Source organism: Candidatus Erwinia haradaeae, assembly GCF_900698885.1.
Taxonomy (GTDB): Bacteria; Pseudomonadota; Gammaproteobacteria; order Enterobacterales; family Enterobacteriaceae; genus Erwinia_E; species Erwinia_E haradaeae_H.
This window is the reverse complement of sequence record NZ_LR217705.1, coordinates 807,400-865,070: the sequence shown is the minus strand read 5'-3', so window position 1 is coordinate 865,070 and position 57,671 is coordinate 807,400. Positions and strand designations below refer to the sequence as shown.

Annotated in this window: 37 protein-coding genes, 2 tRNA genes and 1 pseudogene (1 of these 40 running past the window's edge); 29 read left to right on the top strand and 11 right to left on the bottom strand. The window is 33.2% G+C overall.

What is annotated here, in order from left to right; genetic code table 11:
- Positions 1-775 carry the 5' portion of a ubiquinol oxidase subunit II gene (cyoA, locus tag ERCISPPS3390_RS02680; protein ID WP_197095278.1) on the bottom strand. It extends 173 nt beyond the left edge of the window, so 775 of the gene's 948 nt are visible here — the first part of the coding sequence; its start codon is at positions 773-775; its stop codon lies beyond the left edge, outside the window.
- Positions 776-3,470: 2,695 nt separating this feature from the next.
- On the bottom strand, positions 3,471-4,376 hold the full coding sequence (locus ERCISPPS3390_RS02675) for a DMT family transporter (protein ID WP_197095277.1): 906 nt from the start codon (positions 4,374-4,376) through the stop codon (positions 3,471-3,473).
- A 120-nt stretch (positions 4,377-4,496) separates the two neighbouring features.
- On the opposite strand from ERCISPPS3390_RS02675, the gene ERCISPPS3390_RS02670 reads away from it, so the two are divergent.
- The 3 genes from ERCISPPS3390_RS02670 to ERCISPPS3390_RS02660 are packed head-to-tail and all read left to right on the top strand — an operon-like array spanning position 4,497 to position 8,524.
- Positions 4,497-4,958 (top strand): Lrp/AsnC family transcriptional regulator, encoded by a 462-nt coding sequence (locus ERCISPPS3390_RS02670; RefSeq protein WP_197095412.1) that lies wholly within the window; start codon positions 4,497-4,499, stop codon positions 4,956-4,958.
- A 49-nt stretch (positions 4,959-5,007) separates the two neighbouring features.
- Positions 5,008-6,777, top strand: a complete 1,770-nt coding sequence (locus ERCISPPS3390_RS02665; protein WP_197095276.1) for a SmdA family multidrug ABC transporter permease/ATP-binding protein — start codon at positions 5,008-5,010, stop codon at positions 6,775-6,777.
- Positions 6,770-8,524, top strand: a complete 1,755-nt coding sequence (locus ERCISPPS3390_RS02660) for a SmdB family multidrug efflux ABC transporter permease/ATP-binding protein (RefSeq protein ID WP_197095275.1) — start codon at positions 6,770-6,772, stop codon at positions 8,522-8,524. The genes ERCISPPS3390_RS02665 and ERCISPPS3390_RS02660 overlap by 8 nt, the downstream gene beginning before the upstream one ends.
- Before the next feature lie 838 nt (positions 8,525-9,362).
- On the opposite strand, the gene sstT is transcribed toward ERCISPPS3390_RS02660, so the two are convergent.
- The 3 genes from sstT to cspE form a co-directional block, all read right to left on the bottom strand.
- The gene (gene sstT, locus ERCISPPS3390_RS02655) at positions 9,363-10,649 is read right to left on the bottom strand and encodes a serine/threonine transporter SstT (protein WP_197095274.1); all 1,287 of its coding nucleotides are present in this window, start codon (positions 10,647-10,649) and stop codon (positions 9,363-9,365) included.
- Positions 10,650-11,504: 855 nt separating this feature from the next.
- Complete coding sequence (gene hemF / locus ERCISPPS3390_RS02650; RefSeq protein ID WP_197095273.1) at positions 11,505-12,422, bottom strand: oxygen-dependent coproporphyrinogen oxidase; 918 nt, start codon at positions 12,420-12,422, stop codon at positions 11,505-11,507.
- Between the two features lie 1,344 nt (positions 12,423-13,766).
- A complete protein-coding gene (gene cspE, locus ERCISPPS3390_RS02645) occupies positions 13,767-13,976 on the bottom strand; it encodes a transcription antiterminator/RNA stability regulator CspE (RefSeq protein ID WP_157990551.1) in 210 nt (69 codons plus the stop codon).
- 2,226 nt (positions 13,977-16,202) lie between these two features.
- On the opposite strand from cspE, the gene lolC reads away from it, so the two are divergent.
- From lolC to sufE, 9 genes are all read left to right on the top strand, one after another.
- On the top strand, positions 16,203-17,423 hold the full coding sequence (gene lolC / locus ERCISPPS3390_RS02635; RefSeq protein ID WP_197095272.1) for a lipoprotein-releasing ABC transporter permease subunit LolC: 1,221 nt from the start codon (positions 16,203-16,205) through the stop codon (positions 17,421-17,423).
- Positions 17,416-18,120, top strand: coding sequence for a lipoprotein-releasing ABC transporter ATP-binding protein LolD (gene lolD, locus ERCISPPS3390_RS02630; protein ID WP_197095271.1), 705 nt, complete (start codon positions 17,416-17,418; stop codon positions 18,118-18,120). The genes lolC and lolD overlap by 8 nt, the downstream gene beginning before the upstream one ends.
- Positions 18,117-19,364 (top strand): lipoprotein-releasing ABC transporter permease subunit LolE, encoded by a 1,248-nt coding sequence (lolE, locus tag ERCISPPS3390_RS02625; RefSeq protein WP_197095270.1) that lies wholly within the window; start codon positions 18,117-18,119, stop codon positions 19,362-19,364. The genes lolD and lolE overlap by 4 nt, the downstream gene beginning before the upstream one ends.
- Before the next feature lie 810 nt (positions 19,365-20,174).
- Entirely contained in the window at positions 20,175-20,549 is a 375-nt protein-coding gene (locus ERCISPPS3390_RS02620) for an iron-sulfur cluster assembly accessory protein (protein ID WP_197095411.1), read from the top strand.
- A 6-nt stretch (positions 20,550-20,555) separates the two neighbouring features.
- The gene (sufB, locus tag ERCISPPS3390_RS02615) at positions 20,556-22,052 is read left to right on the top strand and encodes a Fe-S cluster assembly protein SufB (protein ID WP_197095269.1); all 1,497 of its coding nucleotides are present in this window, start codon (positions 20,556-20,558) and stop codon (positions 22,050-22,052) included.
- A gap of 36 nt (positions 22,053-22,088) precedes the next feature.
- Complete coding sequence (sufC, locus tag ERCISPPS3390_RS02610) at positions 22,089-22,835, top strand: Fe-S cluster assembly ATPase SufC (RefSeq protein ID WP_197095268.1); 747 nt, start codon at positions 22,089-22,091, stop codon at positions 22,833-22,835.
- On the top strand, positions 22,810-24,102 hold the full coding sequence (gene sufD / locus ERCISPPS3390_RS02605) for a Fe-S cluster assembly protein SufD (protein ID WP_197095267.1): 1,293 nt from the start codon (positions 22,810-22,812) through the stop codon (positions 24,100-24,102). The genes sufC and sufD overlap by 26 nt, the downstream gene beginning before the upstream one ends.
- A gap of 5 nt (positions 24,103-24,107) precedes the next feature.
- The gene (gene sufS, locus ERCISPPS3390_RS02600) at positions 24,108-25,328 is read left to right on the top strand and encodes a cysteine desulfurase SufS (RefSeq protein ID WP_197095266.1); all 1,221 of its coding nucleotides are present in this window, start codon (positions 24,108-24,110) and stop codon (positions 25,326-25,328) included.
- Between the two features lie 769 nt (positions 25,329-26,097).
- Positions 26,098-26,520 (top strand): cysteine desulfuration protein SufE, encoded by a 423-nt coding sequence (gene sufE, locus ERCISPPS3390_RS02595; RefSeq protein ID WP_197095265.1) that lies wholly within the window; start codon positions 26,098-26,100, stop codon positions 26,518-26,520.
- A 431-nt stretch (positions 26,521-26,951) separates the two neighbouring features.
- Here the strand turns inward: sufE and glyA are convergent, their stop codons facing one another.
- The gene (gene glyA / locus ERCISPPS3390_RS02590) at positions 26,952-28,205 is read right to left on the bottom strand and encodes a serine hydroxymethyltransferase (RefSeq protein ID WP_197095264.1); all 1,254 of its coding nucleotides are present in this window, start codon (positions 28,203-28,205) and stop codon (positions 26,952-26,954) included.
- A gap of 1,932 nt (positions 28,206-30,137) precedes the next feature.
- On the opposite strand from glyA, the gene mnmE reads away from it, so the two are divergent.
- The 17 genes from mnmE (at position 30,138) to ERCISPPS3390_RS02505 (ending at position 52,148) form a co-directional block, all read left to right on the top strand.
- Positions 30,138-31,502 carry a tRNA uridine-5-carboxymethylaminomethyl(34) synthesis GTPase MnmE gene (gene mnmE / locus ERCISPPS3390_RS02585; RefSeq protein ID WP_197095263.1) on the top strand — a complete coding sequence of 455 codons (1,365 nt, stop codon included), beginning with the start codon at positions 30,138-30,140 and terminating at the stop codon, positions 31,500-31,502.
- Positions 31,503-31,930: 428 nt separating this feature from the next.
- On the top strand, positions 31,931-32,413 hold the full coding sequence (gene greA / locus ERCISPPS3390_RS02580; protein ID WP_197095262.1) for a transcription elongation factor GreA: 483 nt from the start codon (positions 31,931-31,933) through the stop codon (positions 32,411-32,413).
- Between the two features lie 887 nt (positions 32,414-33,300).
- Positions 33,301-33,930 carry a 23S rRNA (uridine(2552)-2'-O)-methyltransferase RlmE gene (rlmE, locus tag ERCISPPS3390_RS02575; RefSeq protein WP_197095410.1) on the top strand — a complete coding sequence of 210 codons (630 nt, stop codon included), beginning with the start codon at positions 33,301-33,303 and terminating at the stop codon, positions 33,928-33,930.
- A gap of 125 nt (positions 33,931-34,055) precedes the next feature.
- Positions 34,056-35,990 carry an ATP-dependent zinc metalloprotease FtsH gene (gene ftsH, locus ERCISPPS3390_RS02570; RefSeq protein WP_197095409.1) on the top strand — a complete coding sequence of 645 codons (1,935 nt, stop codon included), beginning with the start codon at positions 34,056-34,058 and terminating at the stop codon, positions 35,988-35,990.
- Between the two features lie 94 nt (positions 35,991-36,084).
- Complete coding sequence (gene folP / locus ERCISPPS3390_RS02565; RefSeq protein ID WP_197095261.1) at positions 36,085-36,921, top strand: dihydropteroate synthase; 837 nt, start codon at positions 36,085-36,087, stop codon at positions 36,919-36,921.
- A 10-nt stretch (positions 36,922-36,931) separates the two neighbouring features.
- Positions 36,932-38,299, top strand: a complete 1,368-nt coding sequence (gene glmM / locus ERCISPPS3390_RS02560; RefSeq protein ID WP_414626231.1) for a phosphoglucosamine mutase — start codon at positions 36,932-36,934, stop codon at positions 38,297-38,299.
- Between the two features lie 975 nt (positions 38,300-39,274).
- Positions 39,275-39,601: a preprotein translocase subunit SecG gene (secG, locus tag ERCISPPS3390_RS02555; RefSeq protein WP_197095259.1), complete on the top strand. Its 327-nt coding sequence runs from the start codon at positions 39,275-39,277 to the stop codon at positions 39,599-39,601.
- 84 nt (positions 39,602-39,685) lie between these two features.
- Positions 39,686-39,772: transfer RNA gene (locus ERCISPPS3390_RS02550), tRNA-Leu, on the top strand.
- A gap of 46 nt (positions 39,773-39,818) precedes the next feature.
- Positions 39,819-39,895: transfer RNA gene (locus ERCISPPS3390_RS02545), tRNA-Met, on the top strand.
- Positions 39,896-40,602: 707 nt separating this feature from the next.
- On the top strand, positions 40,603-42,111 hold the full coding sequence (gene nusA, locus ERCISPPS3390_RS02540; protein WP_197095258.1) for a transcription termination factor NusA: 1,509 nt from the start codon (positions 40,603-40,605) through the stop codon (positions 42,109-42,111).
- 24 nt (positions 42,112-42,135) lie between these two features.
- Positions 42,136-44,856, top strand: a complete 2,721-nt coding sequence (gene infB, locus ERCISPPS3390_RS02535; RefSeq protein ID WP_197095257.1) for a translation initiation factor IF-2 — start codon at positions 42,136-42,138, stop codon at positions 44,854-44,856.
- Between the two features lie 129 nt (positions 44,857-44,985).
- On the top strand, positions 44,986-45,396 hold the full coding sequence (gene rbfA / locus ERCISPPS3390_RS02530) for a 30S ribosome-binding factor RbfA (protein WP_197095256.1): 411 nt from the start codon (positions 44,986-44,988) through the stop codon (positions 45,394-45,396).
- A gap of 2 nt (positions 45,397-45,398) precedes the next feature.
- Complete coding sequence (gene truB, locus ERCISPPS3390_RS02525) at positions 45,399-46,340, top strand: tRNA pseudouridine(55) synthase TruB (protein ID WP_197095255.1); 942 nt, start codon at positions 45,399-45,401, stop codon at positions 46,338-46,340.
- Positions 46,341-46,656: 316 nt separating this feature from the next.
- On the top strand, positions 46,657-46,926 hold the full coding sequence (gene rpsO, locus ERCISPPS3390_RS02520) for a 30S ribosomal protein S15 (RefSeq protein WP_197095254.1): 270 nt from the start codon (positions 46,657-46,659) through the stop codon (positions 46,924-46,926).
- A 284-nt stretch (positions 46,927-47,210) separates the two neighbouring features.
- Positions 47,211-49,295 carry a polyribonucleotide nucleotidyltransferase gene (gene pnp / locus ERCISPPS3390_RS02515; protein WP_197095253.1) on the top strand — a complete coding sequence of 695 codons (2,085 nt, stop codon included), beginning with the start codon at positions 47,211-47,213 and terminating at the stop codon, positions 49,293-49,295.
- Positions 49,296-50,212: 917 nt separating this feature from the next.
- Entirely contained in the window at positions 50,213-50,269 is a 57-nt protein-coding gene (gene yrbN / locus ERCISPPS3390_RS03390; RefSeq protein ID WP_157990694.1) for a protein YrbN, read from the top strand.
- A gap of 16 nt (positions 50,270-50,285) precedes the next feature.
- The gene (locus ERCISPPS3390_RS02505; RefSeq protein WP_197095252.1) at positions 50,286-52,148 is read left to right on the top strand and encodes a DEAD/DEAH family ATP-dependent RNA helicase; all 1,863 of its coding nucleotides are present in this window, start codon (positions 50,286-50,288) and stop codon (positions 52,146-52,148) included.
- A 77-nt stretch (positions 52,149-52,225) separates the two neighbouring features.
- Here the strand turns inward: ERCISPPS3390_RS02505 and acpP are convergent, their stop codons facing one another.
- The 5 genes and pseudogenes from acpP to rpmF all read right to left on the bottom strand — a co-directional run bounded on the left by acpP (position 52,226) and on the right by rpmF (position 56,505).
- Positions 52,226-52,456 (bottom strand): acyl carrier protein, encoded by a 231-nt coding sequence (acpP, locus tag ERCISPPS3390_RS02500; protein ID WP_197095251.1) that lies wholly within the window; start codon positions 52,454-52,456, stop codon positions 52,226-52,228.
- Between the two features lie 144 nt (positions 52,457-52,600).
- Positions 52,601-53,335, bottom strand: a complete 735-nt coding sequence (fabG, locus tag ERCISPPS3390_RS02495; protein WP_197095250.1) for a 3-oxoacyl-ACP reductase FabG — start codon at positions 53,333-53,335, stop codon at positions 52,601-52,603.
- Between the two features lies 1 nt (position 53,336).
- A pseudogene (gene fabD, locus ERCISPPS3390_RS02490) lies at positions 53,337-54,279 on the bottom strand (ACP S-malonyltransferase).
- Positions 54,280-54,305: 26 nt separating this feature from the next.
- Positions 54,306-55,259, bottom strand: coding sequence for a beta-ketoacyl-ACP synthase III (locus ERCISPPS3390_RS02485; RefSeq protein WP_197095249.1), 954 nt, complete (start codon positions 55,257-55,259; stop codon positions 54,306-54,308).
- Between the two features lie 1,075 nt (positions 55,260-56,334).
- Positions 56,335-56,505, bottom strand: coding sequence for a 50S ribosomal protein L32 (rpmF, locus tag ERCISPPS3390_RS02480; protein ID WP_197095248.1), 171 nt, complete (start codon positions 56,503-56,505; stop codon positions 56,335-56,337).
- Positions 56,506-57,671: the final 1,166 nt, after the last annotated feature.

The following is a 57,671-nucleotide window of genomic DNA, read 5'->3' as shown; positions in this document are numbered from 1 at the left end:
AATATTTAACATCACTCATATTCATTAAAGTCTTCGAGGATTGCTTAGCTTTTAATACCCATTGGTTAAATTCAGTAAAATTATTAGCAGCAATAGCTTGAAATTTCATCTTAGAGAATCCACTGCCGCTATAATTAGAAGAGATCCCACTAAATCTACCTACTTCATTAGCAATTAAGTGTAATTGTGTTTGCATTCCAGGCATAGCATACATTTGACTACCAAGAGTCGGGATAAAAAAAGAGTTCATTACAGTATCTGAGGTAATCTTGAAGTGTATAGGACAATTCACCGGAAAAACTATTTCATTAACAGTAGCAATGCCTTGTTTGGGATAAATAAACAACCATTTCCAATTGAGTGCGACTACTTCAATAGTAATAGGTTTAATATGTGATTTTAATGAATTTCTTGGCTCTAGCAGGTGAGTAGATCTCCATGTAAGAACACCAAGGAATATAATTATTAAAATAGGTACAATCCACACTATAGCTTCTATTGTATTCGAATTTTCCCAGTCTGGGTTATATATTGCGCTTACATTAGATTCTCGATATCTATAGGCGAATACTATAGATAAGATAATCGCTGGGGTAACAACTATCATCATTACACAAAAAGCTGTGATAATTAACGAGCGTTGTTCTATGGCTATCTGCCCTTTAGGGTTTAGTAGTGTAATATCACAACCACTAGATAATAAAAAAATTAACATAATTGTGATTAATGACAGAATTTTTATCTTTTTATTTTTAGTATATACGCTAAGTTTCATTTAATGACCTTGATAATAATAGCTATATTTTTGTTTTTAAAAGTATTCTTGAGCAGACTTTGTTTCTGAAAGGTTGTCATCTAATTTTTAATGTACTCAACAGAGGGTCGATAAACGTGATTGTGTATAACGTTACTACTAGACCATTATAAATTATACAAATTTTTTCACAATGTAGTATTAAAAATATAATAATGAAAAGTATTTTTGACTTATTTAGGAGTATTTCTCATCAGTATCAATTGTTCTGTTCTTTTCTTTTACTGCTCGGTAAAATAAAATTTATTGTATTCTATGACTATGGAATGGATTGCTAGATGATGCACTGAATTATAAGTTTTTATTAACCTTGAATTATAAGTTTTTATTCACCTTGTAATAACTTTATCATTGAAAATGAAAATTTTTAGCAAAAATATAGAAAAATATAGAATATTTATAATGTTTATAATGATTTTGCTATTTAGAAAATACAGATAGTTGCTATTGTGATAATTGATCAACATATGAAGTTTTTCAAGATTAAGTAAAGTTTTGTAGTTGTTCTCAACATTAGAAATAATTTTATAACTTCTTTTTTAGTAACTCCAAAAGGAGATTAGTGTGATAAGTGTGATAATAGATTGAGTTTATATGTACTATAATTATAAATTTTATATCTAGATCCTAGATCTACCTAATGCTCGTATTTTTTAATATTATTTTTTGCTTCTTATTTCTTGAATAATTTATATAATTATCACTATCGCGTCATTACAATTATGAAATATGAAATTGAGTAATAATATATAATTATCACAAAATAGCATGTAATGAAAAGTAATATGAAATGATAAGAGGTTTTATAAAAACTAAAACTATATAAAATCTTACTATACATTACTTTAATTGCATATTAGAAAATTTATTATAACTATTGCATGTTTAAATGATTTAGTTAAATATAAAATTTATTTTTTTATATGATAATAATCATTAAAACTATTACCATCTTTAATTATTGCAGAAATTTTCTATATCGTATAATAGTGTTTGAGAAAAAGTATCATACTCTCATGATTTTATCATTTATGTTATGTATTTATTAAATATATAATTTGTTATTGTTAATGTTATTGTTATAATTATTGTTATTGTGGAAATTTGTAAAATGAATATATTCAAAAACGAGCCGCTTAGTCTGTAATTAAAGTGTTTTTTATGTAAAGATTTTCTAATGTGCGCTAGTATTGTATGATCTTGTAGGATAGATATTTAGAAAATATCATTGATTTATATAAAACATAAAACAAATTTTTACCATTAAATAAAAAACAAATAGAAAGTATTTAGTTTGATAATTGTGGTTAGCATGATACGGTAATATGATACTTATATTTTTTAATATTGTCATTAAGAATGTTTGACTACTTGTTAGAAGAGCAGTAAAATTGCAGACTTTTTTTAAATTAGGTAAATCTTAAAGATTAGAATGAGAAAAATTTTTTATATGTTTTCCATGTGATTATCGTCGTGATTGGTCTTTATTATAGATGCATCCCGTTCTTTTGTGGTTGCATTCAAAATAGGTAGATTCATTTAATAATGACTGATTAAGAACTTCCGTTCTTCCTGTAGTCTAAATATATTTAGTTTATTCATAATATTTTCTTACCAGTTTTTCTTACCAGTAAATTATTAGATACTTTATTAGATACTATTTTCTATATCTAGTGTTACAAGAAATATTAATTACTTACCATGTACTCTGTAAGGTCTGCAATATTATTATAGACAATTTATGATGCAGTGACGGTGGTGATACGAGTAAGACATAGAATCCCGTTGCTTTTTAAATTGTTTTTTTTGAGTAGTTATCTTATTTTTTTGAATTTGTTTATTATTAAATTTTTTTTCTTAAATGCTTTTCAGAAGAGAAAAAATATTTTAATAATACGATAATTTTTATTATCATGGGTGGTTCTGATTAACCAATCATACATTTAGTTTTTTGATAAATATTGTAATGATAGTTTTTGTGTTTTTTATCAAAAGATAAATACTGCTATTTTAAAAAATATGTGCATCAGATTTTTGGTTGGCAGAAGCCTTGTTATTTTTAAGATTTTTTATTTCTTAATCATTTTTAATTAGTATTTTTGAGTATTATGTAATCAATTTTTCTAATTTTTTTCTTAACTATCTTTATTGAAACCTTTATTATCTGAATTAATACTAATTGGTCTATGTAGATCATGTTATTGTTGTTTTTTTTGTTTTTGTAAAATTATAAAAATAAGTTACAGGTTGCTTTCTGTTTTATAATCTTAATTATAATTTCATATGATACATGCAATTTAAATACCTATCTAAAGCACGTTTTGTTCCATCTAAACGTTTTGTTCTATCTAAATAGCAATATTATTTATTTTTACTATTGACGTAGAGGTAGTATTTCAGAGCAGAATTATCTCATAATAATTAATAATTTTACCTAATTGTTAATGCCTTACCTAAATTTAAAATAGGTATTATAAATAATAGAGAGATATAGGTAATTTTATATGCTACAACTATAAAATCTTACGCGTTAGTTTGGTAAGATTCAAGCAAACAGATTATGAGCTATCTACATAGTATGATTATGTTTTTGTTAGAGGTACTTAGGGATGAGCAATCATGTTAAGTTGAGAGAATGTTTTTAGACATAATTAAATCACAAAGCGTTGGGTCTCTCAGGATGACGATGCAATAATATAAGGATCATTCCAAGTAGAAAAGGAATTAGCAAGATTATGGATTGATAACTAATGCTACTTCCGTTAATTATATTGTCTAATATTACTGATATTATTGGAAAAATCATAAAAACTAAAGATGCCTTAAAAGGCTGGGTAATTTTTTGTAGAGAAAAATATGCCAGAACTCCTCCAACACCAGCAACAATACCTAGGTAACTTATTGATAGAAGTGATTGTAAAGTAAATGTATGAAAATTAGGTGATTCATTTAATCCAAGTGCTGTTAGTAGTACACCAGCACCCAAAGAAGGTAAGGCATTATAGCTCAGAACAGAAATTCCAACACAACGTTTTTTGCATTGGACGTACATAATAGCATGCATAAGTACTGCTATTAAGAGTGCTACTATACCACATAGTTGATTTTTTATGCTGGAGTGGCCTTCATACCATAAAATAATACTTAAGGTTACAATGCTGATAGCCAAGCCAAGTATTTGTCGTACAGTTGCGCGTTCTCTTAGTATGATCAGGGATAACGTTAAAACAGCAGCTGGCATTGTAGCAAAAATAATAGATGCTAGACTAGAAGAAGTATAACGTTCGCCATAGAGCATTAAAGTAAAAGGTATGGCAAAGTAGAACAGTGTAACGCATAATTGAAAACCAAATTGGCCAGATGGAAACAATAATGGGGCTTTTTTATAATAAGCCAGAAGTAATAGCAGCGGAGCAGCACAAAGGAATCGCAGTCCGGTGGCAAGAATAGGCGGCACTGTAGAGACGGTAATCTTCATGGCTATCCATGTTGTACCCCAGGTAAGACAAACAGTTATAAATAAACCTATTATTAAAAGGTTATGATAAATTTTTCTTTTCATCCTTCCTCCGATTTGTGTAGTCAGTTTAGTGTATAGGTCAGACTAACGAGATACTAGGAGAAAAGGTTGCTAAAATCCTACTTCTAAGATAAGTAAAAGGAGAATATTTTGCTACCCATAATGCTGGATAAAAAAGATCGTTTATTGTTAAACTTTTTGCAACAGGATTGTACTTTGTCTTTACAGGTCTTAGCAGAGCACATCTGTCTTACAACAACCCCTTGCTGGAAACGTTTGAAAAGATTAGAGGATGAAGGTTATATTCGGGCACGAGTAGCACTTCTAGATAGTAAGAAGTTAGGTTTGGATGTTACTGTTTTTGTCTTAATTAAAACTAATCAGCATAGTCGGGACTGGTTTTATCAGTTTGTTAGTGTAGTAAAAACCATGCCAGAAGTTATGGGTTTGTATCGTATGGCTGGGGAGTATGATTATTTCTTGAGGGTGCAAGTAGCTAATATAAAAAGTTATGATATTTTTTATAAAAAACTACTCAATGGAGTCCCTGCTTTGCTTGATGTGACTTCAAGTTTCGCAATGGAAGAAATAAAATACACCACTGCTCTACCGGTTTCTATTTAAGTGGTAGTTTTAATCTTGCTAATTCAGTTGATAATCAGGATTTTTTCTAGTGCAATTGTTTAGCCAATTAAGTTGGTATTTTTTGCGAGAATGGCGCCGTTATTTTGGTGCTGTTTTACTTTTGCTTATAATCGCTGTGCTTAAACTTTTTCCACCGCACATTGTTGGTAAAATTGTAGATGGTGTTAAGCAAGGGGGTTTTAGCAATTTCCAACTCATAAAGTGGATTGTTGTAATGTTACTTACAGCAATTCTTGTATATTTTCTCCATTATATATGGCGTATATTATTGTTTGGAGCTTCTTATCACCTTGCGGTAGAACTGCGTGACGGTTTTTATCAGAAGCTCAGTCGACAGAACCCTGCTTTTTATTTACGACATCGAACTGGTGATTTGATTGCAAGGGCCACTAATGATGTAGATTGTGTGGTTTTTGCTGCTGGAGAGGGATTTTTAACTTTAGTGGATTCTGTAGTGATGGGTTTCACAGTTTTAGTAGTTATGATCCATCAAATTAGCTTGAGTCTTACTTTACTGGCTTTAATTCCGATGCCTATCATGGCGTTAATAATTAAATGTTATGGACAACAATTACATAATCGTTTTAAAAAGGTGCAAGCTGCTTTTTCTTCACTAAACGATCAAACTCAAGAAAGTTTAAGTAGTATCCGAATGATTAAAGCATTTGGTTTAGAAGGTCATCAATCAGATAAATTTGCTATTATTGCGAAAGATACAGGAGATCAAAATTTACGTGCAGCTCGTATTGATGCGCGTTTTGATCCAACAATTTATCTTTTTGTGGCAATATCCAGTCTACTGGCAGTTGTTGGGGGTAGCTGGATGGTATGTCATCGATCTATGACTCTTGGGCAACTCACTAGTTTTATAATGTACCTTGGTTTAATGATTTGGCCAATGTTAGCATTTGCGTGGATGTTTAATATTGTAGAACGCGGTAGTGCAGCCTGGAGTCGGATTTATGCGTTGCTGCAAGAGGCGCCAGTAGTGCCTGATGGTAATAAAACATTACCAAAGGATCGTGGTCTTTTAAAAATTTCTATCCAAAGATTTTGTTATCCTAACTCTAATAAAATCGCATTATTTAATTTAAATATCACTATTCAGCCAGGACAAATGCTTGGTTTGTGCGGGCCAACTGGATCTGGAAAAAGCACTTTTTTAAGTTTAATTCAGCGTCATTTCGACATTGATTCCGGTGAAATTCAGTTTCATAATATCCCCCTATCTGAGTTACGTTTAGATATTTGGCGTAGCAGGTTGGCAGTAGCAAGTCAGACCCCATTTTTATTTTCTGACAGTGTGGCGCAGAATATTGCTTTAGGTAGTCCTGCAGCTACACAGCATGATATTGAATATGTAGCTCGCCTTGCTCATGTTCATGAAGATATATTACATTTACCTCAGGGGTATGACACAGAAGTTGGTGAGCGTGGAATCATGCTGTCTGGTGGGCAAAAACAACGGATTGCTATTGCTCGAGCATTATTATTAAATGCTGAAATTCTTATATTAGATGATGCTCTCTCTGCTGTAGATGGTCGAACTGAGTATAAAATTATGCATAACTTACGGCATTGGGGAGAAAAGCGTACAGTAATTATTACAGCTCATCGTCTATCTGTTTTATCTGAGGCGAATGAAATTTTAGTGTTACAGAATGGCACAGTAATACAGCGTGGGGATCATCAACAATTAATTTCCAGAAAAGGTTGGTATCGAGAGATGCATCGTTATCAGCAGTTAGAAGAGGAACTAGGTCAAGATAATATAGCATGCAGAGCTCCTCATGAGTAATTCTATTCGGCTCTGGCCAACTATTAAACGACTCCTGTCTTATGGTGCTCCATGGAAAAAATCACTCTGCTGGGCAGTAATTATGTTATGGGTTGCTGCTGGGTCTGAAGTATTAGGATCAGTTTTAATTAGCTATTTTATTGATCAAATTGATGAACGTCACATGCCTTTTAATTTTTTTTCTGGCGTAATTATTATAAGTTATCTCCTGCTTCAGGTATTTGCGGCATTGCTATACTATTGGCAAGCATTATGGTTTAATCAAGTTGCAGTGGGAGTTGTACAACATTTGCGTACTAATGTTATGGATGCAGCTTTGCGTCAGCCATTAAGTGCTTTTGATATGCAACCTGTTGGTCAAATTATCTCTAGGGTTACTAATGACACCGAAGTAGTTCGGGATTTGTATGTAACTGTGGTTTCGACTGCACTACGTAGTGCCGCGCTAGTTGGATCTATGCTCATAGCAATGTTTACTCTTAATTGGCGTATGGCTTTAGTAGCAATCACTATTTTTCCAGCAGTTTTAACAGTTATGCTAATATATCAACGCCACAGTACGCCAATTGTTCGACGATTGCGGAGTTGTTTAGCGGATATTAATAATAGTTTTAATGAAGTTATTAATGGCATGAGCATTATCCAGCAATTTCGCCAACAGGATCGTTTTGGTAAACGCATGGGTAAGGCCAGCCGCTTACATTATAGAGCGCGTATGGATATTATCCGACTAGAGGGTTTTTTATTAAGACCTCTTCTTAGTCTTTTTTCTGCGTTAATATTATGTGGATTGATGATGTTATATGGCTGTTCGTCAGATAGCACAATAGAAGTTGGAATTTTATATGCTTTTATTAATTACCTTTCTCGTCTTAATGAGCCACTGATTGAAATTACTACGCAGCAGTCGATTTTGCAGCAGGCTGCTGTAGCAGGTGAGAGAATTTTTGAGCTAATGGATTCACCTCATCAACCTTATGGTAAAGATATTCAGCCATTAAGTGGCGGAAAGATTGATATTTTTAATCTTACATTTAGCTATCGTTCTGGTTATCCTGTGTTAAAAAAAATTAACATATCAATACCAGAACGTCATTTTGTGGCATTAGTTGGGCAGACTGGAAGCGGAAAAAGCACATTAGCTAATTTGTTGATGGGATATTATCCTTTGAGTGACGGTGAGATATATCTTGATAGTAGATCAATTTCTTCGTTAAGTCATTCTGCATTAAGAAATAGTATAGCAATGGTTCAGCAGGATCCAGTAGTTTTAGCAGATACTTTGTTTTCTAATGTAAGCTTAGGTAGAGATATTACTGAGCAGGCAGTATGGGATGTGTTAAGTGCGGTACAATTAGACGACCTTGCGCGCTCTATGCCTCAAGGTATTTTTACAGAACTAGGGGAGCAAGGTAACTGCTTATCTATTGGGCAAAAGCAACTATTAGCTATAGCAAGGGTATTAGTTATTATCCCACAGATACTGATTTTAGATGAAGCTACTGCTAATATTGATTCTGGAACAGAACAAGCGATTCAAAAAGCGTTATGTTTAGTTCGGCAGCGTACTACATTAGTAGTTATTGCTCATCGACTTTCAACGATTACTGAGGCAGATACTATTCTTGTATTACATCGAGGTCAGATAGTCGAGAAAGGTAACCACCAAACATTATTAGCAATGCGAGGCAGGTATTGGCAAATGTATCGTTTGCAGCTAGTTAGTGCAAAGTGTGCAGTTACGTGAAAACTATATATGTGTAACAAAAGCGTAAAAAGATTCTTTGAAAAAAGTAAATTACTCTCTAGAAATATTAGCTAAGCATATAAATTACGTAACCAAGAGCTTATTCTGTATACATATTGATTTAGTTAAATTAACAGAGTATATGATACTACATGTATAACTTTTTGTTTTTATAGGTAATAATTTTGTACAATTTTTCTTAATGATATAGAAAATACAAATGAGAGCGTGATTATTTAGTCATGTGTAATGCAAAGTATTACAATATTTATGGTAGTTTTTGAGAATGTAAGACCTATCTAATAGTGAAATTTATAGAGTAAGGATACAGAATTTTAATTTATATGATTGTATCATAACTTATCTTAAGTATTGCTTGATTGATTTGATTTTTCTGGATAAAATCTCTAGGGTATAAATCTCTCTATCATAGCATCGTAAAATTTACGTATGTAATCTATGATAGAATCAAGATAAATATTTGTGACTATAGTCTGATTATAATAAATTTTAGAATATAATGTATATTATATGCATGAAAACCCTTAATGCATATCAGTATTTAAATTTAATGAGAATTATATTCTATTAAATTATATTCTATTAATGATAGAATCTATTTAGTTTTATCAGTTCTGATTAATATTGTGTGACTGATATACTATTAAGTAATCCTTATTATTATGCATTATTTTCATAATATACTAATTAAGAAAAGATTATATACAAATAAAAATATATTATTTTACTGGTTATTCGAGCACATTTTAGTATAAATACACTATTTTAGTATACCCAACATATTTTATGATGCTGTATAGTATATGTATATAGATTATCAATGATTTTTTGTTTTATGAATGCCTTGCTTATCTAAACAAGGTGATACTGCAGTAGAAAATTGGATTGGTTTCTCACGTTGATCTTCTTCGGCTATACACACAGCAGCAGTAAATAAAATACCTGCTGATGAATTCAATGCAGTTTCTGCGGAATCTTGCAAGACACTAATAATAAAACCAATCCCAATTACTTGCATTGCTACTTCATGGGGAATGCCAAACATATTACAAACTAGCGGTATCAGAAGAAGTGATCCTCCTGCTATAGCTGATGCTCCACATGCACAGATAGAAGCTACAATGCTAAGTAGCATCGCGCTAGAGATATGCAAGTTCATGTGCAAAGTATGTAGGGTTGCTAATGTCATTACTGTAATTGTTATAGATGCTCCCGCCATACTAATATTTGCTCCAATTGGAATAGATGCTGTATATGTATTTTGGTTTAAGCCTAGTTTTTTTGCAAGAGCCATATTTACTGGAATATTGGCTACTGAGCTGCGAGTAAAAAAGGCAGTGATTCCACTTTCGCGAAGACAGGTAAAAACTAATGGATAAGGATTGCGACGAATATGCCACCATACCAGTATAGGGTTGAGAAGTAATGCAATAAAAAGCATACATCCGATCAATAAACTAATTAGATGTGCATATTGCCATACTACATGAAATCCAGTAGAGGCTAGGCTGGATGATATGAGGCCAAATATACCAATTGGTGCGAATTTCATAATAATACAAACTAATTTTGTAATTGCTTTTGAAATATCATTCAAAAAAGCGTGTGTATTATCACTGCTATTTCGAAATGCAAATCCTAATCCTATTCCCCAAATAAGAATACTAATATAATTAGCAGTCAGTAATGCTTCAATGAGATTTGTGATCATACTAATCACAAAACCATGTAAAATCTTTAAAATACTAGAAGGAGGTGTTAACACATTAATAGTAGAAGTTTTTAATATTAGGTTTTGTGGAATTAAATAGCTAGCGATTAAAGCTACTATCGAAGCAGTAAATGTGCTCAGTAGGTACAGTATTATAATTTGACGAATATTACTATTTTTTCTTTTATGATAACTAGAGATAGAGGTAAGAATCAGCATTAAGACTAATATAGGGGCGATTGCTTTTAATGCATTTATGAATAATTCTCCCAGTATCCCAGCCTCTACTGCATGACTTTTTGATAACCAAGCAAAAGAAATGCCACATGCTAATCCGATCATAATTTGCGTGATTAAGCTTAATTTTAAACGCATATTATACTCTTTTTTCATTATTCTAGATCACTTTTAAGGTGCTTTCACTCTTATATTGATATGCCAATACCATGTATTGATGAAGGCATGGCATATAGTAGAAGGTATGTAGCAATAGTTCGGCAGATTACCTGAAAATTATCTAATAGATAAAGGTAAGTTTAAAGTATGATATTATATCACTTAATGTGTTTCTTTTGAATAGATACGAATTCTTTGCTCCAGTTGATAGATTTAATATAATCTTCGAGAATTCTATTGCAGAGGTATATTTCTTGTAGTTTGCACATTAGGTAATGCTCTATGTTTAATATGCACTTTGCATGGCGTTGATGTATTACGATCTAATATAGTATACAATGAGATACTGTATTAAATGTTAATCATAAAACAATAACAATTCTATTTTACTAATAAAAATTAGACTTATATAACCTATATAAATATAAATATAATATATTAGAAAAATATTAGAAAAATTAAAATAGCAAAGTCAAGTTAGTTAAAGAGAAGAGGTCAGATATCCTATATAATTAGTATTTATATCATGTATTTGTATTTATATCATGATGATAGAATCATTGGAATAATGATGAATATTGATAATGTCTCAACATTGAAAGATTTAGAACTTTTTTAAGATATACAAGTGTATTTCTTGTTGAGTATCTAATTTTATCATTGTATATATAAATTTTGATATATACCTTTATCATGCTTGAATGTATAAAAATTTAATTATACTATTAGATATTAGATAATATATTTTTTGGAGCTTTTAGTAATATTCCAAATATTATAAAACTATTTTAAAAATTATAAAATTTTACCATATGATTATATCATATAATACAGATATATTCAATGTTATTTTTACTGCAGCCAATCCTTAACTATTAAAAAATCACGATAAAGTTTTGCTTCTGGACTGCCTTTTTGAGGTTTATAGTCATATTCCCAACGAGCAAACGGTGGCATAGATATAAAAATTGACTCTATACGTCCTCCAGAATGAAGGCCAAATAATGTACCACGATCATACACAAGATTAAATTCAACATAACGACCGCGGCGATAAAGCTGAAAATTACGCTCTCGATTACCCCACTTCAATGCTTTGCGTTTTTCAAGAATTGGTATATAGGCATCACAAAAACTATGACCTACAGCTTGCGCAAATTTAAAGCTGTGATTAAAGCCATTCATATGCAGATCATCAAAGAATAATCCCCCCACACCACGCTGCTCGTTTCTATGTTGAAGATAAAAATAGTCATCGCACCATTTTTTATAGCGTACGTATAAATCATCACCAAAAGGTTGACAAAGATTATAGGCAGTTTTATGCCAAAAAACAACATCTTCAGAAAAACCATAATATGGTGTTAAGTCAAATCCACCACCAAACCACCAAATAGGCTGAGCGTTTTTTGGTCTTTTTGCTATAAAGAAACGTATATTGGCATGGCTACTAGGCACATAAGGATTACAAGGATGAATGACCACTGAGATACCTACTGCTTCGAATTCACAACCAGTCAGATCAGGACGGTTTGCTGTAGCAAAGACAGGCATTGAATTTCCATAAACATGTGAAAAATTGACGCCTATCTGTTCAAATATTGTTCCATTTCTGAGAATGCAGCTGCACCCTGCTCCTTTTCCTGGCGATTGCCAGGTATCTTTAAGGAAGATGCCTGTGTAGTCTACTTTTTCTAATTTTTGGCAAATATCTTCTTGAAGAGTAATCAAGAATTTTTTAACTAGAGTAATATCTGGTGTGTCTATCATGGTTTCCTACTAACCTACTAATACGTAATACATACGATATAATTTTGATATTGTCATATAATACAGTACTTACCACATTAGTACTAGAATGTGCATTCTGAATGAATTTTGCAGGTTACTAGCCTTACATTTATTTACTTTTAGTGCATGTTATAACAAAATATGCTAATATTTTAGCAGTTTTTTATTTTAAAGTATCCTGATTTTTAAAAAAAGATATGATATGCTGATTTTTGGAAGGTATCTTTTTATTATGTATATAATTCAATTAGGTTTTAAGCATAGCTAAGATAAGTAAAAATTCTTCTAGTATTTTTTTATAATTTCATATAGAAAGTCTGAGAAATTTATTAAAACACTTAATGTTTGCATCCGTTATTTTTCTATAAAAGACTTAAATCATAATTAAACGTTAAAAATAAAATTATTAACCATAGAATATATAATAGAAATATTTTTATGAGTGTTTTTGTAAAATCATTTTCAATGTATAAAAGTTTTTACAAAACATGACATTATTATTTTTGAATTAGTAATAAATTAATCTGCCTATAATATGTTTAATATGCTAAATTCTATAAATTTTACAAAGTGCAACTATCGGATTTTTAGATATATTGAGACTAGTACACTTTATTTATAGATAATAAAATTATAAGCATATCTATAGTTAGGTTAATTGCCCGCTAATGTAAACGTATAAAGTAAAAATTTTTTTTAAAATTATAAGATCCTTTCATGATATGTAGATGAATATTGTATCAGTATTATGCAAAAGTTCTATAGAAGCTACAATGATGATCAATATAGTCAGAGATTGATGCAAGATCAAATTGATGCAAGATTAAAAGTAAATATTTATGATATTTACTAGTGTACCTTTTTCTTGTTTAGACAATCTAGAAACATTGAGAAATAAGTTTCTAAAAAATTAGCAAAAGATTTCTGCTAGAAATTTTATTTATTGCTCATGCCTGTATTGCTCATGCCTGTAAGGTACAATAAATTTTTACAAAGTGAATATGTTGACTGGATTCTGAATAGCGGGGTGTATCAAGATGAAAGAAAATGATAAAATATAACCGATAGCCACCTGTGGAGCAAAATATGTGGTTTTTTAGAGAATAACATGTTCTGCATAAGTTTATTAGTGAAAAATAACCATCATTAAAGAAGTGCTTAATTAAAAATAGAATTAACGAAGATAGATGAGCTGTATATTTAATTAGTAAATAATATTATAAAAGCCCCGTCATTTCTGACGGGGCCGGATGTGGTATTAAGGTTATGTCAAGATTTCAGTTTAGATTACTTTAATAAAATCACAACAAACTCTAATCAATATCAGATCGCGCTAACGTTCACGGCAGCGGGGCCTTTCTGTCCATCTTGAATTTCAAATTCCACGCTTTGACCTTCAGCAAGAGTCTTAAACCCGTTACCCTGAATAGCAGAAAAATGCACAAAAACATCTTTACTTCCATCAGCAGGAGTAATAAAACCAAAACCTTTAGACTCGTTAAACCACTTTACCTGACCTTTAATCTTTGCCATTTTACAAATTCCTTAGAGAGATGATTCGCCCGTGGGCTTTACGTTCAGAAAAACTAGAAACATTACTGCATGAGGCATTAATTAAGGCTCGGCAAGGAAGCGGTATGCAACGTCAACGTCTTTACTCGGATCTTCTTTACTGAAAGATGCTACTCACACACAGAGCTGTATCTCGTTTTGCTAGGATATTTATCACATATCCGCTCATTAATCGCAAGTCATTTTTCATGCAGTTAGGATTATATCCTAAATAATGTATCTGATACGTTTGAGTACTGACAGGTACTTTTGTTCTTAAACAGCAAGTGATATATTCCATCATGTGCTATTATTTAAGTTTTTATCGAGGCTAAAATATATGAGAAATATTGTAATTGAAGCACACTACTTTAGCTTTCTACATATGTAATGCCCCCTTTTATTATAGGAAGGTTATTTCAATACATTACGCAATACATTACGCAATACATTACGGTAAGTTATATTAAGCTTTTATAATTGATATATAATATTTTATTTTTGCATATAACATTCTATAACATTCTATAACATTTTATAACATGAAATCATTTACATTTGTAAAATTTATTTGATATGTATACTTGATATTTAGTCATTACACTTTACAGGTATAAGCAATAAGTAAAATTTCTAGCAGAAATCTTTTGCTAATTTTTTAGAAACTTATTTCTCAATGTTTCTAGATTGTCTAAACAAGAAAAAGGTACACTAGTAAATATCATAGATATTTACTTTTAATCTTGCACCAATCTCTGGCATATGTATAGGTACTATACCTATAAAGCGCCCCTCTATAAATTTTTAGAAATATTCATACTTAACTAAAACGAAACATTAAATTATCTTCTTAATTTAGGTAGTGTTTTTTGAGAGAAAAACTTAGCTAGATTAGCTAATCTATATTAATAATTATAATATGTTTGAGTAAATGTAATATGTTTGAGTAAACTCTATACTGTCATTAATGACATAATGACATAATGACATAATGACATAATGACATAATGACATAATGACATAATGACATAATGACATAATGACATAATGACATAACGATTTTTGTATCATATTAATCATCATTCCGTGATAATTAGTATATTGCATTCTTATTGATTCTCAGAGGCTATTATATTAGCGCTAATCTTTAATAATTACTGAGTAAAATTTTAGCTTTAGTTGTAATTTAGTGACAATTGTACTTTTTTCGCATCATCATACATTTCTTATATTTTACTAAATTTTTAGATTTTACTAAATGCGTTTTATTAGCAGAGATATTATATAATTTTCATTAGTCTTTTGTTTTATTATCTATAAATTTAAAGAATTCAACAAACTAGATTTTTTTGCATAGGATGATAAATACATAGTTCATAATACTTAATTAGATGGTTTTATTTTATAAATTTAATGTTTTTATAATAATTATTAATTATATTAAAGACTTTTTTAAATTATTGGCAATGTGTAGCTCAAGATGTAGCGTAATTAAAGATACAGATAGCTTATCATTTTATTAAATATAAAGTTTATAAAACGGATAGTGATTAGCCAGTCATAATGATAAATCTCTCTAATTAAGATTTAGTTTTAGCTTTAGAATAATAAATACTAAATTTTTTGACATTACTTACTTAATGAAGATCTATGAAGATAACACATAAATAGGCTGCTAATTTAATTTAGCAGGCTATTTATATTAAGTCATAAAAGCATTAATAGACCTTAGATCTTTACAATGCATACAATTCATATGTTATACTATTTGGATCTTATGATCTTGCAAATATTAATTAAAGATATCTTATTTGTATAAGTACAGTAGTTCGATAGTTTTTAGATTATTGATTGAATATTTCAGAATATAGATAATAATTTAATTATAGTAAAATATATGTGTTTAGTAAATTACAAAGAATGGGTACTAAATCATTATGAAAGAGAATGTTAGTTATATTTAAAACACTAGTATTATTTAGTAGATAGATTGTATTTTAAAAATAGATAGATTTTTTTCAAAAAACCTCTTAGATCATGCAAGTTGTGTATCTTTAGCGCAGGTTATCATTAAGGTAGAGAATAATGTAGATTCCATCTGCCCATGCCTCAGTGTTCTGTAGTAAGATGTAGTTATTTTATAATATAGGATATCTACTATCTCTGTAATAGTTAATGTCTATTTACGTTATATTAAAGATAAATACTATGTATCAACCTATTTCTTTATTTATTGCCTTACGTTACATGACAGGTCGTGATTTTAGATCAAATCGTTTTGGGTGTGTTCTATCTTGGCTTTCAGTAATTGGATTAATTTTAGGTGTTATGGTGCTCGTAACTGTATCATCAGTCATGAATGGATTAGAAGAACAGTTGGAACATAAAATTCTTGGTTTTATGCCGCATGTGTTAGTTACTAGCCAGGACGGCTTCATTAATCCGCAAAAAATATCTGCTAGTAAATTACATTTTTCAGGTGTGAACCGAATTTCATCTCTGACTACAGGCGAAGTAATTTTACATGGTGCTCATAATATTGCTACTGGTGTAATCTTAGGTGTTGATCCTAATAAAAATGACGCCTTAGTACCTTTTTTTTTAAATGTTAAGCAGAAACAACTTCAGGCTGGAAAATATAATGCAATTATTGGCGCGGCATTAGCAAATCACTTAGGTTTAAGGTTGAACTCAAAAGTACGCCTGCTTGTACCAACTAGAAGTTGGTGGACACCATTAGGACGTATTCCAAGTCAAAAAGTATTTAATGTAATTGGTATTTTTTTGGCTAATAGTGATGTTGATAGTTATGCGATACTTTTGAATCAGGAAGATGCATCACGTCTTATGCGATACCAAAAGGGGTGCATTACTGGTTGGCGACTATGGCTAAATAATCCGCTGCAGATACATGCTATAAAACAACATGCCATGCAACAAGGAGGATTGCTAAATGGTTTAGTATGGCATGACTGGCGTGAAACAAAAGGAGCTTTGTTTCATGCGGTAAAAATAGAAAAAAATATTATGAGATTATTGCTTGGTTTAATTATTTTGATAGCTGTGTTTAATATTTTTACATCACTTTGTCTACTTATTGCAGAAAAAAAATGGGAAGTGGCTATTTTACAAACCCAGGGTTTCAAGCGTGAGCAAATTTTAATTATATTTATTTTACAAGGTGCAATGGTTGGAGTGCTGGGTTCTATAATTGGATCTCTTTTAGGGATATGCTTAGCTAAACAATTACCTGGTGTTATTATATGGGCAGGTATATTTGGTCCAGGTTTATCATTGCCTGTATTAATATCTGCCTCGCAAATCACTATGATTGCCTTTTTTTCTACTATTATAGCATTTTTATCGGTTCTGTACCCATCCTATCGTGCTGCTTCTGTTAAGCCGGCTGAGGCTTTACGCTATGACTAAAAAGATTTTATTGCAGTGTGAGAATTTATGTAAAAGTTATCAGGAGGGTAATGTAAAAACTGATGTTTTGCGAAATATTTCATTTCAAGTACAAGAAGGTGATATGATAGCAATCATTGGTAGTTCTGGGTCGGGAAAAAGTACTTTAATGCACTTATTAGGTGGTTTAGATGCCCCAACTACTGGTGACGTTTTTTTTAAAGGAAAATCTTTAAATGTAATGTCATCTAGAGAAAAATCTGTATTGCGTAATAGAGATCTGGGATTTGTTTACCAATTTCATCATCTTTTGCCAGATTTTAATGCCTTAGAAAATGTAAGCATGCCGCTTCTTATTGCAAAGATTGCGACAAAGAAAGCTAAGATTCAATCCGTCGAAATGTTAAAACTACTAGGTTTAGAGCACAAAGCTCTCTGTCGCCCCTCACAACTCTCTGGCGGGGAAAGGCAACGAGTAGCGATTGCGCGCGCATTAGTGAATAATCCACATATAGTATTAGCTGATGAACCTACAGGTAATCTTGATGAACGAAATACTGATATTCTTTTAAGATTACTAACTCAGATTAATCAAAAACATGGCACTGCTTTTGTAGTAGTAACTCATGATTTGAATCTAGCAAAAAATTTACCGCGGAATCTTGAGATATATCATGGTCATTTATTTGAAAAAAATATTTCAGGAAAGAGCCAATGATTGGTGGTCTTGCTTGTTTTATTGGTTTTCGGTTTAGTTACGGAAAGAGCCAAGGTGGTATCACCTCTCTTATTGCAGTAATATCTACTTGTGGTATTGCGCTCAGTATTGCTGTGTTAATAATTAGTCTGAGCGCTATGAATGGTTTTGAGAACGAACTTAATAAACGGATTCTCTCAGTAGTTCCACATGGTGAACTTGAACCGGTTAATCGAGGTTTTACTGCGTGGGTATCTTTATTATCACAAATAGAAAAAGTATCTGGTGTAGTAGCAGCAGCACCTTATATTCGGTTTACTGGTTTGGTTGAACACGGAAGTAAAGTAATAGCACTACAGATAAAAGGTATTGATCCTAAACTAGAAAGCCGTGTTAGCGCTCTATCATCTTATGCTTCAGGAGAGGCTTGGAAGCATTTTTTACCAAACAAGAATCAGATTTTAATTGGGCAAGGGATAGTTAATAGCTTAAGCTTAAAACTTGGTGACTGGATAACTATGATGATTCCAGGTCGTCACGTGGAAGATCAAATATTACAGCCAAAGTACGTGCGCTTGCAGTTGGTTGGTATTATCAACTTAAATGGCATTCTTGATCACAGTCTTGCATATATTCCAATAGAAGATGCTCAAAAATTATTATGTATTGGTAGTAATATTACCGGTATTGCGATTAAAGCAAAACATCCTTTTGAGGCTGATCTACTTATTCGTCAAGTGGGAGAAGTAACTAATTTATATGTATATTTACATAGTTGGATTGGAACATATGGTTATATGTATCACGATATTCAGATGATTCGTACTATAATATATCTATCAATAGTACTAGTAATTGGTATTGCTTGTTTTAATATTGTTTCCACATTAATTATAGCAGTACAAGATAAGCGTCGTCAGATTGCTATCTTAAGAACTTTGGGTGCTAATAATTCCTTAATTCGATCTATTTTTATTTGGTATGGCTTGCTATTAGGTGGTGTGTTAGGTAGTTTAGTTGGTACCATTATAGGGGGGTTAATAGCTCTTAAGTTAACATCTATTGTTGAGATTATCGAAAAATTAACAGGTTGTCATGTTCTCTCCGGAGATGTTTATTTTATTGACTTTTTTCCTTCAGAGTTGCACTTTTCCGATGTGATAATTATATTTGTGACATCCATAGCACTTAGCTTGCTTGCTAGTTGGTACCCAGCCAAAAAAGCTAGCCGTCTTCTCCCTGCAAAAGCACTGAATCTTCAGTAGGATAGGTAGATGTCTTTATGGCTTCTGTTGCTAATTGACATAATCAAAAGTATACATAAAAACTGATTAATATATTTAAATATAATGACAAGGCTTGGATGAGAGGTAAATTCTAAGATTTTTACTTTTTATTTTGTTTAGATAAAATTATCATATTTTATTCTTTTGATGTTATTGAGTAGTTATTTGTGTTGTTGATCATATTTTTAGTAGTGAGATTTAAAAACACATGCGTTTAGCATTTAATAGTTTGCGTTTTATAAACTCAAGCTCATTCTTCATGGTTAGTATGAAAAAAATAGTAAATGGTTGTAGTAAATGGTTGTAATGTTAATAATTGCATATTAAATCAAAAATAAATTAGTAATAATTCCGTTTAATATGTATGTTAATTTTTATGGTAAAATATAACATCATATTATGATGGTCTACTTTAGGCCATTTAAGATTTAGGTTTTTTTTAATATGTATTTATAATATTTATTATTTTTAGTTTTAAAAATTTTGATTATAGAAAAATCTGAGAATTTTTAAAAAATCTATAATCCTATTATAGGTAATTGTGAAGCTCTGCAATCAATATATTAGAGGTATCTTAGGGATTGTTTATGATAGAGATAGATCGGTATTTAGATTTCATCAATGTTTGTAGTGTTCAGTTATCATTTTAAAATAGTTAAGAAATACATCTGGCATAAGGTAGACTGTTTGTTATAGATATATGGCAAAGCATTTGGTAAAGCTTTATAGTAGTGTGGGTATTTGAAGAAAAATATCACCATGTCTGGATAATGTATTATGAGGTTGATTATGCCATCAAAAAAATTAGTTACTTCATACTTAGGCGTACCTGTTTGGAAAGGATTAACGTTAACGCACAGAGCAGCAGAACAAATTAGCTATCTTTCATTAAAAGAACCGAATATTAAAGGGGTTCAGCTAGATGTAAAAACTTCTGGCTGCGCTGGATTGAGTTATACTATGAATTTAGTAAAAGAGGTATCCAAGGATGTCTTAATGTTTAGCCGTAATCGTGCATGTGTCTTTGTCCCATTACAGGCTATGCCATATATTGATGGCACAGAAGTAGATTATGTACATGTAGGCTTGAATCAGGTGTTTAAATTTAATAACCCTTTAGCTAATCAAGCCTGCGGTTGTGGTGAGAGTTTTAGCGTTGAGTAAAGTCTAATGCTACATGATAATAATAAATCGAATGATAATCAGAGTTTAGTTAGCGCTCATTCAAACTATACAGAGGGTTTTTTTACTAAGCTGAAAACTGAAAAATTTTCAGATGGTATCAATGAAGATATTGTGCGTGCAATTTCATCTAAACGACACGAACCTAAATGGATGTTGGACTTTCGTCTAAAAGCATATGCAGCCTGGCTCACTATGAAAGAACCGCACTGGCTTAAAGCTCATTATCAATCATTGAATTATCAAGATTATTGTTATTATTCTGCACCGTCTTGTCAAGGCTGTGGTGAGCATTACACTCCATCAGAAAATAGTATAGAATCCACAGCAGGTAAAAAAGTGACTAACTATCTTACAAAGGAAATTGAAGATACCTTTAAGCAACTTGGAATACCTGTGAGAGAAGAAGGTAAGGTAGCAGTTGATGCAATTTTTGACTCAGTATCTGTAGCTACAACTTATCGTGATAAGCTAAAAAAAGAAGGTATTATATTCTGTTCTTTTAGTGAAGCAATTCATGATTACCCTCATTTAGTTCAGGAGTATCTTGGTAGCGTAGTTCCTGCTAATGATAATTTTTTCGCTGCTTTAAATGCGGCTGTAGCTTCTGACGGGACTTTTATTTATGTTTCTAAGGGTGTCCATTGCCCAATGGAACTCTCAACTTATTTTCGAATTAATGCAGAAAAAATTGGTCAATTTGAGCGCACGCTTCTTATTGCTGATGCAGGTAGTTCTGTTAGTTACCTAGAAGGTTGCTCTGCGCCTATACGTGAGACTCAACAGCTGCACGCAGCGGTAGTGGAAGTTGTCTTACACCAAGGTGCTACGGTTAAATATTCGACAGTACAAAATTGGTTTTCTGGTAGAGACACTGCAGGTGGAATTCTAAATTTTGTCACAAAACGCGCTCTGTGTGTTGGAAAACAAAGTAAAATGTCTTGGACTCAGTTAGAAACTGGTTCAGCTATTACCTGGAAATATCCAAGCGTAATTTTGCGTGGTGATAATTCTATTGGTGAGTTTTTTTCTGTAGCATTAACAAGTGGATCTCAACAGGCTGATACAGGTACTAAGATGATTCATATCGGAAAAAATACAAGTTCAACTATTATTTCTAAAGGTATTTCTGCTGGTAATAGTCACAATACTTATCGTGGCTTAGTTAAGGTCACCCCAAGCGCTATGCATGCACGGAATTACACTCAATGTGATTCAATGCTAATTGGCTCCAAATGTGGCGCGCATACTTTTCCCTATATTGAAGTAAAAAACAACACTGCCCATCTTGAGCATGAGGCAACAACATCGCGTATCGGTGAAGACCAGTTATTTTATTGCTTACAACGCGGAATCACTGAAGATGATGCGATTTCAATGATTATAAATGGTTTTTGTAAAGATGTTTTTTCAGAACTTCCTTTAGAATTTGCAGTTGAAGCACAGAAATTGCTTGCTATTAGTCTTTCACATAGTGTGGGCTAGTATTGTATATTAAAGACACAGATCATAAGGACCCGTATGTTAAGAATTCAAGATTTACATGTTAGTGTTGGTGATCATAAAATCCTTAGCGGTTTAAATCTTAAGGTAAAACCAGGTGAGGTTCATGCCATTATGGGTCCTAACGGTTCAGGAAAAAGCACCCTCGTTGCTACCTTAGCGGGGCATAAAGATTATAAAGTAGACCAAGGCATTGTGACATTAAAAGGTAAGAATTTGTTAGAGTTGGGCCCAGAAGAGCGCGCGGGAGAGGGGGTTTTTGTGGCTTTTCAGTATCCCGTGGAGATTCCTGGGGTGAGTAACAATTTGTTTTTACAAACAGCAGTGAATTCTATACGTAAATATCGTCAGCAGAATGCCCTCGATAGATTTGATCTTCAAGATATGATTAAAGAAAAAATGAGTCTATTAAAAATTTCTGAGGAGCTTATGACTCGCTCTATGAACGTTGGATTTTCCGGTGGGGAAAAAAAACGTAATGATATATTACAGATGTCTCTTTTAGAGCCGGATTTATGCATTTTAGATGAAACTGACTCTGGGCTGGATATTGATGCGTTAAGAATTATTTCTCATGGTGTGAATAGTCTCCGTAATAATGAGCGATCATTTATTATTATTACGCATTATCAGCGGATATTAGATTACATAAAACCATCTTTTGTGCATGTTCTATTTCATGGAAGGATTGTAAAATCAGGAGGTTTTTCTCTAGTACAAAAACTGGAGGAACACGGTTATGCCTGGCTTGTTGACCAAGACTGATGATATATTACGACAATGGAAAAATTTGTTAGAAATAAGAGAGAATCTTGATAGTCTGCAAGCACGTCAACATTGGCATGAGGTGTTGCGGTTAGGTTTTCCTGAGCAGACGCAAGAAGAGTGGAGATATATACCATTAGATTGGTTACTAGATCAGAAGTTTGTTTTTCCGAATCCTGTTACTCTAAATCTAAATATGATTATAGATCACGCTCTTCCAATTGACGCATTACGATTAGTTTTTGTAGATGGACGTTTTTCATCTGAATTAAGTGATGCTGAGCATGATCCTTTTACTATTCATGTAATTCCTAGTACATCTCAAGAGGCGGTGTTTGGTAATCCAATTCATCCTGAATTTTTTCTGCATCTCACAGAAAGTTTTGTGGATCAAGTTACGTTTATTCACCTTGCTGATGGCAAGAAAACAACACGTCCATTGTACTTATTGCATATTACCACTGGTAGTAATTGTAGTCCTTGTAGTGCTTCTGATAAATTGCACACTTCAGCATATCGTTGTCATCTACAACAAGATTCTTCTACTGAAGCTGTGGTTATTGAGCACTTTATTACTATAAATAGCTCATCTTATTTTACTATGGCACGATTTACTGCAAATATTGGTAATAATGCTAGGTTTAAGCATTATTATTTTTCTTTTGAAGATTCTCGTGGTTCTCACTTCTCTCATAATGATTTAAGCATAGGGTCTGACACCTATGCAGAAAGCCATAATTTTTTATTAGGATCTAGATTAACGCGTCATCAGACTAGTATTAAGCTTCACGGGGATAACTCTAGATTGATATTAAACAGTGTGGTGATACCGATCGGTGCAGAAGTATTTGAAAATCGAACTTGGTTAGAGCATGCTAATGCTTCTTGCAACAGTCAGCAGTTGCATAAAACTATTGTCTACGACTGCGCAAAAGCAGTATTTAATGGCACACTTAAAGTGTCTTTACATGCACCAAAAACTTCTGCACAGATGAATAATAATAACTTATTGCTAGGTTCTGCAGCAGAAGTTGACACCCGACCTCAGTTAGAAATTTATAACGATGATGTTAAATGTGGGCATGGAGCAACAATTTCATGTATTAACGAAGAGCAGATTTTTTATTTAAGAGCGCGGGGAATTCAAAAATCTATTGCACAGCGCATGATTATAGAGGCATTTTGTTCCGAAGTTACAGAGTTCTTATCTCATTCTCTACTTAAAGAAGCCGTGCAGAAACGCATTACCGATCGTGTTGGAGGATAGATGTAGTGAGTTTTGATATTGCTAGTATTCGTTTAGAATTTCCATTATTAGCTAAAGAAGTAAATGGATACCCATTGGCGTATTTAGATAGTGCAGCTACCGCGCAAAAACCACAATGTGTTCTTAATGCTGAAACTTATTTCTATCAGAATGAAAACGCAGCAGTGCATCGTGGTATTCATACCTTAAGTTCTAATGCTACTACCAGGATGGAGAATATTCGTACACAGGTTGCCAGTTTTTTACATGCGGCAAGTGCAGAAGAAATAGTATTTGTTAAAGGGGCAACAGAAGCAATTAATTTAGTCGCACAGAGCTGGGGGGGGAGTCAATTAAAGCCTGGTGATAATATCATTATCACAGAAATGGAACATCACGCAAATATTGTGCCTTGGCAAATGCTTGTGAAGCGCGTCAATGCTGAATTACGTTATATTCCCTTGACATGTTCCGGGGCATTAGATGTAAGGCGTTTATCATCATTAATAGATTCTCGTACACGTTTGTTAGCATTAACTCATGTTTCTAATGTATTGGGTACTACAAATTCGGTAAAAGAAATTATTTCTCAGGTTAAAGCATGGGGGATAGTAACATTAATCGATGGTGCGCAAGCAATCATGCATAATACGGTAGATGTTCAGGATTTAGATTGTGATTTTTATGTTTTTTCTGGTCATAAAATTTATGGACCCTCCGGTATTGGTATCTTATATGGTCGTAAAGAAATTTTAGAATTAATGCCACCATGGGAAGGCGGGGGGTCAATGATTTCTACCGTTAGCCTTAGTAAGGGAACGACATATACTAGAGCTCCCTGGGTGTTTGAAGCTGGTTCACCAAACATTGGGTCGATCATTGGTTTGGGAGCTGCGTTACAATGGGTTAGTAAGCTAGGGATGGATAGTATTTTTCATCGTGAAAAGAAATTAATGAGTTATGCATTAAATAAGTTATCAGGCATTCCAAATATAATTATCTATAGCCCACCTCAAGCTATCGGAGTGCTAGCTTTTAATCTGGGATCTCATCATGCGTTTGACGTAGGTAGTTTTTTAGATCAATATGGTATAGCTATTCGCACTGGCCATCATTGTGCTATGCCGTTAATGAAACATTATGGAGTTTCGTCGATGTGTCGTGCTTCTTTGGTTCTTTATAATACTGAAGATGAAGTAGATCGCTTGGCATCTAGTTTAACTCGCATTCATCATTTATTAAGTTAAATGATTGTGGCATTAATATATTAGAAGTTAATGCAAGAAAGGGCATCGTTTTATTATAATAATTAAATGATAAATAAAATTTAAAATAGAACATTAGATGTGTATATATAGATATTTTATAAAAATATATTAGGCAGTATATAATTACCAGAACTACTTTTTAGTGTTTTTTGATAGTACTGATTATATATTATAATATTTATAAGCGGTGTGGATTTTTAAGAAAATCACATAGTGTATATACTATATATAATATATAGTATATATATTATATATAGCATATGTTCACCTAGCATATAGATTTAACTAGTATGATGCTATTCGTTTTAAAAATATAGTGAAGATCAGAAACATGGTACAAATTTATTGTTAATGATAGATGCATACTGCAATTATATGATAGATGAATATGATGCATATATTAAATTAATAATAGGTAAGATTATTTCTCTATCACATATAATTCAATAGATCTATAAAATATATTCTGGAATAGAAGGTGGTAACGATTACTTTTATCTGAGATATAAGACAGAAGATGAAGGAGTTGATTTCAATACACTTTATTAGTTTTTAACTGAAAGTTTGTTTTAACATAAGGTTATCCTCAATTGATGTGATAATAAATATCGCTTATTCTACAATTATTATTTTTTTGAAATTAAGATGGTTACTAGTATCATACCTATGATATATATCAGAGATTCTTTGTACTATAAAAATATTTTCTACTAGAAAATTACTAATATAATTACTCAAGCGAGGAAGCATGCCTGTTTTTCTGGATAGAGATATACTAGTTTGTAATTTTCATCGTTGTGCTAACCAGGAAGAGAAGTACTTATATCTGATTGAGTTAGGCTCAGCTCTTCCGACATCATCTAAAGATTTATATCATCCAAAAAATATTGTTCCTGGTTGCCAAAGTCAAGTGTGGATTACAGTAGATACTGATAAAGAGGGTTTAGTAATTTTAGATGGAGATAGTGATTCAGTACTTGTTAAGGGATTATTGGCCATCGTGTTTTGTTGTTATCAACACATGACACCACAAAGTATTATATATTTTAACGTAAAATCTTGGTTGTTAGATCTTGATCTTATGCGGCAATTAACGCCATCTCGCTCGAATGGTCTTGGAGCTATGATTTATACTATTCATAAAAAATTAAAATGCCTTATAAATCATTAAAAATTCAATGTATTATTTATTTTTGTATTTTGTATATAGAGATCGTAAATCTAATGATGTTTTTATTTAATTAAGTATTCTGTTTATTTATAGTATAATGAGTTGATTGATCGTATATAATAAATATTATTTTTCCGATCTGTATAAATATAAAGAAAAGTGAAATCTTTTATTAAAGAAGTATTTATCAAAGCTTACTATATCTCGAGAATTATATCAAATATATATTTGATATAATCTTATAAAAGATTACTGAACATATTAGAGTGCTGACTATTTTTATTTTAAAATAAGATGTTCAGATAAAAAATAATGTTTGTAGCATCCTATACTAAAGAGAATAATAAATTAATTTTGTTATTCAGGGTGCAGATATACTGTAAAAAACATAAAATTTTATCGAAGCTAATATCGTCTTGTGATAAAATTATTTATTCATAAACAGGAAATTTAGAACATAGCTCGATTACTTGATTTTTTACATTCCAGAGAATTGCTTGATTGTTTATGTTTTTAAGAACATCATTAATCCAGTTTGCCACTAAGCATACATCATCTTCTTGTAAACCGCGGCGTGTGACGGCCGCAGATCCAATGCGGATTCCAGATGTAATAAATGGATTTTGAGGATCGTTAGGAATGCTATTTTTATTGATAGTAATATTCGCATGACTCAAAGTGTTTTCTGCTACTTGTCCGGTAAGGTTATTATTTGTTAAATTTAAAAGAAAGAGATGATTATGCGTACCACCAGATACTACATTATACCCTTGATTTAAAAAGACTGAAACCATTGCTTTAGAGTTTTTGATTATATTTTGCTGATAGGTTTTAAATTCAGGATCCATGGCTTCCTTAAAGGCTACAGCTTTACCCGCAATGACATGCGGCAATGGCCCTCCTTGTCCACCAGGAAAGACGGCAGCGTCGAGCTTTTGATAGAATGAGTGATCACCACCTGATGCTAATATGATACCTCCGCGAGGACCAGCTAGCGTTTTATGGGTCGTTGAAGTTACAATATGTGCATGGGGCAATGGATTTGGATAAAGATTAGCAGCAATTAATCCAGCAACGTGGGCCATGTCAATAAAAAGATATGCACCAATACGGTCAGCAATTTCACGCATGGTTTTCCAGTCGCATAAGCCAGAATAAGCGGAAAAGCCCCCAATAATCATCTTCGGTTGATATTTTCTAGCAAGTGCATCTATCTCATTGTAATTGATTTGACCGGTATTATCAGTGCCATATGAAATTATATTGTAGAGTTTACCTGAAAAATTTACAGGGGACCCATGGCTAAGGTGTCCCCCATGAGTTAAATGCATGCTTAGGACAGTATCACCATAATTTAGTAGCGCAGAGTAAACGGCAAAATTTGCTTGTGAGCCTGAATGGGGTTGCACATTAGCATAATCAGCTCCAAATAATTTTTTAGCGCGATCAATAGCTAGTTGCTCAATGATATCTATGTACTGGCATCCACCATAATAGCGTTTTCCAGGGTATCCTTCAGCGTATTTATTTGTTAAGTGAGATCCTTGTGCTTCCATGACACGTGGACTAGTGTAATTTTCGGAAGCAATTAACTCAATATGTTCTTCTTGGCGTTTTTTTTCTTTGTTCATGGCATTCCATAAAATAGGATCATAATTAGCAATATTCATTGTTCGCTCAAACATTTGATCTCCATAATTTTAGGTATCTAAAATAAATAAGACATAACCTTATAATTTATAGATAATAATTCTTTTTTATCTTGGTAGTATCCAACAGAATTGTATAAAAAATATGATACCATGTTTTTATTTTATTAAATAAATCTAAGACTTAATTGTTACTCGATATAAACCTATATATATTATGTGTAATGTTATGCATGAATTTATATATCATATAATAATAGGTTATCTGAGTATGCTCTGAATCTCTGGATAGAGTTTTATAAACACGACCGTATTTTTATTATAAAAAATATAGTCAGTGAAATTTAGTAATAGCCAGTGAAATTTAGTATATTATATTATTTTGATGGCTATCTATTAGAAACCAGACTATACATAGTTATACGTCAAACATTATACATAGTAATATTCAGTAGAGTATGGAAAAGTTTACAAAAATTAAATTAATAGTACTTGCAATTATTTAGCTAATTAAATTAACTAATGTTTATTTTGGATATTGTTAAATTAACTAATGTTTATTTTGGATATTGTTAAATTAACTAATGTTTATTTTGGATATTGTTATATATTTTATATATAAAATTTGGCTTTCGATGATTATTTAATTTGGTGATTTTTCTGTATTACTTCATATTTTTTCTAAGTAACTTTTAGGTTAAAATAACCTTTTCTGCATATTAATAATGTTATCAATAATTGCGTAAAACCTTGCAGGGTATGATTTTATACCTTAATTCTTTATCATTCGTTATTATGCATAAATTATTTTTATAAGATTTTTCAAGAAATAGTCTCTAATTATATTGTTATTAATGTTAGATTGCTCTGATTGGATTAAAATAAAAATAGATTTATTGTCTCGATCCATGTCATATATCTTAACTAATTAAGAAAATATATTATTTATAATTTTCTGAAATTTGCTCGATGCAAGAAATTGATTTTTATTGATAATTAATTTTTGACTCAGAATTAATAAGTATTAATAATGGTATAAGACTACTATAAGATGCAGACTAAATTTAAACATACTACTAGTATAGTAAAATATATTAAAACATTTTATTAAAAATACATAATGATTTTTTTAGTCTAAGAACAACCATACAGTAAATAAGATGTTATTCATACAGATACTAACGCTTGCATATTGTAATTTTTTACAAAAAATCAAAAAAATCTAAATATTATTTTTTATAATAATGCATCTAAAAATGTATTGATACTTAGGATAATATTTTTACGATACTAACATATCATGATGTATCAAGTTTTTTTAAATAAAAAATAGAATAAAGTGAGTAAGCGTTAAATGTTAATCTATGATGTTTTAGGCGATCATTACTCATTTGAAAGCAGTAGATATTTTCTGAGATATTTTTTAGAGTAGTTTGGTTCTATTTAGAGCATGATTCTAACTAGATAGAGTAATTTAAGATTATTAAAAAAATATATCACTAAGTTTAGAATAACATAGATCACTGAAATTAATATAGTATACATGATATTATTAATAATACAGTATTAGCATGGTTTTTATAATCTTTTGATAAATACAATCACTTAGGTTATGCATGTTCTTTAGTAGATATAGTTCAGCATTGCACTTATACTCGATGTCCTACCAAAGGTTTTTACTTATAGCGCCTATTTTATTAAATTAAAAGCATATTCTATATTTATTTTCAAAAGATAATACATTAACTGAATATAAATATATTATGTGAACATCAATACGTTTTTTGTGAGCACATTCCATGCGGAACACTATCGTGCATACGGCATAATGGTCAATGGGATATGCAATATAGTTTTTATTGTGAGGTAAATAAAATATTTTTACTCAGGTTTGATTAACCCATCACTGAAGTAATAATTTCATCGCCATAAGACATTTCAGTCTATCTGATTAGCGAGTATTTTTATATGAAGTATAGTAATACTATTGTCGCTGAGGCGACACCACCAGGGCGTGGTAGTGTTGGAATTTTGCGAATTTCTGGCAATCAGGCTGCTAGTGTTGCATGGAAAGTTTTGAAGAAATTACCTCAAGCTCGTTACGCTGAATATCTTGTGTTTTACGATCAAGATGATTGCGTTCTGGATAAAGGAATCGCGTTATGGTTTCCTGCGCCATATTCTTTTACTGGTGAGGACGTTTTAGAACTACAAGGTCATGGTGGCCCTATAATTCTAGATCTCCTTCTCAAGAATATTCTGTTAGTACCAGGATTACGCATTGCTAATCCTGGTGAATTTTCAGAGCGTGCATTTTTAAATAATAAGTTAGATTTAATACAAGCAGAGGCAATTTCTGACTTAATTACTGCTGATTCAGAGCAGGCAGCTCGTTCAGCTGCTTGCTCATTACAAGGGCTATTTTCTAAACATATTAAGAATCTTTCAGATGCGCTCACTCGTCTGCGCATCGAAGTAGAAAAAATGATTAATTTTCCAGATGAAAAAATTAACTCTATAATAGATTGTAAAATAGAATCTCAGTTATACCAGTTAATTTCTCAGTTAGATTGTGTTTCTAAAGAAGCGCATCTTGGAAATTTACTGCGCGAAGGAAGAAAGGTGGTTATTGCTGGTCAACCTAATGCCGGAAAATCTAGTTTACTAAATAGATTATCTGGACGACAATCTGCTATCGTTACTGATGTTGAAGGCACAACGCGTGATACATTGCATGAATATATTTATATCGATGGTATGCCATTTCATATTGTTGATACTGCAGGACTGCGTGATACTAGAGATAAAATAGAGCGCATTGGCATTGAGCGTGCATGGAACGAAATTAAGCAAGCTGATCATATATTGTTTGTAGTAGATGGAGCGACTACACATTCTACAGATCTGTTTGAAATTTGGCCAGATCTTAGTATTCAGTTAGATCGAGTGCCGCCTTTTACTATTATACGTAACAAAGCAGATATCACGGGTGAATCGCAAGAAATAGTGCAAATCCATGGAGGCTCATTAATCTGCTTATCAGCGCGCACTGGGGTAGGTATTAAAGATTTACTTAATCATTTAAGGGTTAGTATGATAGGGTCTGAAGCTATAGAAGGCAGGTTTTTTGCACGTCGTCGTCATATACAGGCTCTTGAACTAACAGCAATACATCTTCAGAATTGTCAGAATAATCTGCGAGAAAAATTAGCTGGAGAGATTCTAGCGGAAGATTTGCGTTTAGCGCACAAAGCGTTAGGTGAGATTACTGGTGAATTTAGCTCTAACGATTTATTAGGATCTATTTTTTCTAGTTTTTGTATAGGAAAGTAGGACTGATAATAAATGGTTTATCACTAATTTATGTATTTTATACAAAAATTACATATATACATATTATAAATTAGGATATTAAATAAGTCCTGGGCTAAATAGAAAAGTGGTTTTATGATAGTTTTTGTACATTACTGGTCTATTTAAGTAGTATGATATTAAATGGAATAAAATTCTATTTGTCTTGTTTTTATCAAAATATTCTATAATCATCATTGTAGTAAATATGTGAAGTAATGGTGTAATTATAGATTATTACGATTGAATGTTAATAAAGTAAGAGTAATAACATGAACATTTAAAAAATACACGTATGAATTTCTGAGAAAAATGATATACAGATGTTTATAGAATATTTTTTTGTATGCTAGCATAAAAAATTGATAAATTATCTATTTAGATTTGATCCTATGTTGCGAGGTATACTAATGAATCAGATTCCAATGACATTAAGGGGTGCGAATAAGCTACGAAAAGAGTTAGAAGAACTTAAAACTATTAAAAGACCTGTCATGATTTCTGCTATTGCCTCTGCGCGTGAGTATGGGGATTTAAAAGAAAACGCAGAGTACCATGCAGCTCGTGAAGAGCAAAGTTTTTGTGAAGGTCGAATTCAGGAGTTAGAATCTAAATTATCCCATGCTCATATAATTGATGTAATTAAAATGTCTGGTAATGCTCATGGTCGAGTTATTTTTGGGTCTACCGTTACTGTTTTTCATAGAGAGATTCATAAAGAATCTATATATTGTATCGTGGGTGATGATGAAGCTGATTTTAAGAATAACTTAATATCCATCAATTCTCCCATGGCGCGTGGCTTAATAGGAAAAACTGCAGGTGATGTGACAGTGATATGTACTCCTGGTGGTAATGTCGAGTATGACATTATAAAAGTAGAGTACATCTGATAGTTTTTGTTGATGTATTTTGGTTGCTCTTACATAAAATTATAGATAGTACTAGTGCGTATTATAATATTTATAGATTTTTATTATTATTTCATTCTTTTATTATTATAAGTACAATAAGTACTTATTTTTTGCTAAAGAGATGTATATTAATGTATGTAAATATCTTTTTTAGCACACGTATCGCGTATCGCGCTATGTGCAAGAATCATCTTCTGAGTCACTAATATTTTGGATATACTGTTATCAATTAGACTATATGAATTAGACTAATCTTAAGAGAAGGAATAATTTTTAATTATATAAATATACTAGATTAGTAGTATAGTAGCTTGAGCATGAGATTTCCTGATATTCTAACGAAAAATGACTTGAGTATTTTATGTTAAAAATACTTATACATTGTAAGCTAGGATTAATGCAAGAAAGTGTTTATCTTTAGATATCAGGTGAAATAGTATTTCATTATTTTTATATGAAATCAAAGTTGTTAAACATAATAACCTTGTAAGAAAAGGTTGTAGATCGAAGGGTATTCAGGAAGAAGATGGTAATATTAAGAACTTGTTTTGATAATAATTTTGATTAGTGATTGGCAGATAGCAGTTGTCATATTGCTTTAAGTGTTGATTGCTTAGATTTTATTAAGACAAGAAATTATCAAGACAAGAAATTATTAAGACCAGAAATAGAGTGATTACTTAATAAGTAAGATAATCTAATGTTTTAAAAATTTCAAGACAATGTGACTATATATTTGAGCTGTAGATATGATATATATTATATAATAAGTCATGAATATGTCCGTATTATCTCGTCGTATTTATAGTATTGACCGTAAGCTGTTACATTTTTAGTTCTCCCATTATGCGGTGATCGAAAAAGATATGACTAGTAAAAAACGATCTTCTAGTTCCAAAAAATGGCTGAAGGAACATTTCACTGATCAATATGTTTGTCAGGCACAAAAACAAGGATTACGTTCTCGATCTTGGTTTAAACTAGATTCTATACAGAAAAGCGATAAATTGTTCAAAGGTGGAATGACTATCATTGATTTAGGAGCGGCACCTGGGGGTTGGTCACAGTATGTTTCTATGAAAATTGGTTCTACTAGTCATATTATTGCATGCGACATCTTGAGTATGTCTCCTATTGCTGGTGTTGAGTTTCTTCAAGGGGACTTTCGAGAGCCATCAGTTATAATGAATATATTGCAGTGTATAGGGAACCGTAAAGTTCAAATGGTAATGTCTGATATGGCTCCACAGATGACTGGTCATTCGCTAGTGGATATTGCAAGATCAATGTATTTGTGTGAACTTGCGTTAGAGATGTGTGGCAAAGTGTTAGATCGTGGCGGGTGTTTTTTAGTAAAGGTTTTTCATGGAGAAGGCTTTGAAAAATATCTTAAAGAAATTCGCAGTCAATTTAAGCAGGTAAGAATTCGTAAACCGGAATCTTCGCGCGTCCGTTCACGTGAAGTGTACATTGTAGCTACAGGTCGAAAACTATAACCAGAATAAATGGAATGCCTGTGAGTACTTCGGTCATTTCAAGTATAAAGGATGCATAGTTGGAAGTTAGAGCCTAGCGCTATTTATTAATACCATTGGAATATGAGGTTAAGCACTTGAGTGATATGGCAAAAAACTTAATTCTCTGGTTAGTTATTGCAGTTGTTCTAATGTCTGTCTTTCAGAGCTTTGGCCCCAGTGAGTCAAATGGCCGCAGGGTTGATTATTCAACCTTTTTGTCGGAAGTGAATCAGGATCAAGTTCGTGAAGCGCGTATTAATGGGCGTGAGATTAATGTTATCAAAAGAAATAGTCATCGATATATTACCTATATTCCCATCAATGATCCAAAGTTACTTGATAATTTATTAAGTAAAAACGTGAAGGTAGTTGGGGAACCACTAGAAGAGCATAGTTTTCTAGGATCAATTTTTATCTCATGGTTTCCCATGCTTTTGCTTGTTGGTATTTGGGTCTTTTTTATGCGTCAAGTACAGGTTGGTGGCGGAAAGGGTGCGATGTCTTTTGGAAAGAGCAAGGCGCGTATGTTACTTGAAGATCAAATAAAAACTACTTTTGCTGATATTGCTGGTTGCGATGAAGCAAAAGAAGAAGTTAGCGAACTGGTAGATTATCTACGTGAGCCAAGTAGGTTTCAAAAACTTGGTGGTAAAATTCCAAAAGGCTTGCTAATGGTCGGCCCTCCAGGTACTGGTAAAACATTGCTAGCAAAAGCAATTGCCGGTGAAGCTAAAGTTCCATTTTTTACAATATCTGGATCTGATTTTGTAGAAATGTTTGTTGGTGTAGGTGCTTCTCGTGTTCGTGATATGTTTGAGCAGGCTAAAAAATCTTCACCATGTATTATATTTATTGATGAGATTGATGCAGTAGGTCGTCAACGAGGCGCTGGCTTAGGCGGCGGTCATGATGAGCGAGAGCAGACGCTTAATCAGATGCTTGTGGAAATGGATGGTTTTGAGGGTAAGGAAGGAATTATTGTAATTGCAGCAACTAATCGTCCTGATGTACTGGATCCTGCTTTACTTCGCCCTGGTCGTTTTGATCGACAAGTTGTCGTTGGATTACCTGATGTACGGGGTCGTGAGCAGATTCTTAAAGTACATATGCGTTGTGTTCCTTTATCAAATGATATCAATACGACTGTTATTGCGAGGGGGACACCTGGGTTTTCTGGTGCAGATTTAGCGAATTTAGTAAATGAAGCAGCCCTTTTTGCTGCGCGTAGCGACAAGAATGTAGTTTCTATGATTGAATTTGAAAAAGCTAAAGATAAAATTATGATGGGCGTGGAACGACGTTCCATGGTCATGACAGACAATCAAAAAGAGTCTACTGCATATCATGAAGCTGGTCATGCAATTATTGGTCGTTTAGTCCCAGAGCATGACCCGGTACATAAAGTAACTATAATTCCTCGTGGTCGCGCGTTAGGTGTAACTTTTTTCCTACCAGAAAGCGATGTTATTAGCGTTAGTCGACAAAAGTTAGAAAGTCAGATATCAACCTTATATGGTGGTCGATTGGCAGAGGAAATTATCTATGGTATTAAGTACGTTTCTACTGGTGCCTCCAATGATATCAAGATGGCGACATCTATTGCTAGAAATATGGTGACACAGTGGGGTTTTTCAGAAAAACTTGGTCCTTTGTTATATGTAGAGGAGGAAGGTGAGATTTTTCTAGGTCGCTCTGTGGCAAAAACTAAACATATGTCTGATGAAACCTCACGTATTATTGATCAGGAAATCAAATCTCTAATTGAAATTAACTATCAGCGAGCACGTATGCTCCTATCTAACAATATAGATATATTGCATGCGATGAAAGATGCATTGATGAAATATGAAACTATTGACGCGCTACAGATTGATGATTTAATGTCACGACGTGCGGTACGTCCTCCAGCAGGATGGGAGGATGTTAGTGATATAGATCACTCCAAGGGCAATGGAAAACCAAAATCTTCACCTGTGGTTGATCAAACTAATATATCAGATTTAGATAATACTATATTAGAACAATTTAGTAAAAAATAATGCATTATATAGTTATCTTCACAGTTTTAATTTTTATCTATCTTGAGCGTGCCATGCATACATTTATCTTACTTACGAGAAGGTGTGCTCTATAATGAAGTTATACGCCAGAGATGCTGTGCTTGATTTGTCGCATCCCCATGTTATGGGTGTATTGAACGTTACACCCGATTCTTTTTTTGATGGTGGTAAATATTATGATCTCGATCAGGCGTGCGCTCATGTAGAGGAGATGATTGATGCTGGTGCTACAATTATTGATATTGGAGGTCAATCGACTCGTCCTTGTGCTTTATCAGTTAGCGTAGATCAAGAGCTTACGCGTGTCATACCAATTATTCAATCAATTGTAAAGTGTTTTGATATTTGGATCTCAGTGGATACATCTAAACCAGAAGTAATGAGGGAAGCTGCTCGTGCTGGTGTTCATATGATTAATGATATCTGCTCTTTGCAATTACCTGGCGCGTTATGTACAGCAGAAGAATTGGGTCTACCAATCTGTCTTATGCATATGCAAGGTCAACCTTATAATATGCAGAATCTGCCTTATTACGATAACGTGATTTATGACATAAAAAAATTTTTTATAAAACGCATTTCTTGTTGCGAGAAACAGGGAATAAAAAGATCACGGTTATTATTAGACCCTGGTTTTGGCTTTGGTAAAAGCATCACACACAATTATAAATTATTAGCTTATTTAGCGGATTTTCATCAGTTTCATTTACCATTATTAGTAGGTTTATCTCGTAAAACTATGATTAGCCAGATTTTGCATAAAAATGCAACACAATGTTTAATTGGTAGCCTTGCTTGTGCTGTTATTGCAGCTATACAGGGTGCTCATATTCTACGTGTGCATGATGTTAGAGAAACCGTAGAGGCGCTGCGGATTGTTTCTGTGGTGCGTTCTGCTAGGGATCAATAGTATAATGAGAATGTGTAAATATTTTGGTACAGATGGCATTCGTGGTAAAGTAGGTGATTTACTTATAACTCCAGATTTTTTTTTAAAGCTAGGTTTTGCTGTAGGTACGGCATTATCTCAATGCGGGTCTAGAAAAATTATTATTGGCAAAGACACGCGAATATCTGGTGATATGTTGGAATTAGCCTTAGCAACAGGTCTTTCAGCAGCAGGATTATCTCCATTCTTTACTGGCCAGATGCCAACGCCAGCTATTGCATATCTTACGCGTATTTTTCGTGCTGCAGCAGGCATTGTTATCTCTGCCTCTCATAATCCATTTTATGATAACGGAATTAAATTTTTTTCAACTAACGGGGGTAAATTCTCGGATACAGTAGAAGATGTGATTGAAAGTGCAATGGAAAAATCATTAATTTGCGTAGAGTCAGCTGCGTTAGGACGTTCCGGTTATATTTTTGATGCAGCTCGGCAATATATTGAATTTTGTAAAAGAACTTTTCCAAGTCATCTGACTCTTGATACATTAAAGATTGTAGTAGACTGTGCACATGGCTCAACATTTAATATCGCGCCTAATGTTTTAGAGGAACTTGGGGCAACTATAATTTCTATCGGTGCAGCACCTAATGGTGTAAACATTAATAAAAATTGTGGTTCAACTGATCTTTGTTTATTACAAAAACGTGTAGTGGTAGAGCATGCTGATGTTGGGATCGCCTATGATGGAGATGGTGATCGCATTATTATGGTGGATCATATGGGGTGCGCAGTAGATGGCGATCAAATTTTATATTTACTCGCCCGTGAACAGTTACAAAAAAATTTACTTATAGGTGGCGTTGTTGGCACCCTCATGAGCAATCAAGGGCTAGAGTTAGCCCTTAAAGAGTTATATATTCCGTTTTTGCGTGCAAAAGTCGGTGATCGACATGTGTTAGAAATGTTAAACATAAAGGGTTGGCGGATAGGAGGAGAAAATTCTGGTCATATTATTTTATTAGATAAAACAACGACAGGTGATGGAATCATAGCCGGTTTGCAGGTGCTGGCTACTATGTTATCTTCTAATAAAAGCTTGCGTGATTTATGTAGAGGTATTACCTTATTTCCACAAAAATTAGTAAATATTCCGCTTATTGGTAGTCATAATCTATTAGAGAATGTCCATATCAAATTAGTAACAGATAAAGCTAAAGCGGAACTGAAAGGGAAAGGACGTATTATTTTGCGTGTATCCGGTACTGAGCCATTAATTCGTATTATGGTTGAGGGTGAGGACGAGTGTCAGGTAGGTGTGATCTCTAATTATATTTCTCATGCAGTAGAAGAGATCATTAGAAACACAAAAACTTATGGTGATGTACGTGAATTTTAGTAATAAGGGCAGATTGTTTATTTTTACTGAGTTGATATTACATGAAGATATATTGTTTATAACAGAGATTTTTTTAGAGAGTTAAAGATTGCTATTACTTAGAATTTTATGTTGTAAAAATTGTGCATACAATAGATATTTTCACTTACATTTTATTATAGATAATATATTGTGTTTTTTAGGAAAGGGTATAATTATGATTATAAGCCTATTTTGTAATCAAAGATATTTCATAGAATTCTCTTATTTATTATTTTAAGAGGTGGTTTTTAATATGTGCGTAGTGATTCTCAATCATATTTTTGTATAAACATAATGTTTGTATTAATATTTATTAATATGTTTAAAATAAATAAGATTTTGTATGTGCTTATTTATAGTGTAATTGATACTGATCATATAAGTAGACTTTTAATATTTACTAACTTTTATTAGAGGTGAATGTTAAACTTAATATTTAAGAGCGTTACCTTATATTTTTAAAGAATTTTTATTTTTAATTAAATAGTACAGGTAAAGATTTTATAATTTTACATAATAATATCTATGAAATCTGGTGTTGTGTTATGCAGATGTCAGTTTTTATAAGCTGAAGAAATAAACATGTAAAGGTTATTATAAATTTATAGATCTTTAGGATTTTGATGGTATCAATAGTAGGATTCCAGTGTTAATAAAAGTAGATTTTTAGAGGTTTTATATCGAAATATCAGATAGTAATATACTTATATATTATAATAGATAATAGATAATAGTTATTGTTTTGATTTGATTTGATTTGATTTGATTTGATTTAATTTGATGATAATATATAGTATATGTATCGATTTATTAGTAGAGTTCTATTTCTATTTCTATTTCTTAGTATGAATCGCTTACAATTTTTAAATATATTTTTAAGCGTTTAATAAAAGAACAATAAAAATAATTTTAATTTACCAATAAACAATTTGAATTTACAATAAAAGGCTTATTATGTATGAAGCTCTTTTGATAATTTATTTATTTATCGCTATTAGTTTAGTGAGCTTAATATTAACACAGCATAACCATGGCTGCTCTATGTTGTCATCATTTGGCTCTGGCGCATCGAATACTCTCTTTGGTTCTCATGGATCAGATAACTTTATTACTCGTAGAATAATCCCGAGTCTAGCAATATTATTTTTTTTTCTTAGTTTAATTTTTGGTAACATTAATAGTCGAAAAAGTCAAAACATAGATGAATTGATAAATTTATCCCAATCAAAATCCTCTTCATTAGTACACTTACCAAGCAAGAAGAGTATGGTTAGGAGTTGAAGATTAAGACAGGTATCTTTTTTTAAAATATGTAGATATATTTTATTTTAAATAAAAATTTTATTTAAGTAATGTTAATATATTGCCGTGGTGGTGGAATTGGTAGACACGCTACCTTGAGGTGGTAGTGCTCTTATGAGCTTACGGGTTCAAGTCCCGTCCTCGGTACCAATTAAATTTTACTTGCTAATTCTCTTAGAGAATGCTTATAATAAACAGCGGGGTGGAGCAGTTTGGTAGCTCGTCGGGCTCATAACCCGAAGGTCGTCGGTTCAAATCCGACTCCCGCAACCATTTTTTTACATCAGCGCCCAAAAAGATAGAATTTAATATATATTGGATTTGGATATATTAGTCTTACTTAGAAGAATAAAGTTATTGGCGGTGTAGATGTATGTTAACGGGTTATAAATATTTAGTTATAATCAACCCCGAAATTTTTCGGGGTTTTTTTATTACAAAGAAGAATAATTGGGCTAGGTGCCCTTTTTTTATATCTATAGGCGTATATTACATGAAATGTATAACTTTGCTTTGTGATATCTCAATAGAAAAATAATATTAATTCTTAATTTTGTCGGCAGAGCTCAAGAATAGCAGTCAAAAATTCCAATATTTTCATGCATAGAATTAGACTTGTACATAAAGGTAGCCCATTGTAAGCGTTATATTACTAACAGAGGGCATATGTTCCCTGAAAGAAAAATATAACTATTATTGTATATAATATGATTGATTTTTTATAGATCGTCTGTTTTTAAGATTTTTCAAAAGGTGATGTACATTTTAAGAGATAAAATTTAGCATGAGTTTTATTTAGAAGAGATCTGCAACATCTCGATATTGGAGAGATATCATGTAGTTGCTAAAGAGTCACAGAGTGACTATTGCTATATATATACAGTACTATATATACAGTAAAAGACAGTATGCGAGTTGAGTAATATCTAGAAAAGAACGTGGCTGTCCACCTTTTAAAGTCCAGATTGAGGCATACTAGGATGAACAAAGAAATCTTAGCTGTTGTAGAAGCTGTCTCTAATGAGAAGTCGCTTCCACGTGAGAAGATTTTCGAAGCGCTAGAGAGTGCGCTCGCAACAGCTACTAAGAAAAAATATGAAAAAGATATTGATGTACGCGTCAGTATTGATAGAAAAAGTGGTTCTTTTCAAACATTCCGTCGCTGGTTAATTGTTGAAAAAGTTATACAGCCTACTTGTGAAATTACACTAGAAGCAGCACGCTATGATGATTCGCTCCTTTCTATAGGTGAATTTATTGAAGAAAAAATCGCATCTGTTACTTTTGATCGTATTACAACTCAGACTGCAAAGCAGGTTATTGTGCAAAAAGTGCGTGAAGCTGAGCGTGCAATGATTATTGATAAATTTCGAAAAAAAGAAGGTAAAATTATTACGAGCACGGTCAAGAAAGTTACTCGTGATCATATTTCACTAGAGGTTCGTTTAAACCATGGCTCGAACACCGTTGCTGAAGCACTAGTGCTTCGTGAAGATATGTTACCTCGAGAAAATTTTCGCGTTGGTGATCGTATTCGTGGGGTTTTATATGCCATTCGTCCTGAGGTGCGCGGTACTCAATTATTTATTAGTAGATCTAGACCTGAGATGCTTATTGAGCTATTTCGTATTGAAGTACCAGAGATCGCGGAAGAGGTATTAGAAATTAAAGCTGCAGTTCGAGATCCTGGTTCGCGTGCTAAAATTGCTGTAAAAACTAATGATAAGCGCATTGATCCTGTAGGAGCTTGTGTAGGTATGCGTGGTGCACGTGTGCAGGCAGTTTCTAGTGAACTAGGTGGCGAACGTATTGATATCATACTCTGGGATGATAATCCTGCGCAGTTTGTGATTAATGCCATGGCGCCTGCAGATGTCTCTTCTATCGTGGTAGATGAAGATAGTCACACTATGGATATTGCTGTAGAATCTGAAAATTTAGCTCAAGCTATTGGTCGGAATGGTCAAAATGTACGTCTAGCTTCACAGCTTAGCGGATGGAGTCTGAATGTTATGAAAATCGAAGACTTGCAAGCTAAACATCAAGCCGAAGAGCATGCTGCCATTGATGTTTTTACTAGGTATCTTGATATTGATAAAACCTTTGCTACCGCCTTGGTGGAGGAAGGGTTCTCTTCTTTGGAAGAGTTAGCGTATGTACCAATTCATGAGATCTTGGCGGTTAATGGTCTAGATGTAAGTTGCGTAGAAGCGCTACAAAGCCGAGCTAAAGACGTATTGACCACTCTTGCACTTGCTAAAACCGAAGCTTGTGCGATAGCACAACCTTCTGAGGACTTACTTAATCTCACTGGTTTAGATCGGGAAACGGCCTTTAAGTTAGCAGAGAAAGGGGTATGTAGTTTGGAAGATCTTGCCGAACAGGGTGTAGACGATCTCTCAGATATTGATGGACTAACCGATACATTTCGCGCTGGTGAACTAATTATGGCTGCACGCAATATATGTTGGTTCGGCTCCGACGCGTAATTAACTGTAGCAGGAAGGGATAGTATGACAATAGATGTAACTATAAAATTATTAGCCGAAGAGATTCAAATGCCAATAGAACGCTTAGTGCAGAAATTTTCTGACGCGGGGATAAAAAAGTCTATACATGACTCTGTAAGTCAGCGTGAAAAAGAGATACTACTTGCTTATCTTAATCACGATGACGATGCGAGATCTGGTAAATTAACCTTACAGCGTAAGACGCGAAGTACTTTAAGCATTCTTGGAACTGGAGGAAAAAGTAAGTCGGTTCATATTGAAGTACGTAAAAAAAGAACATATACAAAGAGTGTTTCGTCTTCTTTTGTTAGAGAAGAATCTATATTGTATACTAAACAAAAAAATGCACTAGCACAAGAAAAACGTCTCACAATAGCGTCAGGCGATAACAATCCAAAAATAAAAGCGCATTCTAAATTTTTAAATAGTGAACAATGTTCACATAATAATTTGTTAAAATCTGAAAAAAATAATATATCTAGATATCAAGTAGTAGAGGAATCACAAGGTAACAAAAAAGAGATTTCTGATGCGTTACGTGTTTCTCAGTCTGAGAAAGCCCGTCGCGAAGCGCAGTCTGCTGAATTGAAACGCAAGTCTGAAGAAGAAGTTCACCGCAAGATTGAAAAAGCCGCTAAGCAAGTAGCGGCGGCAGCACGTCAAATGGCAGAAGAAAAAGGTGAAGAATGGACATCAGTAACGAAAGATATTGAAGATGCTAGAGACTATCATCTAACTACTTCAACACATGCGCGGGCAGCAGAGGATGAGAACGATGCTCAAGTTGAAGGTGATCGTCGTAGTCGTGCTATAAGAACAAGCAAGGTTCATGTTCGAAAAAAGGGTAATAAACATGCAGAGGCCAAAACTGATCGCGAAGAAGCGCGTGCTCAGATACGTGGCGGAAAGTTTGGTAAGCGTAAACCAAGCTTATTACATCAGAGTTTTAATAAACCGGTTCAGATTATTAATCGAGACGTGATCATTGGTGAAACTATTACCGTGGCAGAATTGGCTAACAAGATGGCCGTTAAGAGTTCTCAAGTGATTAAAACTATGATGAAATTAGGTGTTATGGCAACAATCAATCAAGTTATTGATCAGGATACTGCACAATTAGTGGCAGAGGATATGGGTCATAAAGTGACGTTGCGTTGTGAAAATGCGCTAGAAGCTGCGCTAATGAGTGATCGCGATACTAATGTTATCCTTGAATCAAGGGCGCCAGTTGTCACTATCATGGGTCATGTAGATCATGGCAAAACCTCATTGTTAGATCATATTCGGGCTACTAAAGTAGCTAGAGGTGAAGCAGGTGGTATTACTCAGCATATCGGTGCATATCACGTAGAAACTGTTAATGGTATGATAACCTTTTTGGATACACCAGGTCATGCAGCTTTTACTGCTATGAGGGCACGTGGCGCAGAAATTACAGATATTGTAATTTTAGTGGTAGCTGCAGATGATGGTGTTATGCCTCAGACTGTAGAAGCAATTCAGCATGCAAAAGCAGCAAACGTACCTGTTTTAGTTGCAATAAATAAATGTGATAAAGCAGACGCTGATCCAGAACGCGTTAAAAAGGAATTGACACAACATGGAATTATCCCAGAGGACTGGGGTGGTGATAATATTTTTATTAACGTTTCCGCTAAAAACGGTACTGGTATTGATGACCTTTTAAAAGCTATTTTACTGCAAGCGGAGATTATGGAGCTGACTGCAGCACATCAAGGTATGGCTGGTGGTATAGTTGTTGAGTCTTTTTTAGACAAAGGGAGAGGTCCAATAGCGACTATTCTGGTAAGAGAAGGCACATTGAAAAAAGGTGATATTGTATTATGTGGTTTAGAGTATGGGCGTATTCGTGGCATGAGAGATGAAAATGGCCGTGAAGTGTTAACAGCAGGGCCATCAATTCCGGTTACAGTTCTTGGTATGTCTGGTGTACCGGTTTCCGGTGATATAGTCACGGTAGTGCGTGATGAAAAAAAAGCGCGTGAAGTTGCCCTTTATCGACAGGGTAAATTCCGTGAAGTAAAATTAGCGCGACAACAAAAAGTACAGCTAGAAAAAATGTTTGCTAACATTGAAGAAGGTAAGATATCTGAAATGAATATTGTATTAAAGGCGGATGTACAAGGTTCAGTCGAAGCAATTTCAGAATCTTTAGTAAAATTATCTAGTAATGAAGTACAAGTAAAGATTATTGGTTCTGGTGTAGGTGGAATTACTGAAACTGATGCTACACTGGCAGCTGCATCTAGCGCCATTCTAGTCGGTTTTAATGTTCGAGCTGACGCAACAGCACGGAGAATAATTGATGAGGAAAATTTAGATCTTCGTTATTATTCTGTGATCTATAATCTCATTGATGAAGTCAAACTAGCTATGAGTGGTATGTTAAGCCCTGAGTATAAGCAAAAAATTATAGGTTTAGCAGAGGTACGTAATGTATTTAAGTCTCCTCGATTCAGCGCTATTGCTGGCTGTATGGTTACTGAAGGAATTATTAAGCGTCACAATCCTATCCGTGTTTTGCGTAATAATATAGTAATTTATGAAGGTGAATTAGAATCTTTACGTCGTTTTAAGGAAGATGTTAACGAAGTGCGTAATGGTATTGAGTGTGGTATTGCTGTTAAAAACTATAATGATGTACATATCGGTGATATGATTGAAGTATTTGAAATTTTTGAAATTCAGCGGACTCTTGGTTAATCACCAATCAATCAGGTATTGATGATATATAAAATATTAGCCTCATCACAATATAAGATTAGTCCTTGATGAATTTAATACACGAATGGAATCGTATATAACTAAGTACAGTATATGGAGATTGAAAAAATGGCAAAAGAATTTGGTCGGCTACAACGTATTGCTCAAGAAATAAAAAAAGAGATCGCAATTATTTTACAGTGCAAAATAAGAGATCCGCGGTTAGATGGCATGATCACTGTATCTAGTGTTGATGTATCCCGTGATTTAGTATATGCAAAGGTATTTGTGACATTTCTTCAGGACAAAAATGAAGCAGAGATAGCATTTAATTTACAAATTTTATCTGGGGCTTCTGGTCATATACGTACTTTATTGAGTCAGGCAATGAATATTAGAATGACACCTAAGCTAAGCTTTTACCATGATAATTCCTTATTGATAGGCATTCGTATTTCTAAATTAGTTTCTAATATTAATCCAGGTTATCAAGAGGAGAAGATCGCAGTAAAACAATCATTGGCACTAGATTTATTATAGTTATGAAAAATTCATATAACCTTTGGCGCAATGTTCATGGAGTTCTGCTTTTAGATAAACCTTACGGGGTCTCTTCTAATCAGGCATTGCAGCAAGTAAAGCGCATATATCATGCGAGGAAGGCGGGTCACACTGGATCGCTTGACCCGATAGCAACAGGTATGTTGCCTATCTGCTTAGGTGAGTCTACTAAGTTCGCGCAATATTTATTAAATGCAGAGAAATATTATCGCGTGATTGCCAGGCTTGGACAAAGAACTGATACATCAGATTCTAGTGGTATTCTATTAAGCGAGCGCCCAGTGATGTTTACCACTAAAAGACTTCAGGAGGTTCTAGATAGTTTTCGTGGCGAAACACAGCAAACCCCTTCAATGTATTCAGCGATTAAATATAAGGGGCGTAAATTATACGAATATGCACGATCAGGAGTACATGTGCCATGTAAATCACGTAAGATTGTGGTGAGTATGTTACAATGTATACGCTGCGAGAGGAACGAAATAGAACTAGATCTTCGTGTATCAAAAGGAACATATATTCGAACTATTATTGACGATCTTGGTGAAAAGCTAGGCTGTGGCGCACATGTAACTTATTTGCGTCGCTTACAGGTTTCTAATTATCTTATGACAAAGATGATTACAATGCAGTCTCTTCAGTTGATTATTGCCCATACAAAAGATATCAGTCTTGCGTCACAGAACTTGCTTGATTCTTTACTGATGCCGATGGATAGTCCCGTTTCTCATTATCCGTCGGTTAATTTATCAAGTATTATGGCTCAAAATTTAACAAATGGTTGCACAGTATCATTGTTGAATGCGCCAGCTAATGGTTTGGTGCGTGTTACTGAAGGTCTAGCGTCTAATTTTCTTGGAATAGCGGAAATTATTAATAATAATCTGTTAGTACCACGTAGGCTTTTATCTAGATCTTTTTAGATAGTACACTTAAAACTAACAGAGAAGCAGAAGTGTTATATTAAAAATGCATATTTTATAAAATTTATTATTAATACTTACTCTCTCTATTTGCGTGTTTTATCGCTATATTTATCATTAGACTTATTAGTGTTAGCTTCATGAAAAACGGTGATCTCATGCTACGAACATTCTAAAAAACCCTGAATGTTTGCAGATTGCTCTTTTATAAGACTGCATGCTATCAAATACTCTATCTATTTAGTGTATAGAGTATTGGAGTTAGTAGTTAGTAGTTAGAGTTCTTGTATAGATTTTAGAAAAATGGAGTTATCTTATGTCTCTAAACACCAAAATGAAAGCACAAATTATCTCTGATTTTGGTCGTCATTCTCATGATAGTGGTGTGACAGAAGTGCAAGTTGCACTTCTTACTGCGCAGATTAATCATTTACAGGGTCATTTTTCTCAGCACAAAAAAGATCATCATAGTCGGCGAGGATTGCTTCGTATGGTATCAAAACGTCGCAAGTTACTTGATTATCTTAAACGTCAAGAGATTTCTCGTTATACTTGCTTGATTGATCGCCTGGATTTACGACGCTAGTAATGGGTCTTTTTTGATTATGTGATTGATTTCTTTTATTTTTATCTCAGAGAGATAATTGACTTTTTGTAATGTGATTAAGGTTAGAGGTAGATATCATTTTATATGATTCAGCACAATTTTTATTGAATATGTAATTTATAAAAATTAAAGGTAATTTAATCACCTAGATGACTGTAGTGAGTTACTAATGAGTTTATATCAATAAGTGACATGATGATCTATGTAAGTAGGTCGAGTTACGGTAGTTACTATATTCAAGACTTAATATAAAGGAACTAATTTTGCTTATTCCGATTGTACAAAAATTTCAATATGGCCAAAATATTATATCCATTGAAACTGGAATGATGGCGCGTCAGGCTACTGCAGCTGTTATGATTAGCATGGACGATACTACGGTATTTGTTGCCGTAGTTGGAGAAAAAACAGCAAAATCAGATCAACATTTTTTTCCTTTGACCGTGCACTATCAGGAACGTGCTTATGCTGCTGGTCGTATACCTGGTAGTTTTTTTAGACGTGAGGGGCGTCCAAGTGAAAATGAAATGTTAACTTCACGTTTAATCGATCGTCCAATTCGACCGTTATTTCCAACAGGATTTTTTAACGAAGTACAGGTGATCGCTACCGTAGTTTCTGTTAATCCTCAAGTGAATCCAGATATTGTTGCTATGATTGGCTCATCTGCTGCTTTAGCGTTATCTGGATTGCCATTTAATGGACCTGTTGGTGCTGCACGCGTTGGTTATATTAACAACCAGTATGTTTTAAACCCAACTAGTGACGAGTTAAAAAAAAGTACGTTAGATTTAGTAGTTTCTGGGACTAAAAAAGCAGTTTTAATGGTTGAATCTGAAGCTTCATTATTAAACGAAGATCAAATTTTAGATGCCATAGCATTTGGGCATGAACAACAACAGACTGTAATTGAGAACATTAATTCTTTAGTGGCTTTAGCAGGTAAACCAAAATGGGACTGGAATCCAGAAATTCTCAATGATAAACTGCGTATTTGGATAGATAAGTTAGCTCAATCTCGTTTCAGTGAGGCTTACCATATTACTCAAAAGCAGGAACGGTATATACAGGTCAACCGCATTAAATCTGAAGTCAGCGCAGAAATATTATCAGAAAACCCAGAATTAGATCTGTATGGAATTAATGAGTATCTGCATTCTTTAGAGAGAAATATTGTACGTAATCGTATTCTGCGTGGCGAACCACGAATTGATGGTCGTGAAAAAGACATGATTCGTGCTTTAGATATACGCACGGGTATATTGTCGCGTACTCATGGATCAGCGTTATTTACTCGTGGCGAAACTCAAGCATTAGTTACAGCTACGCTCGGTACTGCTCGTGATGCGCAGAATCTTGATGAATTAATGGGGGAGCGCACTGATAATTTTCTGTTTCACTATAATTTTCCTCCATATTCTGTTGGTGAAATTGGTGTTGTTGGTTCACCCAAACGGCGTGAAGTGGGTCATGGTCGTTTAGCTAAGAGAGGTATTCTTGCTGTGATGCCAAAAGGCGATTCTTTTCCATATACAGTACGCGTAGTCTCTGAAATCACTGAATCTAATGGCTCTTCTTCTATGGCATCTGTTTGTGGTGCATCGTTAGCATTAATGGATGCTGGCGTCCCTATTCAGTCTGCAGTGGCTGGTATCGCTATGGGTTTAGTAAAAGATGATAGTAATTTTGTTGTGTTGTCTGATATTTTAGGCGATGAAGATTATTTAGGTGATATGGATTTTAAAGTAGCAGGTAGCAGAGAAGGTATCACTGCGCTTCAAATGGATATAAAAATTGAAGGGATCACGCGTGAAATTATGAAGGTTGCGCTTGCTCAGGCCAAGGGTGCACGTTTACATATTCTTAGTGTGATGGGTCAGGCGCTTAGTAAACCTCGTGATAACTTATCGCAGTTTGCTCCTCGCATGCATACTATTCAGATTAGTGTTGACAAAATAAAAGATTTAATCGGTAAAGGAGGTTCAGTAATTCGGGCGCTAACCGAAGAAACAGGTACTAGTATTGAAATTAAAGATGATGGCGCAATAAAAATTGCAGCTAATAATGATGATAAAGCAAAATATGCTATTCGTCGTATTGAAGAGATTACTGCAGAAATTATAGTGGGTCGTATTTATAATGGAAAGGTTACGCGTGTTGTAGATTTTGGTGCTTTTGTTGCGATCAGTGGTAGCAAAGAGGGCTTGGTACATATTTCTCAGATCGCCGATAAACGCATTGAAAAAGTTAACGACTATGTAAAAGTCGGTCAGGAGATTCCAGTAAAAGTATTGGAAGTTGATAGACAAGGCCGTGTTCGTTTAAGCATAAAAGATGCTGCACAATAATAATTGTTATAGATTTTCTGACAGAATTATAAGTTATATTATAAAGAAAAAATCTATTAATTATGATACTGTCATGTTAGTTTTCTTTTTTATTATTTTATCGATAACATATAATTAAGTGTTGTTATTTGTTTGTCGGATAGATTATGGGTATTTGTAGGATATTTTTCTATGATACTAGGTGATAATATTGATATAGATAGTGGGGTATGGTATATGGGCCAGGCCCCGAATGGAATTGGGGGCTGAATTATACTTATAGTGAGTATATAAAGACAGAGACAATAAAAATTGTCCCGATATTGTATGGCGAATCAAGCTCAGATGTGATATAGAGGGATATATAATTTCATGACGGTATAGGAATATTTTTAGAAAAAACAATAAAGGTTTTCTAGAAAATTTTTACACATTATTAATATTTTCATCTACTTTAGTAAGTAGAAAAACTTTAATTTTTCTATAAGATTTGCAGATAAAAACCGAAAAAATTATTATTATGTATCAATGGAGATCGATTTTAAAATCTTTATTGTTATAGTAGTTTATACTACTAATAATAGTATAGAAATCAATTTAAATAAAAATAAAAATTATATCTAGTGTTCTAAATATCTCAATTGTACCGCACTGTATTCAAATAAAATACGTCACCCTAATGAAAGAAATAGAGGGGTGGTCAGAAAACAGTATTTATCTTAAAAACCTAACTATTAGATTAATATTTTCTTAATTACAGATATAAACTGATCCAGTAGATCCTGTCTTAGCGAGAAATAGGATATCTTTATCAGATAATGATAAAAAGTAATCTTCTATTACGTTATTCATGTTTTTACATTCTGCGTAACAAGTATTTTATAAATGAGGTTTTTAGTTTACTTAAACCATTAACTTAAGCCGGTTCACACTTTTTACTGAAAATAACAAATAATTTTCACGACGAGTTATGTAGACTGGCCGATGAAATCTAAGAGGCATACCTACTACATGACGAATATCTATACCACTTTTTCTTCTCTGGGTCTAAAAGATGACCTATTAAAGTCTTTAAATAGTATGGGTTATATTAAACCATCTCCTATTCAAGCTGAATGCATTCCTCATCTCTTAGCCGGGAGAGATGTGTTAGGCATGGCGCAGACTGGTAGTGGAAAAACTGCAGCGTTTGCATTACCACTGATTCATAATATTAATGAAACCATGAAAGTACCTCAAATCTTAGTATTGGCACCTACTCGTGAATTAGCCATGCAAGTTTCTGAAGCTATAGCAGAATTTTCTAAACATATGAGAGGCATTCATACCGTAGCGCTTTATGGGGGGCAGCGTTATGATATTCAGTTACGTGCTCTCCGACAAGGTCCACAAGTTGTAGTTGGAACACCAGGTCGTTTACTGGACCATCTAAAACGTGGCACATTGAGTTTATCTCACTTACGTGGCTTGGTGTTAGATGAGGCCGATGAAATGCTTCGCATGGGTTTTATTGAAGATGTAGAAACGATCATGTCCCAGATTCCAGATACTCATCAGACTGCATTGTTTTCTGCTACGATGCCAGAGGCGATTCGTCGTATTACTAAGCGTTTTATGAAAAACCCACAAGAAATACGTATTCAATCGAGTATTACTACAAGGCCAGATATTAATCAGAGCTATTGGACTGTCTGTGGTCGCAAAACAGACGCGCTTACTCGTTTTTTAGAAGTAGAAGATTTCGATGCTGTGATTATTTTTGTCCGCACTAAAAGTGCAACGTTAGAGGTTTCTGAAGCACTTGAGCGCAACGGTTATAATAGTGCTGCGCTAAATGGTGATATGAATCAAGCATTACGTGAGCAAACACTAGAACGCTTAAAAGATGGTCGATTAGATATTCTGATTGCAACTGATGTTGCTGCACGTGGTTTAGATGTTGAACGTATTAGCTTTGTGATTAACTATGATATCCCAATGGATGTAGAGTCTTATGTGCATCGAATTGGGCGTACTGGTCGTGCCGGTCGTAGAGGTCGCGCTCTTCTTTTTGTGGAATATCGAGAACGTCGTTTATTACGTAATATTGAACGCAATATGAAATTACATATCCCTGAAGTTGAGCTTCCAAACACTCAAATCTTATCGCAGCGTCGTTTAGCTAACTTCTCCAAAAAAGTAAAAAAACAACTAGATGCTGGAGATCTGGAGGAATATCGTGCTTTACTGTATAAAATACAACCGGCAGATATAATAGATATTGAAACTCTGGCTGCAGCGTTGTTAAAGATGGCGCAAGGTGAGCGTCCACTTATTGTTCCTATAGATCCACCGCAACAGCGTGTACGTCGGGAATATCGAGATGTTAACAATGATCGACGTAGTGATCGTTTGGAGCGTGGAGCGCGTTCTTTAGAGAACACAAGTCGTTTTCGTAGAGAAAAGAGTAATATACAATTATATCGTATTGACTTAGGTCGTGACAATGGGATAGAAGTTCGTCATATTGTCGGTGCCATGGTAAATGAAGGAAACATTAGCAGTCGTGATATTGGTCATATTAAACTTTTTAGTACATATGCAACTATTGAACTGCCAAAAGATATTTCACATACGATTTTGCAGAATATTGCTAAAACGCATATTCTTAATAAACCAATTAATATAAAATTAATTGGTGATACACAACCTCGTTATATAAATCGCAATAGAGAGCGTTTCAATGAGCGCAGTGTTGGTACTGTTTCTTCTGATATTGGAATAAGTGCGTTCTCTGATAAAGGAGGAAATCGTTATACTACTGAGAAAAAACATGAACGTCGTTTTGGTAATGCTAATGATGGGAAGCATATAGTGCGTCGTCGTGATGTATAAATGATTTACTAGAGCTAAAACTCAGGCGATAATAACTTAATCGCCTGAAAGGTATATCTAGTAGGTATGTCAAATTACTAACGAGAGTTAATATAATCAATGGCAGCTTGAACAGTAGTAATTTTTTCAGCTGCTTCATCTGGGATTTCAGTATCAAATTCTTCTTCTAGAGCCATGACTAATTCTACAGTATCTAGAGAATCTGCACCTAAATCTTCTACGAAAGAAGCAATGTTAACAACTTCTTCCTGTTTGACTCCGAGCTGCTCGCTAATAATTTTTTTAACGCGTTCTTCTATAGTGCTCATATAGTGTTATTTCCTATCACAACTCGCTTGCGCGATGGTTGTTGTAGTGTATAAAATGCTCAAAAAGATGCAACTAAATTTCGGTAAATTGCCTAATGATTGTATCTTATTGTATGTGATTATGATATATGATTACGACCATGGTTAGATCATTAACATTCCACCATTAACGTGTAATGTTTCTCCAGTAATATACGCAGCTTCTTCAGAAGCTAAAAACGCAACCGCATGAGCAATTTCCTCTGCAAGTCCAAGACGACCAATGGGAACTTTTGACATCATATCTTCCCGTCTTTTTGCACTTAAAGAGCGTGTCATTTCGGTATCAATAAAACCTGGAGACACAACATTAACCGTAATACCACGAGAGGCTATTTCTCTAGCTAAGGATTTGCTAAATCCAATTATCCCTGCTTTTGCCGCTGCATAATTTGCTTGACCTATATTGCCCATAGTTCCAACTATAGAACCAATAGTAATAATTCGTCCTGTGCGTTTCTTAATCATCGCTCTAATAACTGCTCTTGATAATCGGAATATAGGAGTGAGATTAGTGTTTAAAACATCATGCCATTCATCATCTTTCATTCGCATAATTAGATTATCACGTATAATTCCTGCGTTATTCACTAGTATATCAATTTCACCAAAATCACTACGAATTTTTTCTAACACATGTTCAATGGAGGATACAATTTTTACATTTAATAGAACGCCCTTACCGTGATTACCTAAGTAGTTGCTGATGGCATCCGCACCATACTGACTAGTTGCTGTGCCAAGAACTTTAGCGCCATGAGCAGCTAGTGTTTCTGTAATAGCACGCCCGATGCCTCGACTGGCACCAGTAACCATTGCAATCTTGCCTTCGAAATTCATATTATTTTCCTCGTGACTTTTGCAACGCTACGATGAGGCTATCTGGGTCATTGATTGATATCGATTTCAAAGTTGGCATGATGCGCTTTGTTAGGCCACTAAGAGTTTTACCTGGACCAATCTCTAGCAATAACGTTAGACCTTGTTTTGCAATAAATTCTATATTCTCCATCCAGCGCACTGGGTTATATAATTGACGGATTAAAGCTGTTTTTATTTTGTCTGGGGAGGTGTGAATCGTCACATCAACATTATTTATTACTCGATAAATTGGTGTATGGAAATGTATCTGTTCAAGTATTATCGCCAGTTTCTCTGCCGCTGATTTCATAAGAGAGCAATGCGATGGCACGCTAACTGGAAGAGTAAGTATAATTTTCGCTCCAGCAAGCTTACAAGCGACTCCTGCACGTTCTACTGCAGCTTTATGACCAGCGATAACTACTTGATTGGGTGAATTGTAATTCACTAGAGATACAGTCTGATTATGCGCAGATTCTCGACAAGCTCTAGCTATTATTTCAGTATCTAGACCAATAATCACTTGCATCGCGCCTGCATTTTCAGGGTACAGCTTCTTGCATGAATTTTCCACGTAGATCTACTAGTTTAATGGCTTCAGTGAATGATAGAGCTTCTGAGCAAACCAAAGCACTATATTCACCTAAGCTATGTCCTGCGAGTATTGTTGGCATATTTTCACTTTTGTCTTTCCAAATACGAAAAATGGAAACAGATGCCGTTAATATGGCTACTTGAGTTTTCCGGGTTTGATTTAATTTTTCGGTCGGACCTTTTTGTACCAACTTCCAAAGATCGTACCCAAGCACATTCGAAGCTTCTGTAAAAGTCTGTTCCACTTTATTATAGGCTGTAGCTAAATCAGTTAACATGCCTTTTTTTTGCACTCCCTGTCCTGGGAAAAGCATTGCAAATTTCATAATTTTTCCTATCATTAATATTTTGATAACTAGAAACGCACTAAAGCTGAACCCCAAGTAAACCCACTTCCAAAGGCTTCAAGAAGCAGTAATTGACCGCGCTGAATACGGTTATCACGAACTGCTGTATCAAGAGCTGACGGCACAGAGGCTGCAGAAGTGTTACCATGACGGTAAAGAGTAATAATAATTTTAGCCATATCTAAGCCTAATTTTCGAGCAGTAGCATTAATAATGCGCAGGTTTGCTTGATGTGGAACTAGCCAGTCTATATCAGAACAGACAAGATTGTTTACTTCTAGGGTTTCCTCAACGATATGTGCTAACTTAGTTACAGCTATTTTAAAAACCTCATGTCCAGCCATATTAATATAAGAAGGACGCTGTAACTTTTCATGATCCTGGTGGAGTAAAGTTAATAAAGGGCCATATTGTCCATCCGCGTGAAGATGTGTTGAAATAATTCCTTCTTCTTTGCTTGCGCCCAGAACCACTGCACCAGCACCATCTCCAAATAAAATCAATGTTCCACGATCATGAGGATCTAGCATACGGGATAAAACGTCAGATCCAATTACTAATGCATATTTTATGGAATGGCTCCTAATATACTGATCTGCTACACTTAATGCATAAGTAAACCCAGAGCAAGCTGCAGATAGATCAAAAGATGTTGCATCATTAATTTCTAGCATTTTTTGAATCATGCAGGCTGAACTTGGAAAAGCATGGCTGGAAGATGTAGTAGCCACTATAATTAGATTAATATCAGTTTTTTTAATACCAGACATTTCTAAAGCGTTGAGTGCTGCCTGAAAACCCATTGTCGCTACATTTTCTTTCGGGTGCGCAATGCGCCTCTCACAAATACCGGTGCGAGACCTAATCCATTCGTCTGACGTGTCTACCATTTTCTCCAGATCAGCATTCGTTCGTATTTGCTGGGGTAAATAGCTACCTGTACCAATAATCTTTGTATACATGCACTTTAGTCGCTCTTTGGTAATGAGATAGCTTGTAGATGTGTATAAAATATTTTTTTAAAGGTTTTTTCTGCATAATTTGCTATTTATTCTAAATAGCTGAGATCAATGTATTTTAATTTTTTTGCAACTATTGGTTTTTTGTTATTGCATTTTAAAACCTAAAAAACAGACACTATTACAATAATTAGGATTTGCATGTCTGAATTATATTACTCAATATATATTATACAACTTTTTTAGTAAGAACTGATATAGCGTTTTTGCGCCATATTTAGTATTTTTAATTTAAATAGAGACATCCTCCGGTAATGTTTTTATAGTTTTTATGATAAGTGATTGTGTAAAATCATTACACATGCGCACATTTATTTTATCAGTGAAGAGATCAGTATCCTATATAAATCTAATAAAAATAAATTTCTGTAGATTTTTAAGTATTATAATCTTTGAGTAATATCAATGACGTATTCTAAATAGATTGTTATTTTTTATGTTTTTGTGTCAATATTTTATCAGGCTTACATAACGACTATTAATAGTGAGAGTCTCTTTCACTACTAATAAATCTATAATGATATATGTATTAAAAAATATTTTCTTAATAAACAGAATTTCTATAGTTAGGAGTATAGTTTTTTCTTTTTTTTGTGTAGCATAATAGTCATTAACTGTGATTGATAAATAATGTTAAACTATATTAATAGTAAGTTTACTAATTTAGCTCTTTTATTAGTATTACCAGTACTTAAATATGCGGATGATTTTCCTTTTTTAATCCGTTCTCACGTTAGTCGTATAGAATGATGTTCATATATTTCAGTAATTTTATATAGGGTCAGTGTTTGGTGGATCACCTAATTAATTAGAAACAATTTTTAGGTGTTTTATAAAATAGCATCTATATAAAAATATAGATGACGTGAATTGCAATCACCCACTAAAAGAATATATAAATTTAGACTGAATGCTAGGGCGTTTATTAATCATGACAATGTAATACAGAGACCATAATCTCTACCCATGGTATTGATCCTTAGGTTAAATTTTTCAATATATCTTGAAGAATTTAGAATTACTTAAAGATAATTTTTTTTCCGCAGTAATAACCATCAGAAGTCATATGATGGCGAAGATGCGTTTCCTTGGATATTTGATCGACGGAAAGTTGAGGTTCAGTTAAGGTATCATGAGAACGACGCATGCCTCTTTTTGAACGTGTAGGTTTATTTTTTTGTACGGCCATCAATTTTTCCTCTTGTGCTATAAATATAAATTCATAATACATGATAAGTCTGTTATTTAGTCTATTTTTTTAGATTTTGAAAAATATAGTATTTTTATGCATATATGTTTTTGATATTTTCTAAAATTAAATACAAAACTTGAATGAGTAAAATGTTTATTATGCAATCATCAATATTTTGCTTTTAACTGACAGAAAAATATAAAACTTATAAGGCTGATAATTTTATGTATGATTGATCAGTCATGATAAAGTAGAATGAAAAATACATGCAATATGTCAGTTGCCTTTAGTAATGTAATCTCGGAATGTTAAAGGATTTTTCGTATGATCGATAACTAGCTAATTTACACATCAAGTTTTGCTTCAGATTTAATATATAAAATCATAACTTACCTTGACTATTTTCATAGATAAGTACTATTTCTTTTATTTTTTTCAAAAATAAATTTAGATTCTTATTTTTTGTGTTTTAGTTATTCCTATGAGGTAATTTTCAAATGAACTAATGATTTTCTTATATATCGAGAAGGCGTGACTCTTTATCTTGTGATGCTTAAAGTTAAAGAATTCAATCTATTATAGATTAATCTTTAATATCTTAGTAGAGCATGTTATATGCTGCTCTGATTACCAGAGAGAGTCTATAAATTTTTAGTGATTTTTTTTATAAATTCGCTAAGTAGTTTCAAATATTTAATGTATTAAAATTTAATATAATATTATAATGAATTATAAAAATTATCTGCGTTGTTTAAATATAATGTTCTTTGATTGATATATGAATATTGTTCATGATATCTCATAGGATGTCATCCTGTAAGTTGTGATCTTGTTATCTGTTTTATCTGACATAAAAATTTATGCGTTAAACTTTATATACAATTTTCTTACATATACTATTATTACACTTTAGTCATATTTATATGTATATACGAGTCTAGTTGTGATTATATGTTCATGTGTTGTAATTAAGGTCAGGTATTTTAAGAATTAAATTTTAATTATAACATATATAAAGGGTATTTCACATATTTAAGTCACAAGATCATTACATATGCATTTCTTGTCACTAATTATTTTTAAAGCATAACAATTATTTAGTTTATAATGGAAGGTGCGTTATTTTTATCTATTGATTTTTCATGTCTGTTAAGTGTATAGCT

Bases quoted from the DNA above. Each gene is read 5' to 3' on its own strand.
- acpP (WP_197095251.1), bottom strand. From the start codon at position 52,456: ATGAGCACTATAGAAGAACGCGTTAAAAAAATTATTAGCGAGCAGCTC.
- ERCISPPS3390_RS02660 (WP_197095275.1), top strand. From the start codon at position 6,770: ATGAGTAATTCTATTCGGCTCTGGCCAACTATTAAACGACTCCTGTCT.
- truB (WP_197095255.1), top strand. From the start codon at position 45,399: ATGAAAAATTCATATAACCTTTGGCGCAATGTTCATGGAGTTCTGCTT.
- ERCISPPS3390_RS02675 (WP_197095277.1), bottom strand. From the start codon at position 4,376: ATGAAAAGAAAAATTTATCATAACCTTTTAATAATAGGTTTATTTATA.
- sufD (WP_197095267.1), top strand. From the start codon at position 22,810: ATGCCTGGCTTGTTGACCAAGACTGATGATATATTACGACAATGGAAA.
- rpsO (WP_197095254.1), top strand. From the start codon at position 46,657: ATGTCTCTAAACACCAAAATGAAAGCACAAATTATCTCTGATTTTGGT.
- ERCISPPS3390_RS02505 (WP_197095252.1), top strand. From the start codon at position 50,286: ATGACGAATATCTATACCACTTTTTCTTCTCTGGGTCTAAAAGATGAC.
- ERCISPPS3390_RS02670 (WP_197095412.1), top strand. From the start codon at position 4,497: ATGCTGGATAAAAAAGATCGTTTATTGTTAAACTTTTTGCAACAGGAT.
- lolC (WP_197095272.1), top strand. From the start codon at position 16,203: ATGTATCAACCTATTTCTTTATTTATTGCCTTACGTTACATGACAGGT.
- infB (WP_197095257.1), top strand. From the start codon at position 42,136: ATGACAATAGATGTAACTATAAAATTATTAGCCGAAGAGATTCAAATG.
- rlmE (WP_197095410.1), top strand. From the start codon at position 33,301: ATGACTAGTAAAAAACGATCTTCTAGTTCCAAAAAATGGCTGAAGGAA.
- ftsH (WP_197095409.1), top strand. From the start codon at position 34,056: ATGGCAAAAAACTTAATTCTCTGGTTAGTTATTGCAGTTGTTCTAATG.
- mnmE (WP_197095263.1), top strand. From the start codon at position 30,138: ATGAAGTATAGTAATACTATTGTCGCTGAGGCGACACCACCAGGGCGT.
- glmM (WP_414626231.1), top strand. From the start codon at position 36,932: ATGTGTAAATATTTTGGTACAGATGGCATTCGTGGTAAAGTAGGTGAT.
- sufB (WP_197095269.1), top strand. From the start codon at position 20,556: ATGCTACATGATAATAATAAATCGAATGATAATCAGAGTTTAGTTAGC.
- lolE (WP_197095270.1), top strand. From the start codon at position 18,117: ATGATTGGTGGTCTTGCTTGTTTTATTGGTTTTCGGTTTAGTTACGGA.
- glyA (WP_197095264.1), bottom strand. From the start codon at position 28,205: ATGTTTGAGCGAACAATGAATATTGCTAATTATGATCCTATTTTATGG.
- nusA (WP_197095258.1), top strand. From the start codon at position 40,603: ATGAACAAAGAAATCTTAGCTGTTGTAGAAGCTGTCTCTAATGAGAAG.
- secG (WP_197095259.1), top strand. From the start codon at position 39,275: ATGTATGAAGCTCTTTTGATAATTTATTTATTTATCGCTATTAGTTTA.
- cspE (WP_157990551.1), bottom strand. From the start codon at position 13,976: ATGGCAAAGATTAAAGGTCAGGTAAAGTGGTTTAACGAGTCTAAAGGT.
- fabG (WP_197095250.1), bottom strand. From the start codon at position 53,335: ATGAATTTCGAAGGCAAGATTGCAATGGTTACTGGTGCCAGTCGAGGC.
- sstT (WP_197095274.1), bottom strand. From the start codon at position 10,649: ATGAAAAAAGAGTATAATATGCGTTTAAAATTAAGCTTAATCACGCAA.
- rpmF (WP_197095248.1), bottom strand. From the start codon at position 56,505: ATGGCCGTACAAAAAAATAAACCTACACGTTCAAAAAGAGGCATGCGT.
- greA (WP_197095262.1), top strand. From the start codon at position 31,931: ATGAATCAGATTCCAATGACATTAAGGGGTGCGAATAAGCTACGAAAA.
- ERCISPPS3390_RS02620 (WP_197095411.1), top strand. From the start codon at position 20,175: ATGCCATCAAAAAAATTAGTTACTTCATACTTAGGCGTACCTGTTTGG.
- sufC (WP_197095268.1), top strand. From the start codon at position 22,089: ATGTTAAGAATTCAAGATTTACATGTTAGTGTTGGTGATCATAAAATC.
- folP (WP_197095261.1), top strand. From the start codon at position 36,085: ATGAAGTTATACGCCAGAGATGCTGTGCTTGATTTGTCGCATCCCCAT.
- hemF (WP_197095273.1), bottom strand. From the start codon at position 12,422: ATGATAGACACACCAGATATTACTCTAGTTAAAAAATTCTTGATTACT.
- ERCISPPS3390_RS02485 (WP_197095249.1), bottom strand. From the start codon at position 55,259: ATGTATACAAAGATTATTGGTACAGGTAGCTATTTACCCCAGCAAATA.
- lolD (WP_197095271.1), top strand. From the start codon at position 17,416: ATGACTAAAAAGATTTTATTGCAGTGTGAGAATTTATGTAAAAGTTAT.
- sufE (WP_197095265.1), top strand. From the start codon at position 26,098: ATGCCTGTTTTTCTGGATAGAGATATACTAGTTTGTAATTTTCATCGT.
- rbfA (WP_197095256.1), top strand. From the start codon at position 44,986: ATGGCAAAAGAATTTGGTCGGCTACAACGTATTGCTCAAGAAATAAAA.